This is a genomic window from Ferrimonas balearica DSM 9799 (assembly GCF_000148645.1).
Taxonomy (GTDB): Bacteria; Pseudomonadota; Gammaproteobacteria; order Enterobacterales; family Shewanellaceae; genus Ferrimonas; species Ferrimonas balearica.
Map to the genome: position 1 here is coordinate 1,140,237 of NC_014541.1, position 57,671 is coordinate 1,197,907.

57 protein-coding genes (1 of these 57 only partly in view) are annotated in these 57,671 nt (G+C 55.7%); 53 read left to right on the forward strand and 4 right to left on the reverse strand.

Annotation, left to right across the window (positions count from 1 at the left end; genetic code table 11):
- From fliG to FBAL_RS05475, 26 genes are all read left to right on the forward strand, one after another.
- Positions 1–732 carry the 3' portion of a flagellar motor switch protein FliG gene (gene fliG / locus FBAL_RS05350; RefSeq protein WP_013344551.1) on the forward strand. It extends 318 nt beyond the left edge of the window, so 732 of the gene's 1,050 nt are visible here — the last part of the coding sequence; its start codon lies beyond the left edge, outside the window; the stop codon is at positions 730–732.
- A gap of 3 nt (positions 733–735) precedes the next feature.
- Positions 736–1,635 (forward strand): flagellar assembly protein FliH, encoded by a 900-nt coding sequence (locus FBAL_RS05355; protein WP_013344552.1) that lies wholly within the window; start codon positions 736–738, stop codon positions 1,633–1,635.
- Complete coding sequence (gene fliI, locus FBAL_RS05360; RefSeq protein WP_013344553.1) at positions 1,619–2,959, forward strand: flagellar protein export ATPase FliI; 1,341 nt, start codon at positions 1,619–1,621, stop codon at positions 2,957–2,959. The genes FBAL_RS05355 and fliI overlap by 17 nt, the downstream gene beginning before the upstream one ends.
- 10 nt (positions 2,960–2,969) lie before the next feature.
- Complete coding sequence (gene fliJ, locus FBAL_RS05365) at positions 2,970–3,413, forward strand: flagellar export protein FliJ (RefSeq protein ID WP_013344554.1); 444 nt, start codon at positions 2,970–2,972, stop codon at positions 3,411–3,413.
- A gap of 139 nt (positions 3,414–3,552) precedes the next feature.
- Positions 3,553–5,067 carry a flagellar hook-length control protein FliK gene (locus FBAL_RS05370; RefSeq protein WP_013344555.1) on the forward strand — a complete coding sequence of 505 codons (1,515 nt, stop codon included), beginning with the start codon at positions 3,553–3,555 and terminating at the stop codon, positions 5,065–5,067.
- A 60-nt stretch (positions 5,068–5,127) separates the two neighbouring features.
- Positions 5,128–5,649, forward strand: a complete 522-nt coding sequence (gene fliL, locus FBAL_RS05375; protein WP_013344556.1) for a flagellar basal body-associated protein FliL — start codon at positions 5,128–5,130, stop codon at positions 5,647–5,649.
- A 10-nt stretch (positions 5,650–5,659) separates the two neighbouring features.
- Complete coding sequence (gene fliM, locus FBAL_RS05380) at positions 5,660–6,733, forward strand: flagellar motor switch protein FliM (RefSeq protein ID WP_013344557.1); 1,074 nt, start codon at positions 5,660–5,662, stop codon at positions 6,731–6,733.
- Entirely contained in the window at positions 6,730–7,119 is a 390-nt protein-coding gene (fliN, locus tag FBAL_RS05385; protein WP_013344558.1) for a flagellar motor switch protein FliN, read from the forward strand. Before fliM ends, fliN begins: the two co-directional genes overlap by 4 nt.
- Entirely contained in the window at positions 7,116–7,508 is a 393-nt protein-coding gene (gene fliO / locus FBAL_RS05390) for a flagellar biosynthetic protein FliO (protein ID WP_013344559.1), read from the forward strand. Before fliN ends, fliO begins: the two co-directional genes overlap by 4 nt.
- Before the next feature lies 1 nt (position 7,509).
- The gene (fliP, locus tag FBAL_RS05395; protein WP_013344560.1) at positions 7,510–8,265 is read left to right on the forward strand and encodes a flagellar type III secretion system pore protein FliP; all 756 of its coding nucleotides are present in this window, start codon (positions 7,510–7,512) and stop codon (positions 8,263–8,265) included.
- Positions 8,262–8,531 carry a flagellar biosynthesis protein FliQ gene (gene fliQ / locus FBAL_RS05400; protein ID WP_013344561.1) on the forward strand — a complete coding sequence of 90 codons (270 nt, stop codon included), beginning with the start codon at positions 8,262–8,264 and terminating at the stop codon, positions 8,529–8,531. The genes fliP and fliQ overlap by 4 nt, the downstream gene beginning before the upstream one ends.
- Positions 8,532–8,540: 9 nt before the next feature.
- Positions 8,541–9,326, forward strand: a complete 786-nt coding sequence (fliR, locus tag FBAL_RS05405) for a flagellar biosynthetic protein FliR (RefSeq protein WP_013344562.1) — start codon at positions 8,541–8,543, stop codon at positions 9,324–9,326.
- A complete protein-coding gene (gene flhB, locus FBAL_RS05410) occupies positions 9,326–10,495 on the forward strand; it encodes a flagellar biosynthesis protein FlhB (RefSeq protein ID WP_013344563.1) in 1,170 nt (389 codons plus the stop codon). The genes fliR and flhB overlap by 1 nt, the downstream gene beginning before the upstream one ends.
- Before the next feature lie 263 nt (positions 10,496–10,758).
- A complete protein-coding gene (gene flhA / locus FBAL_RS05415; protein WP_013344564.1) occupies positions 10,759–12,858 on the forward strand; it encodes a flagellar biosynthesis protein FlhA in 2,100 nt (699 codons plus the stop codon).
- Positions 12,859–12,880: 22 nt separating this feature from the next.
- On the forward strand, positions 12,881–14,341 hold the full coding sequence (gene flhF / locus FBAL_RS05420; RefSeq protein WP_013344565.1) for a flagellar biosynthesis GTPase FlhF: 1,461 nt from the start codon (positions 12,881–12,883) through the stop codon (positions 14,339–14,341).
- Positions 14,334–15,224, forward strand: a complete 891-nt coding sequence (locus FBAL_RS05425; RefSeq protein WP_013344566.1) for a MinD/ParA family protein — start codon at positions 14,334–14,336, stop codon at positions 15,222–15,224. Before flhF ends, FBAL_RS05425 begins: the two co-directional genes overlap by 8 nt.
- Positions 15,217–15,930, forward strand: coding sequence for an RNA polymerase sigma factor FliA (locus tag FBAL_RS05430; RefSeq protein ID WP_013344567.1), 714 nt, complete (start codon positions 15,217–15,219; stop codon positions 15,928–15,930). The genes FBAL_RS05425 and FBAL_RS05430 overlap by 8 nt, the downstream gene beginning before the upstream one ends.
- Before the next feature lie 35 nt (positions 15,931–15,965).
- Positions 15,966–16,349 carry a chemotaxis response regulator CheY gene (gene cheY / locus FBAL_RS05435; RefSeq protein WP_041251193.1) on the forward strand — a complete coding sequence of 128 codons (384 nt, stop codon included), beginning with the start codon at positions 15,966–15,968 and terminating at the stop codon, positions 16,347–16,349.
- Positions 16,350–16,364: 15 nt separating this feature from the next.
- Complete coding sequence (locus tag FBAL_RS05440) at positions 16,365–17,093, forward strand: protein phosphatase CheZ (protein ID WP_371877081.1); 729 nt, start codon at positions 16,365–16,367, stop codon at positions 17,091–17,093.
- Positions 17,094–17,103: 10 nt separating this feature from the next.
- Positions 17,104–19,287, forward strand: coding sequence for a chemotaxis protein CheA (locus FBAL_RS05445; protein ID WP_013344570.1), 2,184 nt, complete (start codon positions 17,104–17,106; stop codon positions 19,285–19,287).
- 32 nt (positions 19,288–19,319) lie between these two features.
- A complete protein-coding gene (locus FBAL_RS05450; protein WP_013344571.1) occupies positions 19,320–20,447 on the forward strand; it encodes a protein-glutamate methylesterase/protein-glutamine glutaminase in 1,128 nt (375 codons plus the stop codon).
- On the forward strand, positions 20,428–20,781 hold the full coding sequence (locus FBAL_RS05455) for a hypothetical protein (protein WP_013344572.1): 354 nt from the start codon (positions 20,428–20,430) through the stop codon (positions 20,779–20,781). Before FBAL_RS05450 ends, FBAL_RS05455 begins: the two co-directional genes overlap by 20 nt.
- A gap of 8 nt (positions 20,782–20,789) precedes the next feature.
- Positions 20,790–21,596 (forward strand): ParA family protein, encoded by an 807-nt coding sequence (locus FBAL_RS05460; RefSeq protein WP_013344573.1) that lies wholly within the window; start codon positions 20,790–20,792, stop codon positions 21,594–21,596.
- A complete protein-coding gene (locus FBAL_RS05465) occupies positions 21,565–22,275 on the forward strand; it encodes a chemotaxis protein CheW (protein WP_013344574.1) in 711 nt (236 codons plus the stop codon). Before FBAL_RS05460 ends, FBAL_RS05465 begins: the two co-directional genes overlap by 32 nt.
- Positions 22,276–22,278: 3 nt before the next feature.
- Positions 22,279–22,770: a chemotaxis protein CheW gene (locus tag FBAL_RS05470; RefSeq protein WP_013344575.1), complete on the forward strand. Its 492-nt coding sequence runs from the start codon at positions 22,279–22,281 to the stop codon at positions 22,768–22,770.
- Positions 22,767–23,180: a DUF2802 domain-containing protein gene (locus FBAL_RS05475; protein ID WP_013344576.1), complete on the forward strand. Its 414-nt coding sequence runs from the start codon at positions 22,767–22,769 to the stop codon at positions 23,178–23,180. Before FBAL_RS05470 ends, FBAL_RS05475 begins: the two co-directional genes overlap by 4 nt.
- A 56-nt stretch (positions 23,181–23,236) precedes the next feature.
- Here the strand turns inward: FBAL_RS05475 and FBAL_RS05480 are convergent, their stop codons facing one another.
- Both FBAL_RS05480 and FBAL_RS05485 read right to left on the reverse strand, forming a co-directional pair.
- A complete protein-coding gene (locus FBAL_RS05480; protein ID WP_013344577.1) occupies positions 23,237–23,554 on the reverse strand; it encodes an EscU/YscU/HrcU family type III secretion system export apparatus switch protein in 318 nt (105 codons plus the stop codon).
- Positions 23,541–24,803, reverse strand: coding sequence for a hypothetical protein (locus FBAL_RS05485; protein WP_013344578.1), 1,263 nt, complete (start codon positions 24,801–24,803; stop codon positions 23,541–23,543). Before FBAL_RS05485 ends, FBAL_RS05480 begins: the two co-directional genes overlap by 14 nt.
- Positions 24,804–24,949: 146 nt before the next feature.
- On the opposite strand from FBAL_RS05485, the gene FBAL_RS05490 reads away from it, so the two are divergent.
- The 3 genes from FBAL_RS05490 to FBAL_RS05500 all read left to right on the forward strand — a co-directional run bounded on the left by FBAL_RS05490 (position 24,950) and on the right by FBAL_RS05500 (position 27,867).
- Entirely contained in the window at positions 24,950–25,714 is a 765-nt protein-coding gene (locus tag FBAL_RS05490; RefSeq protein WP_013344579.1) for an MlaA family lipoprotein, read from the forward strand.
- 40 nt (positions 25,715–25,754) lie between these two features.
- Positions 25,755–26,873 carry a response regulator gene (locus FBAL_RS05495; protein ID WP_013344580.1) on the forward strand — a complete coding sequence of 373 codons (1,119 nt, stop codon included), beginning with the start codon at positions 25,755–25,757 and terminating at the stop codon, positions 26,871–26,873.
- 472 nt (positions 26,874–27,345) lie between these two features.
- A complete protein-coding gene (locus FBAL_RS05500; RefSeq protein WP_013344581.1) occupies positions 27,346–27,867 on the forward strand; it encodes an REP-associated tyrosine transposase in 522 nt (173 codons plus the stop codon).
- A gap of 174 nt (positions 27,868–28,041) precedes the next feature.
- Here the strand turns inward: FBAL_RS05500 and FBAL_RS05505 are convergent, their stop codons facing one another.
- A complete protein-coding gene (locus tag FBAL_RS05505; RefSeq protein WP_013344582.1) occupies positions 28,042–29,547 on the reverse strand; it encodes a peptide MFS transporter in 1,506 nt (501 codons plus the stop codon).
- Between the two features lie 426 nt (positions 29,548–29,973).
- Here FBAL_RS05505 and rfaH point away from each other — a divergent pair, with 426 nt between their 5' ends.
- The 15 genes from rfaH (at position 29,974) to FBAL_RS05565 (ending at position 45,801) form a co-directional block, all read left to right on the forward strand.
- Positions 29,974–30,465: a transcription/translation regulatory transformer protein RfaH gene (gene rfaH, locus FBAL_RS05510; protein ID WP_013344583.1), complete on the forward strand. Its 492-nt coding sequence runs from the start codon at positions 29,974–29,976 to the stop codon at positions 30,463–30,465.
- 266 nt (positions 30,466–30,731) lie between these two features.
- Positions 30,732–33,545 carry an SLBB domain-containing protein gene (locus FBAL_RS05515; protein WP_013344584.1) on the forward strand — a complete coding sequence of 938 codons (2,814 nt, stop codon included), beginning with the start codon at positions 30,732–30,734 and terminating at the stop codon, positions 33,543–33,545.
- Positions 33,546–33,602: 57 nt separating this feature from the next.
- On the forward strand, positions 33,603–34,562 hold the full coding sequence (locus tag FBAL_RS05520; protein ID WP_013344585.1) for a Wzz/FepE/Etk N-terminal domain-containing protein: 960 nt from the start codon (positions 33,603–33,605) through the stop codon (positions 34,560–34,562).
- A 10-nt stretch (positions 34,563–34,572) separates the two neighbouring features.
- Complete coding sequence (gene wecA / locus FBAL_RS05525) at positions 34,573–35,649, forward strand: UDP-N-acetylglucosamine--undecaprenyl-phosphate N-acetylglucosaminephosphotransferase (RefSeq protein ID WP_013344586.1); 1,077 nt, start codon at positions 34,573–34,575, stop codon at positions 35,647–35,649.
- Positions 35,650–35,812: 163 nt separating this feature from the next.
- Positions 35,813–37,030 (forward strand): oligosaccharide flippase family protein, encoded by a 1,218-nt coding sequence (locus tag FBAL_RS19860; RefSeq protein WP_013344587.1) that lies wholly within the window; start codon positions 35,813–35,815, stop codon positions 37,028–37,030.
- The gene (locus tag FBAL_RS20180; RefSeq protein ID WP_013344588.1) at positions 37,030–38,163 is read left to right on the forward strand and encodes a hypothetical protein; all 1,134 of its coding nucleotides are present in this window, start codon (positions 37,030–37,032) and stop codon (positions 38,161–38,163) included. The genes FBAL_RS19860 and FBAL_RS20180 overlap by 1 nt, the downstream gene beginning before the upstream one ends.
- 1 nt (position 38,164) lies before the next feature.
- Positions 38,165–38,839: an RIO1 family regulatory kinase/ATPase domain-containing protein gene (locus FBAL_RS19865; RefSeq protein WP_013344589.1), complete on the forward strand. Its 675-nt coding sequence runs from the start codon at positions 38,165–38,167 to the stop codon at positions 38,837–38,839.
- On the forward strand, positions 38,836–40,002 hold the full coding sequence (locus FBAL_RS05540) for an O-antigen polymerase (RefSeq protein ID WP_013344590.1): 1,167 nt from the start codon (positions 38,836–38,838) through the stop codon (positions 40,000–40,002). Before FBAL_RS19865 ends, FBAL_RS05540 begins: the two co-directional genes overlap by 4 nt.
- Positions 39,992–40,813 (forward strand): glycosyltransferase family protein, encoded by an 822-nt coding sequence (locus tag FBAL_RS20185; RefSeq protein ID WP_013344591.1) that lies wholly within the window; start codon positions 39,992–39,994, stop codon positions 40,811–40,813. The genes FBAL_RS05540 and FBAL_RS20185 overlap by 11 nt, the downstream gene beginning before the upstream one ends.
- On the forward strand, positions 40,810–41,523 hold the full coding sequence (locus tag FBAL_RS19870; protein WP_013344592.1) for a glycosyltransferase: 714 nt from the start codon (positions 40,810–40,812) through the stop codon (positions 41,521–41,523). Before FBAL_RS20185 ends, FBAL_RS19870 begins: the two co-directional genes overlap by 4 nt.
- 11 nt (positions 41,524–41,534) lie before the next feature.
- Positions 41,535–42,413, forward strand: a complete 879-nt coding sequence (rfbA, locus tag FBAL_RS05545) for a glucose-1-phosphate thymidylyltransferase RfbA (RefSeq protein ID WP_013344593.1) — start codon at positions 41,535–41,537, stop codon at positions 42,411–42,413.
- A 21-nt stretch (positions 42,414–42,434) separates the two neighbouring features.
- The gene (rfbC, locus tag FBAL_RS05550; protein ID WP_013344594.1) at positions 42,435–42,980 is read left to right on the forward strand and encodes a dTDP-4-dehydrorhamnose 3,5-epimerase; all 546 of its coding nucleotides are present in this window, start codon (positions 42,435–42,437) and stop codon (positions 42,978–42,980) included.
- 12 nt (positions 42,981–42,992) lie between these two features.
- Complete coding sequence (gene rfbD, locus FBAL_RS05555) at positions 42,993–43,904, forward strand: dTDP-4-dehydrorhamnose reductase (protein ID WP_013344595.1); 912 nt, start codon at positions 42,993–42,995, stop codon at positions 43,902–43,904.
- A gap of 26 nt (positions 43,905–43,930) precedes the next feature.
- Positions 43,931–45,028, forward strand: coding sequence for a dTDP-glucose 4,6-dehydratase (gene rfbB / locus FBAL_RS05560; protein ID WP_013344596.1), 1,098 nt, complete (start codon positions 43,931–43,933; stop codon positions 45,026–45,028).
- 29 nt (positions 45,029–45,057) lie between these two features.
- Positions 45,058–45,801 carry a glycosyltransferase family protein gene (locus FBAL_RS05565; RefSeq protein ID WP_216086806.1) on the forward strand — a complete coding sequence of 248 codons (744 nt, stop codon included), beginning with the start codon at positions 45,058–45,060 and terminating at the stop codon, positions 45,799–45,801.
- A 52-nt stretch (positions 45,802–45,853) separates the two neighbouring features.
- Here FBAL_RS05565 and FBAL_RS05570 read toward each other — a convergent pair whose 3' ends face one another.
- On the reverse strand, positions 45,854–47,008 hold the full coding sequence (locus FBAL_RS05570) for a right-handed parallel beta-helix repeat-containing protein (RefSeq protein WP_013344598.1): 1,155 nt from the start codon (positions 47,006–47,008) through the stop codon (positions 45,854–45,856).
- Positions 47,009–47,422: 414 nt separating this feature from the next.
- Between FBAL_RS05570 and FBAL_RS19505 the strand changes: the two genes are divergently transcribed.
- The 9 genes from FBAL_RS19505 (at position 47,423) to cybH (ending at position 57,456) form a co-directional block, all read left to right on the forward strand.
- On the forward strand, positions 47,423–48,778 hold the full coding sequence (locus tag FBAL_RS19505; RefSeq protein WP_171814252.1) for a capsule assembly Wzi family protein: 1,356 nt from the start codon (positions 47,423–47,425) through the stop codon (positions 48,776–48,778).
- Positions 48,772–49,308: an outer membrane beta-barrel protein gene (locus FBAL_RS05580; RefSeq protein WP_013344600.1), complete on the forward strand. Its 537-nt coding sequence runs from the start codon at positions 48,772–48,774 to the stop codon at positions 49,306–49,308. Before FBAL_RS19505 ends, FBAL_RS05580 begins: the two co-directional genes overlap by 7 nt.
- A 611-nt stretch (positions 49,309–49,919) precedes the next feature.
- Complete coding sequence (gene galU / locus FBAL_RS05585; protein ID WP_013344601.1) at positions 49,920–50,807, forward strand: UTP--glucose-1-phosphate uridylyltransferase GalU; 888 nt, start codon at positions 49,920–49,922, stop codon at positions 50,805–50,807.
- A gap of 197 nt (positions 50,808–51,004) precedes the next feature.
- The gene (locus FBAL_RS05590; RefSeq protein WP_013344602.1) at positions 51,005–52,171 is read left to right on the forward strand and encodes a nucleotide sugar dehydrogenase; all 1,167 of its coding nucleotides are present in this window, start codon (positions 51,005–51,007) and stop codon (positions 52,169–52,171) included.
- Between the two features lie 68 nt (positions 52,172–52,239).
- Positions 52,240–53,256, forward strand: coding sequence for a UDP-glucose 4-epimerase GalE (galE, locus tag FBAL_RS05595; protein WP_013344603.1), 1,017 nt, complete (start codon positions 52,240–52,242; stop codon positions 53,254–53,256).
- Between the two features lie 481 nt (positions 53,257–53,737).
- Positions 53,738–53,902, forward strand: coding sequence for a hypothetical protein (locus FBAL_RS20410; RefSeq protein WP_013344604.1), 165 nt, complete (start codon positions 53,738–53,740; stop codon positions 53,900–53,902).
- A 31-nt stretch (positions 53,903–53,933) separates the two neighbouring features.
- The gene (locus FBAL_RS05600; RefSeq protein WP_013344605.1) at positions 53,934–55,082 is read left to right on the forward strand and encodes a hydrogenase small subunit; all 1,149 of its coding nucleotides are present in this window, start codon (positions 53,934–53,936) and stop codon (positions 55,080–55,082) included.
- Positions 55,075–56,778 carry a nickel-dependent hydrogenase large subunit gene (locus FBAL_RS05605; protein ID WP_013344606.1) on the forward strand — a complete coding sequence of 568 codons (1,704 nt, stop codon included), beginning with the start codon at positions 55,075–55,077 and terminating at the stop codon, positions 56,776–56,778. Before FBAL_RS05600 ends, FBAL_RS05605 begins: the two co-directional genes overlap by 8 nt.
- 9 nt (positions 56,779–56,787) lie before the next feature.
- Positions 56,788–57,456: a Ni/Fe-hydrogenase, b-type cytochrome subunit gene (gene cybH / locus FBAL_RS05610; protein ID WP_013344607.1), complete on the forward strand. Its 669-nt coding sequence runs from the start codon at positions 56,788–56,790 to the stop codon at positions 57,454–57,456.
- Positions 57,457–57,671 lie beyond the last annotated feature (215 nt).

Genomic DNA, 57,671 nt, shown 5'->3' on the forward strand with positions numbered 1-57,671 from the left:
GCCGGCAACCTGATTGAACAGATTGTGATGGGCCACGGCGCCAAAGGCCTCGACTCCCTCAAGTGGATGGACGCCCGTCAGGTGGCCAACATCATCCGCAACGAACACCCACAGATTCAAACCATCGTGTTGTCCTATCTGGAGCCGGATCAGGCGGCCCAGATCCTCAGCCAGTTTACCGAGCGGGTCCGCCTCGACCTGATGCTGCGCATCGCCAACCTGGAAGAGGTGCAACCGGCGGCGCTGCAGGAGCTGAACGACATCATGGAGAAGCAGTTCGCCGGCCAGTCGGGTGCTCAGGCGGCCAAGATGGGCGGCCTGAAAGCGGCGGCCAACATCATGAACTACATGGACACCGGCGTGGAAAGCATGCTGATGGAGTCCATCCGCGAAACCGACGAAGAGCTGGGCCAGCAGATTCAGGACCTGATGTTCGTGTTCGAAAACCTGGCCGATGTCGACGACCGTGGCATCCAGGTGATTCTGCGCGAAGTGCAGCAGGATGTGCTTATCCGCGCCCTCAAAGGGGCCGACGATGCCCTGCGCGACAAGATTCTGGGCAACATGTCCAAGCGTCAGGCCGAACTGGTCCGCGACGACCTCGAAGCGATGGGCCCCATCCGCCTTTCGGAAGTGGAAGCGGCTCAGAAAGAGATCCTGGCCATCGCCCGCAAACTGGCCGATGCCGGCGAAGTGATGCTGGGCGGTGGTGGCGGCGAAGAGTTCCTGTAATCGATGAGCGACTCTTTGCGTCCCCGCATTCTGCGTGCCGGCCTGGTGGAGAGCCAGGACTGGTCACTGCCTGACGTGGCTGAGCCCGATGCGGCTCCGGCTGATACCGCACTGCACCGGCCGGTGCGTGCGCCTGAACTGGAGCCGGAGGAGGAAGCGCCTCCGCCACCCCCAACACTGGAAGAGATAGAGCGGATCCATGAAGAGGCCTACCAGGACGGCTTTGCTGAGGGCAAAGCGGCCGGGGAAGCCAAGGGGCTGGAGGAGGGCCGCCTGAAAGGCGCCGAGCAGGGGCATGCTGAGGGTTACCAACAGGGGCTGGAGCAGGGGCTGGAAGCGGGGCAGGCGGAAATTGCCGCCCGTTCAGCCCAGTGGGACCAGCTGCTGGGTGAGCTGATCGCCCCGCTGGAAGCGGTGGACGAGCAGGTGGAACGCGAACTGGTGACCCTGGCGATGCGGTTGGCTCAGGCGGTGGTTCAGGTGGAGCTGAAAACCTCCCCCGATGCGGTGCTCGAAGCGCTGCGCCAGGGCATTCAGGCCCTGCCATCCCAGCGTCAGCAGGTGTCGATCCAGGCCAACGAAAGTGACCGCGAGTTGATCGCCAACACCTTTGGTGAAGAGGCGATGAGCCAGCGCCAGTGGGAACTGGTGCTGGAACCCACCCTGTCGCCCGGCTCTCTGATACTGAATACCGAGCGAAGTGAAGTGCCGATGCTGGCGGATGACCGCTTGCGTAAGGTGCTGGAGAACTTCGCCCAACGCCCCCGTGATCCGGTGGACGAACCGGGCTATCCCCGTCCCACCCCTGCCGCCCCACAAGCCGAGGCGGCCCCCGAGGCGGAAGCGGCCCCTGAGGCGGCTCCCGCCACCGATGCCGAGGCCAACGATGAGCCTGCGCAGTGAACGATTGCGCCGACGGGTACAGGCCTGGCACAACAATGTGCAAAGCCTGGCCCCGGTGGCGTCCGGCCAGTTGTTGCGCGTCGTCGGGCTGACCCTGGAAGCGGTGGGTTGCCGTGCCCCGGTCGGCTCCCTTTGTCAGATTGAAACCCTCAATGGTCAGCTCACTGCGGAAGTGGTGGGCTTTGACGATCAGGTGCTCTACCTGATGCCGGTGGAGGAGCTTAAGGGCGTGCTGCCCGGCGCCCGGGTGACCCCGATGGGTCAGCGTCAGGGGCTGCCGGTTGGCCCGGAGTTGCTGGGCCGGGTGCTCGATGGCAATGGTGAGCCGCTCGATGGCCTGGGGCCGTTGGCCACCCGCGAACGGGCACCGCACCATGCCACCTTGTTGAACCCCATGGCCCGCCGTCCCATTCATCAGCCTATTGATGTGGGTGTCCGCACCATCAACGCCATGCTGACCGTGGGTGAAGGCCAGCGTATGGGCCTGTTTGCCGGCTCCGGCGTGGGCAAATCCGTTTTGCTGGGGATGATGACCCGGGGCACCAATGCCGACGTCATCGTGGTGGGCCTGGTGGGGGAGCGGGGCCGTGAGGTTAAAGAGTTTATCGAGGAGATCCTCGGTCCCGAGGGGCGGGCTCGCTCCGTGGTGGTGGCGGCGCCCGCCGACACCAGCCCCCTGATGCGACTGCGCGCCTGCGAAACCGCAACCCGCATCGCCGAACACTTCCGCGACCAGGGCCGTAACGTCCTGCTGTTGATGGATTCCCTGACCCGCTACGCTCAGGCTCAGCGCGAGATCGCCCTGGCCATTGGCGAACCGCCGGCCACCAAGGGGTATCCGCCATCGGTATTTGCCCGTTTGCCCCAATTGGTTGAGCGCGCCGGTAATGGTGGCGTTGGCCAGGGCAGCATCACCGCGTTCTACACCGTACTCACTGAAGGGGATGACCAGCAGGATCCCATCGCCGATGCGGCGCGGGCCATTCTCGATGGCCATATCGTGCTGTCCCGGGCGCTGGCGGAAAGCGGCCACTACCCGGCCATCGACATCGAAGCGTCCATCAGCCGGGTGATGCCGATGGTGACCGAGCCGCTGCATCTCGAAGCGGCGCAGCTGATCAAGCAGCTCTGGTCCGCCTACCGCCAGAACCAGGATCTGATCGCCATCGGCGCCTACAGCGCCGGTTCTGATCCTCAGGTGGACAAAGCCATCGCCATGCAGCCGGCGTTTAATGCCTTCCTGCGCCAGGCGATGAAGACGCCGGTGGATTACGAACAGAGCCTGACCCAACTGGCCCGTCTGGCGGCTCAGTGCCGCAATTAGGTAACGACCAATGAGTGACCCCAAACAGCTGGCCCAGGTGCTGAGCATGGCCGATAAAGCGCTGGAGAAAGCGGCGCTGGACCTGCGCAGCGCCCACTCGGCGGTCCAGGCGCTGAAACAACAACTGACTCAGCTGCAGAACTACCGCTGGGACTACGTTAAGCAGGCTCAGCAACAGGCGGGCACCACCCTGCAGGCGTCCCACTACCAGCAGTACCACCACTTTATCGCCAAGCTGGATGCGGCCATCACCCAGCACATTGCACGCGTACGCCAGGCTGAGGCCGCGGCACAGCAGCGCCAAACCCTGTGGCAGCAAGCCCACCAGCGCCAACAGGCGATCGCCCTGTTGCTGGAGAAAAACCGCACCCGCGCCGCCGCTCTGGCGGAAAAGCGCAGCCAGCGCGAACTGGACGAGTTTGCCCTGCAGCAGTTCGTCCGTCGTCAGCGCTGAACCGAGACACTCAATCCTCTGCCACCCCTCTCTGCTCACCACTCTCAGCTCACAGCCCACAACGTTGGGCCTCACTACACTGGCCTGATTATTGCTTCGAAAGCCGCTATACGGATTTTTTGCGTCAGGATCTTCAGCCATGTCCCATGTTCTCGCCGCGCCGGTGCTGACCAGCTCAGTCACCAAAGCGTCCCCGGCTTCACCCGCTTCAGCTGACTCTGCCGAGGGGGCAGAGGGGTTTGCTGCGTTGGTTGCCGATGCGGAGCAGGGGCAGGCTCAGCGCGACGGCCGCGGCACAGAGGCGTCCGCCAAAACGGATGGTGGCAAGGCCGAACCCTCCTTAGCCGGGCAGGTGGCCGCTGCCGAAAAGCCGGTGGCAGAAGGGGATACCACCGAGCTGGAGGGTGCCGAAGTGACGGTGCCGGCCAGCGAATCCAGCGACTCGGAGACGCAGGATGGCGACCAAAGCTTGCCAGCTCAATCCGCTGAGCGGCAATGGTTTGCCACCGAAGGCAATGCGTCGGAGTTGCCGAAGGCCGAAGCCGAGGCGCAAGCGTTGCTCCCCTCCGGAGAGCATCCGGACACCGTTGCGGCGGACAGCGATGGGCTGTTGGCGCAACTGGCCGCGTTGGACAAGGCCAAGCGTCAAATGGATGGCGCTGAGCCTGTGCCGCCGTCAGAGGGTGTCGACACTCCGGCGGCCACTCCGCTTCAGGGGGCGGGACTGGCGGGGCAATTCGCTAGCGCTGAGAACAAGTCGGATTCCGCGCTGATTACCGATCCCAAAGCCTTGCTGACACCGGGAATGAAACCCGCCCCGGCACCGTTGCCGGGACACCAGCCTGAGCCGGGAGCCGCCACACCGGGTGGGCAAACCGGGGCACCCGCGGTGCCTGGCCTGGTGGCGACGCAACCCGACGGCGAGGCCCAGCTGGATGTGGTGCCGGGCTCGCGACTGGATTGGCGGCTGGGCAGTGCTGATACCACCCAGCCGGTTGAGCGCGACGGCACACTGCTGAACGCGTCGGTGGCCAACAGCGCCAACACTCCTTCAGCGGCCCTGACGGCCAGCACCAACGCGATGGCGATGGCAGCGCCGGTGGACGCGCTGGATCCGGCACTGGGCGGAGAGGCGGGCGAGGCGCTGGATCTTGACCCCGCACGCCAACTGCATACCGATACGGTGCATCGCCAGCAGGCTCGCTCAGCGGCGCTGGCCGATCCCGCCTTGTTGCGCCAGCCTGTGGCGGCGGAACGGCTGGCACCGGAGCTGCGGGAGCGGCTGGCGGTGATGATCAATACCGACAGGATGACCGCCGAGCTGCGCCTGGACCCGCCAGAGCTGGGCGCCCTGCAGGTGCGCATTCAGATGAACGGTGATCAGGCTCAGGTTCAGATCCAGACTCAGCATGCCCAGGCCCGTGACCTCCTTGAACAAGCGTTGCCGCGTTTGCGGGAGATGTTGCAGGGGCAGGGCATCCAGTTGGCCGACGCCAACGTGTCGCACCAGCAGCATTCCGAAGGGCAGGCTGATGGCGGTTCCGGCTTTGGCGGCCAGGGTGGCCAGGGTGGCGTTGACGGTGGCGCAGAAGACGCGGTTGCCCACCAGATAAGCAACCGCAATGCCGAGGGCGGCATTGATTTCTACGCCTGACGGGCGCTGTGCTAACCTAGCGGCCGATTTGACAGTAACTCGCGTATTTTTGGGCAAAATATGGCAGATGACAGCCTGCAAGTGGACGTAGAATCCGTGCGCAAGAAGCGCCGGCTTCATTGGATGGCCGCCATTGGCGGTGGCGTAGTGTTGCTGATTGCCGTGGTGTTCGGCGTGATGTCGATGATCGGTGGCGGCGATGATCCGCAGCCGACGGCTGCCGGTGGCGACAGTCAGCCCCTGCGAGCGGGACTGGCTCAGGACGGTGCACTGTATGTGCCGATGCCGCGCCCCTTCCTGTTTAACCTGCCGGGGCCGGACCGCACCTACCTGGTTCAGATTAAGGTGCAGTTGCAGGTTCGCGGCACGGACGCTCAGAACGCCGCCCGCAAACACATTCCATTGATTGAGGACACCCTGCTGACCACCTTCAGTGCCGCAGAAGCGGACCAGATCCGTCGCAAGGAGGGCAAGGACGAGTTGCGCACCCAAGCCCTGTTGAATGTCCAGAACGCGCTGCAATCCATTACCGGCCAGCACCAGGTAGAGCGGGTGCTGTTTACCGGTTTCGTGATGCAATAAGGGAGAAGCAATGAGCGATCTGCTGAGTCAGGACGAGATCGACGCGCTGCTTCATGGCGTTGATGAGGTCGAGGAGGACGATCAGTTCTCCGGTGGCGAAGGGGCCACCATCTACGACTTCACCTCGCAGGACCGCATTGTCCGGGGTCGGATGCCGACTCTGGAACTGGTTAACGAGCGCTTTGCCCGTCACCTCCGTATCAGCCTGTTCAACATGATGCGCCGCAACGCGGAAGTGTCGATCAACGGCGTGCAGATGGTGAAGTTTGGCGAGTACGTCCACACCCTGTTTGTACCCACCAGCCTGAATATGGTGCGTTTCCGTCCCCTGAAGGGCACCGGACTGATCACCATGGAAGCGCGGTTGGTGTTTATCCTGGTGGACAACTTCTTTGGCGGCGACGGCCGCTTCCAGGCCAAGATCGAAGGCCGTGAATTTACCCCCACTGAGCGTCGCATTATTCAGTTGCTGCTGAAGACCGTGTTCGAGGATTACAAAGAGTCCTGGGCCCCGGTGATGGACGTTGAGTTTGAATACCTGGATTCGGAAGTGAATCCGGCCATGGCCAACATCGTCAGTCCCACTGAAGTGGTGGTGGTGTCCTCCTTCCACATCGAACTGGATGGGGGCGGCGGGGATTTCCACATCACCTTGCCCTACTCAATGATTGAGCCGATCCGGGAGTTGCTGGATGCCGGTGTGCAGAGCGATAAGCAGGACACCGACATGCGTTGGGCCAAGGCGCTGCAGGACGAGATCATGGATGTGCCGGTGGACCTCTCCACCATGCTGCTGGAGCAGGAACTGACCCTGCGCGACATCATGGAGATGAAGGCCGGTGACATCATCCCGGTGGAGATGCCGGAGCACCTGTTGGTGCGGATTGAGGACCTGCCGACCTTCCGCGGCAAGCTGGGCCGCAAGGGTGACAATGTGGCGGTGCGGATTGAAGAGCGCATCCCCCGGCCCAAGTCCTACAAAAACGAATTGCAATTGATCAACCGTCACGGCGGCATCGCGCTGGACGCGGACGTCACCATCGACGGCTTGGACGATAACTCACTACAAGAAGGTGAACGATGATCGACGATCAGGACCCCAAGGACCAGGACCTGCTGGCAGACGACTGGGCTGCAGCACTGGAGGAGCAGGCTGAAACCGTCGAGCTCGAGCAGTTTGATGCCCCCATGGGCGGCGATAGTGAACAGCAGCGCAAGCTGGACGCCATTCTCGACATTCCGGTCACCATCTCCATGGAGGTGGGACGCAGCCAGATCAGCATCCGTAACCTGCTGCAGCTCAACCAGGGCTCCGTCGTGGAACTTGACCGCGTTGCGGGTGAGCCGCTGGACGTGATGGTCAATGGCACCCTGGTGGCCCACGGTGAAGTGGTGGTGGTGAACGACAAGTTCGGCATCCGTCTGACCGACGTAATCAGCCAGACCGAACGCATTAAGAAGCTGCGATGAGTGCCCGTGTTGTAATGGGGGCCGCGCTGGCCCTGCTGTCGTCAGCTGTCGTGGCGGCTGAGCCGGTCTCCGCCGGCGCCAATGACCAGATGGCCACCATGGTGGCCAGCCTGGTGGGTGTGGTTGGCCTGATCATCGTGCTGGCGGTGCTGGCGCGCCGCTTCAACCTGCCTAACAGCGTGGGTGGCCCGATGAAAACCGTGGCCATGCTGCCGGTCGGCACCAAAGAGCGGGTGGCGGTGATTCAGGTGGGCGACCAGCAATATCTGGTCGGCATCACCGGCCAGAACGTCACTCTGCTGGACAAACTGGAGCAGCCGCTGGAGACCGCTGCGGCGCCGCAGTTTGCCTCGGTGCTGGCCAAGTTCAACAAGAAGCGGGAGTCCTGACGTGAAACGTCTGCTGCTGCCGTTTTTGGGTCTGCTGATGGGGCTGGTGCCGTCATTGGCACTGGCTGACCCCGGCATCCCCGCCATTACCCTGACCACCGGCCCCGATGGCACCCAGCAGTACAGCGTCAGTCTGCAGATTCTGGGGTTGATGACCCTGCTGACCTTCCTGCCGGCGATGGTCATCCTGATGACCAGCTTTACCCGCATCATCGTGGTGCTGGCGATTCTGCGTCAGGCGCTGGGCCTGCAGCAGACGCCCTCCAACCAGGTGTTGCTGGGGATGGCGCTGTTTCTGTCGCTGTTTATCATGACCCCGGTGCTGGACCGGGTCTACGAGGACGCGCTGGTGCCCTACATGGGCGAGCAGATTGGTGCACTGGAAGCGATGGAGCGGGCCAAGGCGCCGGTCAAAGACTTTATGCTGTCGCAAACCCGCATCACCGACATCAACACCTTCGTTGAGATCAGTGGCCGGACCGACATCGCCTCGGTGGATGAGGTGCCGATGACGGTGCTGATCCCCGCGTTTGTCACCTCTGAGCTGAAAACCGCCTTCCAGATTGGCTTTATGCTGTTTGTGCCGTTTCTGGTGATTGACCTGGTGGTGGCCTCGGTACTGATGGCGATGGGTATGATGATGCTGTCGCCGATGATCGTCTCGCTGCCCTTTAAGATCATGCTGTTTGTGCTGGTGGATGGCTGGAACCTGGTGATGGGCACGCTGGCCACCAGCTTCGGACTGGGGGGCCCATGACCCCCGAGGCTTTTGTCGACATCTTTCGCCATGCCCTGCAGGTGATTGTGATGATGGTCAGCGCCATCATCGTCCCTGGCCTGGTGGTCGGCTTGATTGTGGCGGTGTTTCAGGCCGCCACCTCCATCAACGAACAAACCCTCTCTTTCCTGCCCCGATTGCTGGTGACGCTGGTCACCATGATGTTCCTGGGCCACTGGCTGGTGCGCACCCTGATGGAACTGATGTATGAGATGGTGGCGCTGATCCCCCAGATGGTGGGGTAGGGCGGCGCGATGGAGTACCCACTCCCCATCGTCTTCGACTGGCTGCGCAGCGTGTTGTGGCCGCTGTTCCGCATCAGCGCCATGATCATGGTGATGGTGACCATCGGAGGCAGTTCGGTGCCCGCCCGGGTGCGCCTGCTGCTGTCGGTGATGATCACCGCCGCCGTTGCCCCCATTCTGCCCGCCCCGCCGCCGGTGGAGCTGCTCAGTGCCGAAGGCTTCCTGATCTCCGCCCAGCAGGTGGTGATTGGCATCGCCATTGGCTTTGTCTCGGTGCTGGTGCTGAACACCTTTGTGTTGGCCGGTCAGATCATTGGTATGCAGACCTCACTGGGTTTTGCCTCGATGGTGGACCCCAGTAACGGTCAGCAGGTGCCGCTGGTGGGCCAGTTCTACCTGCTGCTCAGTACCCTGCTGTTTTTTGGGGTGGATGGTCATCTGCTGATGATCCGGATGCTGGTGGCCAGCTTTGAAACCCTGCCCATCGGCGAGGGCCTCAGCCCCTCCGGCCTGGACGCCATCGTCAAGTTCGGTGGCCTGATGTTTGCCAGCGCCCTGACGCTGTCGCTGTCGGCCGCCACCGCGCTGCTGCTGATCAACTTCTCCTTCGGGGTGATGACCCGTGCCGCCCCGCAGCTCAATATCTTCGCCATCGGTTTCCCCATCACCATGTTGTCGGGGCTGCTGATTCTGTGGCTCACCCTGGGGGGCGTGTTGTCCCACTTCTACAGCGTCTGGGACGCTGGCCAGGTGTTGATCTGTGACCTGTTGCGACTGGACTGCGAGGCGCCCTGATGGCGGAAAACGACAGCAGTCAGGAACGCACAGAGGAGGCGACACCCCGAAGGCGTGAACAGGCCAGGGAGAAGGGCCAGGTTCCCCGCTCCAAAGAGCTCGGCACGGCCGCGGTGCTGGTTGCCGCCGCGGCGGGCATGCTGATGATGGGCGGACAGATTGGTGAAGCGATGCTGACGGTGGCCAAGAGTCAGTTTGAGCTGACCCGCGCCGAGGTGTTTGACCTGGGTGAGATCTCCGAGTTGTTCAGCCGCATTCTGTCGGAGCTGATGGTGCCGGTACTGGGCTTTGTGCTGGTGCTGTTTATCGCGGGTTTCCTTGGCAATATCGGCCTGGGTGGCATGAGTTTCAGCTGGCAGGCAGCGGCGCCGAAAGCCTCCAAGATGAGTCCCCTGGCGGGCTTTAAGCGGATGTTCGGCCTGCAGGCGCTGGTGGAGCTGGTGAAGTCCATCGCCAAGTTCGCGGTGATTGCGCTGGTGGCCTGGGCCCTGCTGTCGGTCAATTTTGACCAGATCCTGCAACTCTCCAGCGGCAACCCCGAAGGCGCCGTGCGTGACGCGCTGGCGCTGTTGCTGAAGCTGTTTGTGCTGCTCTGTTCCTCCCTGCTCATCATCGTCATCATCGACGCGCCCTATCAGCTGTGGAACCACAACAAGCAGCTGAAGATGACCAAGCAGGAAGTGAAGGACGAGTACAAGCAGACCGAGGGCAAGCCGGAGGTGAAGGGCAAGATCCGCCAGTTGCAGCGGGAGATGGCCCAGCGCCGGATGATGGCGGAGGTGCCCAAGGCCGATGTGGTGGTGGTCAACCCGACCCACTACTCGGTGGCGCTGCGCTACGACAAATCCATCAATAATGCCCCGCTGGTGGTGGCCAAAGGCACCGATGAGATCGCCCTGAAGATCCGGGAAATCGCCCGAGAACATGAGGTGCCGGTGGTGTCCTCCCCGGCACTGGCGCGAGCGGTGTACTACTCCACCAAACTGGATTCACCGATTCCGGAAGGGTTGTTTACCGCCGTGGCGCAGATCCTGGCCTACGTCTACCAGCTGAAACAGTTCCAGAGCGGCCGTGGTCGTCGCCCGATTGCCCTTCCGACGGAACTGCCAATCCCGGACGATTTGAAGGCGGGCAGTGAGCGTGATGAGGACGATCACGCCGAGATTTGACGCAGCCGACATTCGAAAGGAACATCAGTGCTTTAAGGCAGCGCCACATCTAGGTACACTCGTGCTTCGCGTGGCCTCACCTCCCCCGGAAGCCGTGCAATGACGGCATTTCGTTATGGCACAGTGAATCGGTGTAAGGCCCCCTAACGGTTCGTCGGCATGGTGCGCTGTGAGCGATGCCCTGTCGACCCAATGATTCGGCAACTTCTCTTCATGGCGCAGTAATTGCAGACCCGCTCGAGACGTCAATCAACAGTCGCAGCATGGATCTGAAAGCACTCTTCCAATCGATACCCAAACGTCATCTTCTGCACCTGCAGGGGATCGGCACGCCGTTGCTGGTGATGGCCGCACTGGCGATGGTGATTTTGCCGATGCCGGCGCTGGTGTTGGACATGTTGTTCACCTTCAACATCGCCCTGGCGCTGGTGGTGTTGCTGGTGGCGATCTACACCCTGCGCCCCCTCGACTTTGCCGCTTTCCCCACCGTACTGCTGGTGGCCACCCTGTTGCGCCTGGCGCTGAACGTGGCGTCCACCCGAGTCGTGCTGCTGGAGGGCCATAACGGCCCGGACGCGGCGGGGAAGGTAATTGAAGCCTTTGGCTCGGTGGTGATTGGCGGCAACTACGCGGTGGGTCTGGTGGTGTTCCTGATTCTGGTGATCATCAACTTTGTGGTGGTGACCAAAGGCGCAGGACGTATCTCAGAAGTGAGTGCCCGCTTTACCCTCGACGCCATGCCCGGCAAGCAGATGGCCATCGACGCCGACCTGAACGCCGGCATCCTTAACCAGGAACAGGCCCGTGACCGCCGCGCCGAAGTGGCCAAAGAGGCGGACTTCTACGGCTCTATGGACGGTGCGTCCAAATTCGTCAAAGGGGATGCCATCGCCGGCATCCTGATCCTGTTCATCAACATCATCGGTGGCTTCCTGATCGGCATGGCCCAGCACGGGCTGAGTTTCTCCGAAGCGATCGAGATCTACACCCTGCTCACCATCGGTGACGGCCTGGTGGCTCAGATCCCCGGCCTGCTGCTCTCCATCGGTGCCGCCATCATCATTACCCGTCAGAACGAATCCCAGCAGATGGGCGACGAGGTGGTGCGTCAGATGTTTGACAACCCGCGGGTGCTGGTGATCTGCGCCGGGGTGCTGATCATCATGGGCCTGGTGCCCGGCATGCCCCATATGGCGTTTCTGTCTCTGGGCCTGTCACTGGCGGGGTTGACCTGGTATCTCAAACGTAAGCGCGACAGAGTCCAGGCCGAGGCCGAAGAGGAAGCCGCCAAGAGCAACACCGAGCGGCTGGAAAGCGAACCGAAAGAGCTGGGCTGGGATGACGTGAACCACGTCGACATCATCGGCCTGGAGGTGGGCTACCGCCTGATCCCGCTGGTCGACAAGGCCCAGAACGGCGAGCTGCTGTCGCGCATCAAGGGCGTGCGCAAAAAGCTGTCCCAGGAGTTTGGTTTCCTGATCCCGCCGGTTCACATCCGCGACAACCTCGACCTGCCGCCTAACCACTATCGCATCAGCCTGATGGGCGTGGTGGTTGGCGAGGCGGAGATCCGCCACGACGGCGAACTGGCCATCAACCCCGGCCAGGTGTTCGGCAAGCTGGAAGGGCACGCCACCAAAGACCCGGCCTTCGGGCTGGAAGCGGTGTGGGTGAACCCGGACCAGCGCGACTACGCCCAGACCCTGGGCTACACCGTGGTGGACGCCTCCACCGTGGTGGCCACCCACCTGTCGCAACTGCTTAGCAACAACGCGGCGCAGTTGCTGGGTTACGACGAAGTGCAGCAGTTGCTGGAGCTGCTGGGCAAGCAGTCGCCCAAGCTCACCGAAGGGCTGGTGCCGGAGATCCTCAGCCTCGGCGTGATCGTCAAGGTGATGCAGAACCTGCTCAACGAAGGGGTGCCCATTCGCGACACCCGAACCCTGATACAAACCTTGGTGGAGTACGGCCCCAAGAGTCAGGACCCCGACGTGCTGACCGCCGCCTGCCGCATCGCCATGAAGCGTCTGATTGTTCAGGAGATCAACGGGCCGGAGCGGGAGATCCCGGTGGTGACACTCTCCCCGGAGCTGGAACAGATATTGCATCAGTCGTTGCAGGCCAGCAACGGCGAGAACAGTGGCCTCGAGCCTGGATTGGCAGAGCGGTTGCAGCGTTCGCTCAGCGAAGCGGCGCAGAAGCAGGAGATGGTGGGCGAACCGGCAGTATTGCTGACCTCCGGCCTGTTGCGCACCACCCTGTCGCGCTTTGTTAAGCACACCATCCCGGCATTGCGGGTACTGTCGTACCAGGAAATCCCGGACGACAAACAGATTAAGATTGTTCAATCCGTCGGCCAGTAGCCGGAAGTGAAAGGATAGAGCCTTGAAGATAAAACGGTTTTTTGCCAAGGATATGCGAGCCGCGCTGGCTGAGGTCAAGGAGACTCTGGGCCCGGACGCGGTGATCATGTCCAACAAACGGGTAACCGGTGGCGTCGAGATCGTGGCGGCGGTGGACTTTGAACAGCGAAATGCGAGCCCAAGCGCCGAAAATCCGGCGCCCGCAGAGGCCGATGCCTTCAGCGCACTGGCCGGCCGGTCGCTCAATGATGACAGAGTCAGCCTGTCCGCTGGCAGCAGCAATCCCGCTTCGCCCGCCGTGGCGCCGCGTCCGAATGCCATGCCATCCACCCCCACTTCAGCCCCGGCGGCCGATGCCGATAACCTGAGGGCGTTGCTCGAGCGTCAGCAGGAGCGACGCCAACAGAAAGAGGCGCGCGCCATGCTCTCCAAGCAGGAGCAGGCCCTGCCGAAATGGGCTCAACGCGCCTTCGACACCCCCAAGCCGGAAGCTGCGGCGGCGCGCCCTGCCACACCGTCCCAGCCGCAACCGACCCGTCGTGCCCCGACGGCAAGCAGCGACGAGCTCAATGCCATGAAGGCGGAGATGGCCTCGATTCGGCAACTGTTGCAGCACCAGGTGTCCAGCCTGATGCAGCAGGACCGCGCCCGCACCGAGCCGGTTCGCGCCATGCTGACCGAGCAACTGCGTGAGCTGGGCTTCCACAAGGAGATGGCCGAGCACTTCTCCCAGTTGGTGCCCGACGAAGCCGAGATCCACGATGCCATCGAGTATCTGCCCGAGCTGGTGGCCCGTTCACTGGTGACCGGTAACGAGAGCATGCTGAACGACGGCGGCGTCATTGCACTGGTGGGGCCGACCGGGGTGGGCAAAACCACCACCATCGCCAAATTGGCGGCGCGCTTTGTGGCGCGTTATGGCATCAACCAAGTGGCGTTGGTGACCACCGACAACTACCGCATCGGTGCCCAGGAACAGCTGGCCACCTTTGGCAAGATCATGGGGTGCCCGGTGCGCAGCGCCGCCAGTGTGGAAGAGCTGGAAAGCGTCATCTACCAACTGCGCAGCCGCCGGTTGATCCTGATTGACACCGCGGGCATGGGCCAGCGGGATATGCGCCTGGTGGAGCAGCTGGACCAGCTGACTCGCTCCACCCGGCTACCGATTAAACCCTACCTGGTGCTGTCGGCAACCGCCCAGTACCGGGTATTGAAAGAGACTGTGGAGCGCTTCCGCCAGATCGACCTGGCCGGATGCATCCTGACCAAACTGGATGAAGCTCATAACATCGGAGAGGCATTGAGCGTGCTGATCCAAAACCGACTGCCGGTGTGTTACCTCACCGATGGCCAACGGGTGCCGGAAGACCTCCGCACCGCCGACCCGCGCTATCTGGCGCAGCGGGCGTTGGCCGAAGAGGGTGGTGTGCAGACCAGCTCAGCCTCGATGCAACAGCAAAACGTGGCAGGTCTGTATGAGTAAGTGGTTTCTCCAGGATCAAGCGAGTGGGCTGAGAAAAATGGCACAAAAGAAAGACAGAATGGTGAAGGTGATTGCGGTCACCGGCGGCAAAGGGGGCGTGGGCAAAACCAACGTATCCATCAACACCGCCACCGCCCTGGCCGCCCAGGGACAAAAGGTGCTGGTGCTGGATGCGGATCTGGGCCTGGCGAACGTGGACGTCCTGCTGGGACTTCGGGTGCAGCGTAACCTGTCCCACGTCCTGGCCGGTGAGTGCACCCTCGAAGAGGTGCTGGTGGAAGGCCCGCAGGGGATCTTTATCGTCCCCGCCGCGTCCGGCACTCAGAACATGGTGGAACTGAGCGCGTCTCAGCACGCCGCCCTGATCCAGTCCTTCTCCGCATTGGAAGAGCAGTTTGACGTCCTGATCGTGGACACCGCAGCGGGCATCTCCGACATGGTACTGAGCTTCGCCCGTGCGTCTCAGGAAGTGCTGGTGGTGGTGTGCGACGAGCCCACCTCCATCACTGACGCTTACGCTCTGATCAAGCTGCTGTCCCGCGAGCACGGCGTGTTCCGCTTCCGCATCGTGGCGAACATGGTGCGCAGCCTGCGTGAAGGGATGGAGCTGTACGCCAAGCTCTCCAAAGTGACTGACCGCTTCCTCGATGTGGCACTGGAGCTGGTGGCCACCATTCCCTACGACGAAAACGTCCGTAAGGCGGTTCGTCAGCAGAAGGTGGTGGTGGAAGCGTTCCCGCGCACTCCGGCCGCCATCGCTTACCAGGGCCTGGCCAACAAGATTCAGACCTGGCCGACCCCGCAAAACCCCAGCGGCCACCTGGAGTTCTTCGTAGAGCGCCTGGTCCGTCGCAACATGTACGCCGAGGCGGCGGGTGAATAAGGCGGCTGCCTACGCCCAGTTCGATAACCGGGCAGCGCTGGTGGAGCGGCACACGCCGCTGGTGAAGCGCATCGCGCATCACCTGCTGGCGCGGCTGCCTGCCAGCGTTCAGCTGGATGACCTGCTGCAATCGGGCATGGTGGGGTTGTTGGAAGCGGCCCGCAACTTTGATGGCAGTAAGGGCGCCAGCTTCGAAACCTTTGCGGGCATCCGCATCCGTGGCGCCATGCTGGACGAGATCCGCCGTGGCGACTGGACCCCCCGTTCCGTGCACCGGAACAGCCGTCGGGTAACCGACGCCATGGAGCAGCTGGAACGGCAGCTCGGCCGGGACCCAACTGGCACGGAAGTGGCTGATTATCTTGAACTCTCTGTGGATGAGTATCATCATATTCTGCACGATGTCAGCGCCGGAAAACTGGTCGGGCTGGACGATCTCGGGGTGTCCGAAGACGCCATCGGTCCCGGCGAAGAGAGCAGCGAACATTTTGACCACCTTGCCGATGGTCGCTTTCAGTCGGCTCTGGTGGAGGCGATCAAAACCCTGCCCGAAAGAGAGGCACTGGTTTTGTCGCTTTACTACGACGAAGAATTGAACCTAAAAGAGATCGGCCAGGTGCTCGGTGTCAGTGAATCTCGCGTCAGCCAGATCCACAGCCAGTCCATGGTCCGACTGAAAACCAAATTGCGCGCCTGGCGGGAGTGACCTGCCCATCCGCACAAACCTTGCCGGAGGAACACTTGGACAAGAACATGAAGATTCTCATCGTTGATGACTTTTCAACGATGCGACGCATCATCAAAAACCTGCTCAGAGACCTGGGGTTTAACAACACCCAGGAAGCGGATGACGGTTCTACCGCTCTGCCCATGCTGCAGAACGGTGATTTCGACTTCGTGGTGACCGACTGGAACATGCCGGGCATGCAGGGCATCGACCTGCTGCGTGCCATCCGCTCTGACGACAATCTGAAGCACCTGCCAGTGTTGATGGTGACCGCCGAAGCCAAGCGTGAGCAGATCGTGACCGCCGCCCAGGCCGGCGTAAATGGCTACATCGTTAAGCCGTTTACTGCGGCGACCCTGAAAGAGAAGCTGGAAAAGATCTTCGAGCGTCTGAACTAACATCACAAGGATGTGATCATGAGCGAAGAACATGCGCTGATCTCTCTGGAGCAGGCCAAAGAGCTGGTTTTGCTGCTGGAGCAGGGAGCGGTGAGTCAGGCCAACCAACTGGTGCGTCAGTTTAGCGCCCCCCTGACCCAACAACTGTTTGATGAAGTTGGAAAATTGACCCGGCAACTGCACGATGCGTTGAGTGACTTCCACGTCGACGACCGCATCAGCGAGCTGGCCAATCAAGAGATCCCCGACGCTAAAGAGCGTCTCAACTACGTTATCGGCATGACCGAACAGGCCGCCAACCGCACCATGGATGCGGTGGAAGAGAGCCTGCCGCTGGCCGACGCCCTCAAAGACAAACTCGCTGAAGTGCAGCCGCGCTGGGAACAGCTGATGCGCCGTGAACTGGCCCTGGATGAATTCAAGGTGCTGTGTCATGACGTTGAAGGGCTGCTGCACCACACCGGCAACGATGTCGAGCGCCTGCGTGACCTGCTGAATCAGATCCTGATGGCGCAGGACTACCAGGACCTGACCGGCCAGGTGATCCGCAAAGTGATTGAGCTGGTGCAAGAGGTGGAGCTGAGCCTGGTTGAGATGCTGACCGTGTTTGGCGAGCGCCCCTACGAAAGCAAAGAACGCGACCTGTTGGAAGCGGAAGGCCCGGCGATGAACGCTGAGCAACGCGACGATGTGGTCAGCGGCCAGGACGAGGTCGATGACCTGCTGTCCAGTCTCGGTTTCTAGGAGTTAACCGATGGGATTCGACCTCGACGACGACATTCTTCAGGACTTTCTGATTGAAGCTGGCGAGATCCTCGAGCAGCTGCAGGCGCAGCTGGTGGATCTGGAGCAAAACCCGACGGATCGGGAGTTGCTGAATGCCATCTTCCGTGGCTTCCACACCGTCAAGGGCGGCGCAGGCTTCCTGTCGCTGAACGCCATGGTGGATGTCTGCCACGGCGCAGAGAACGTCTTTGACCTGCTGCGCAACGACAAGCTGAGCGTCAGCGCCAGTCTGATGGACGTGGTGCTCAATGCGCTGGATACCGTTAACGCCATGTTTGTCGAAGTGCAAAATGGCGAAACGCTGACCCCGGCGGAACCCGCCCTGTTGGCGCAGCTGGAACGTCTCTGCAATGGTGAGCCCGAACCGGAGCCGAGCGCGGCCCAAAGCGTTGCCCAGGCGGACCCGGTGCCGCTGGATGCGCTGGTGCCTGAGTTGCCGGCAGATGAACCCGAGCCAGCCCCGGCCAGCGGCGCCAGCATTGATGATCTGACCGACACCGAGTACCAGAACTACCTGAACCAACTCGGTGGCCGTGACGACGTGGCCAGCGACGGCGCCGATGATGAGATCAGCGACGACGAGTTTGAATCCCTGCTCGACCAATTGCACGGCAAAGGCCAGTTTGGCGCCGATGCCACACCGGCTGAGCCCGAGTCCGCTGACGAGATCAGCGACGACGAGTTCGAAGCGCTGCTGGACCAGCTGCACGGCAAGGGCAGTTTTAATACCGCGTCGGCGGCACCGACTGAGCCGCCCGCTGAAGCGGCCCCGGCGGAAGCTGAAGCGCTGATCAACGACGACGAGTTTGAGCGTCTGCTGGACGAATTGCACGGCAAAGGCGGGGCGCCGGGTAAGGCCGAAGAGGCCCAGGCCCCGGCACCGCAAAGCGCCGTGAGCCCCCCGGCGGAACCCGCCGCACCTCAGCAGGAACCGCGCAAACCCGAAGCGCCGGCCGCCAAAAAAGTGGCCGCCCAGCCCCAGGGTGACACCACCGTGCGGGTGGATACCCGCCGTCTTGACGACATCATGAACATGGTGGGCGAACTGGTGCTGGTGCGTAACCGTCTGGTCACCCTGGGTCTCGACCGGGATGACGAGGAGATGGCCAAGGCACTGGCGAGTCTGGATATCGTCACTTCCGACCTGCAGGGCGGGGTGATGAAAACCCGCATGCAGCCCATCAAGAAGGTGTTTGGCCGCTTCCCGCGCGTGGTGCGTGACCTGGCCCGGACGCTGAACAAAGAGATCCAGCTGCAGCTGATTGGTGAAGACACCGACCTGGACAAAAACCTGGTGGAAGCGCTGGCTGATCCGCTGGTGCACCTGGTGCGCAACTCCGTTGACCACGGCATTGAGATGCCCGATCAGCGTGAAGCGGCCGGCAAGTCCCGTCAGGGCACCATCGTGCTGAGCGCCGCTCAGGAAGGGGACCACATCCAGCTGGAGATCCGCGACGACGGCGGCGGCATGAACGCCGAGAAGCTGAAGCAGATCGCCATCTCCCGTGGGGTGATCGACGCCGATGCCGCCACCCGGATGTCCGACGTCGATGCCTACAACCTGATTTTTGCGCCGGGATTCTCCACCAAAACCGAGATCTCCGACATCTCCGGCCGTGGGGTGGGGATGGACGTGGTGAAAACCCGCATTGCCCAACTGAATGGCTCAGTCAGCATTGACTCCAGCCCCGGTGAAGGGACCACTATCCAGATTAAAGTGCCGCTGACCCTGGCCATCATGCCCACCCTGATGGTGGAGGTGGCCGGTCAGGTGTTTGCCCTGCCGTTGGCCTGTGTTAACGAGATCTTCCACATGGATCTGGCTCAGACCAACGTGGTGGATGGCCAGCTCTCCATCACCATCCGTGAGCGCGCCATTCCGCTATTCTATCTCGACAAATGGCTGGTCAAAGGCGCCGGTCGCTCCGAGCGAGAAGGCCAGGGCCATGTGGTGATTGTGCACATCGGCAATACCGTGGTGGGCTTTGTGGTGGACGCATTGATTGGCCAGGAAGAGGTGGTGATCAAACCTCTGGGCTCCATGCTCCACGGCACCCCGGGCGTGGCTGGCGCCACCATCACCTCCAACGGCGGCATTGCGCTGATCCTGGACGTGCCCGGCATGCTCAAACATTACGCCCGTCGCCGCTGATACGGCGACGCGGAACTGACAAAAGGAACAACATGACCATAAAGGTGTTGGTGGTAGATGACTCCAGCTTTTTCCGCCGTCGGGTGGCCGAGATCCTCGGCGCTGACCCGGAGCTGGAAGTGATCGACACCGCAATCAATGGCCAGGACGCGGTGGACAAAGTGCGCCGCCTGCGTCCGGACGTGGTCACCATGGATATTGAGATGCCGGTGATGGATGGCATCAGTGCGGTGCGCGCCCTGATGCGGGAGCGACCGCTGCCGGTGCTGATGTTCTCATCACTCACCTACGACGGCGCCCGGGCCACGCTGGAAGCGCTGGATGCCGGGGCCGCCGATTTCCTGCCGAAGCGGTTTGAGGAGATCGCCAACGACCGCCAGGAAGCCAGCCGTCTGCTGCAACAGCGGGTGAAAGCGATCGCCAATAAGCGGGTTCGCCCCGCGGCTCCTGCCACCCCTGCTGCACCGGGCCGCCCCCTGAGCAGCCGCGTCGGTGCGCCGGTAGGCAGCGCAGCGGCACCGGTGCGCAGCAGCGCCAAACCGGCACTGGGCGAAGCGAACCTGCCCGGACGCGCCAGCGGCAAGCGCTACCGCGCGTTGCTGATCGGCACCTCCACCGGTGGGCCGGTGGCCCTGCAAACCATCCTGACTCAGTTCCCGGCGGATTACCCCTATCCAATCCTGCTGGTGCAGCACATGCCGGCGGCGTTTACCCCGGCGTTTGCCCAGCGTCTCGACAGCCTGTGCAAAATCACCGTCAAGGAAGCCCAGCACGGCGACCGGCTGCAGCCCGGCACCGCCTATCTGGCTCCGGGCGGTAAGCAGATGCTGGTGGATGGCAGTGGCGCGAACAGCCGCATCGTTATCCGCGAGGGCGACGACCAGATCAACTACAAGCCATCGGTGGACATCACCTTTGGCAGCGCCACCCGGGCGTTCGGCGGTGACGTGTTGGGCGTGATCCTGACCGGCATGGGCGCGGACGGCCGCGAAGGCTCACGCATGCTGAAGAAACTGGGCGCAACCATCTGGGCTCAGGATGCTGCCAGCTGCGTGGTGTATGGCATGCCTCAGGCGGTGGCCGCCGAGGGGATTGCCAGCCACTCCATTCCACTGAACCAGATGGCCGAGGCGATTCTGCGTGAAACACACCGCCACTGATTGGACCCTGCGTATCTACATGGCGCTGGCGTTTGCCAGCAGCCTGTGTGCGGTGGTCAGCCTGGTTTGGGCTGTGGACAAGCACCTCTATGCCAAAGAGCTGCACCAGCAGCTGGCGGAGGTGCACACCCAGGCCAGCCAGGAGCATCAGAAGATGGCTGAACTGATGGCCCAAAACCGGGAACTGAACAGCCGCCTGGCGGAATATCAGCGCCGGGAAGCGGTGCGTCAGAACGCGGCACAAACCGGTCAGGCACAACTGCTTGAGGTTCAGCCTAACGGCGTCAAAGTGATGCAGGAACCCCATGGTGGGGTGCGTTACACCGGGCGATAGGAGGCGGGGTGCAAGTCTGGACCATCGTCAACCAAAAAGGCGGCGTCGGTAAAACCACCACGGTGGTGTCGCTGGCGGGCCTGCTGGTGCAGCGCGGCCAGCGGGTGCTGATGGTGGACACCGATCCCCACGCCTCGCTGGGCTACTACCTGGGACTCGACCCGGAAGAGATGCCCGGCTCGCTGTTTGACCTGTTCTACCATCATCAAAACCTGACTCAGGACCAGATTGAAGCGGTGATCGTGCCCACCAATGTGGCGGGTCTGGAGCTGCTGCCAGCGGCGACCGCACTGGCCACCCTTGACCGCACCCTGGGCAATCAGGCCGGGATGGGCTTGATCCTCAAGTCCATTCTGCAGCGGCTGAGTCACCGTTACGACGCGGTGCTGATCGACTGCCCGCCGGTATTGGGGGTGTTGATGGTGAACGCGCTGGCGGCCTGTGAACAGATCATCGTGCCGGTGCAGACCGAATTCTTGGCGCTCAAAGGGCTGGACCGGATGATCCAGACCCTGCAGCGGCTGGGCCAGGGCGGACGGCCAGTGCCGCCGCACATCATCGTGCCCACCCTGTTTGACCGCCGTACCCGGGCGTCGCTGTTGGCGTTGTCCGAACTGGTGCGCACCCATCCGGACCATTTGTGGCACTCGGTGATCCCGGTGGACACCCGTTTTCGTGATGCCAGTCTCGCTCACTTACCGGCGCCCCAGTATGCGGGTGAATGCCGTGGCGTGAAGGCATACAATGACCTGCTTGATGAGCTGCTTAGCCGGGGAGGGCAAGATGTCACGCGTCGCGCAGCAAGCGGTCACTGATTATTTTGATGTCCTGCTGACCGAGCCGGACCCGGTCCAAAATGCGGGCCTGCAGGCGCTGCTGGACCGCTCCCACGCGGCGGCAGAAGCGCCCCAGCCTGAGCCGCAAGCGGTGGTGGAGGTCGCCCCCGTTGAAGTCGCCGAGGTGCCCGAGGTGGCCATCTCAGCGCCCAAGCCACAGCCGGAGCCGGTTACCGCGTCTCTGGCGACGGAGCCGGACTGGCGGGACAGCCTGGAAGCGCGCTTTCAGTGTCTCTTCTTTAAGGTGGCGGGCCTGACGGTGGCGGTGCCGCTGCAACTGCTCGGCGGCATCAAACGGGTGGGGCAACTGAGTCAGCTGCCCGGTTCCGCCCCTTGGCTTATGGGCGTTCAGGTGGAGCAGGGCCGCAGTCTGCAAGTGGTGGACAGCGCCCGCTGGCTGATGCCAGAAAAAGCCAAAGCGGCGTCAAATTATCGATATATGGTGCAACTCGGCGGCAGTAACTGGGCCCTGGCCTGCGACACCCTGGTCAATGCCGAGCCGCTGGAGCAAACCCAAGTTAAATGGCGACAACCTGATACCGGTACACAACGTTACCTCGCCGGCATTGTCCGCGAGAGAATGTGTGTGGTATTGGATGTCCCGGCAACCATTTCCCTGCTGGAAGCGGGCAAGGATATCAGCGTAAAGGAGTCCTGAGGGATGAACATGCAACAAAATGCGGCAGACGCGCTTGAGCGCAGCGACGAGGTACTGCAGTGGGTGACGTTCCACCTGGAGCAGGAAACCTACGGCATCAACGTGATGCAGGTACGCGAAGTGCTGCGTTACTCCGACATCGCCCCGGTACCCGGTGCCCCGAGCTACGTGCTGGGCATCATCAACCTGCGTGGCAACGTGGTGACGGTGATCGACACCCGCGCCCGTTTCGGTCTGCCGGAAGCCGCCATTACCGACAACACCCGCATCGTGATCATCGAAGCGGAAGATCAGGTGGTGGGCATTCTGGTCGACAGCGTGGCGGAGGTGGTGTACCTCAACAGCTCCGAAGTGGACTCCGCCCCGAATGTGGGTAACGAAGAGAGTGCCAAGTTTATCCAGGGCGTGTGCCACCGCGACGACAAACTGCTGATCCTGGTGGATCTGGAGAAGCTGCTCAGCGACCAGGAGTGGCAGGAGCTGTCAGCACTGTGAGCGTATTGGACTGGGCATGGCTGATCGCGTTGTTGGCGCTGGTGCTCGGTAACCTGGCGCTGTTTAACTGGGCGCGCAAACGCATCGCTGGCCTGGAGCGCAAAGATGAGGCGCTCAAGACCCTGCATAAAGCCGCGCAGAAGCAGAACGATCTGCTCAAGCGCGAACTGGCGGAACTGCGCACCGGTGCCATGGGCGTGGGGAAGCGGGTTAAGGAGCTGGAGCAATCCATCTCGCTGCTGCAGGCGCGTCAGGACGAGGTGGTGCAGCAGGACCCGGAAGCGCGCCTCTACAGCCGGGCCATGAAGATGGTGGAGCTGGGTGCTGACGTGGACGAGATCATGCGCGAGTGTGAACTGCCACGGGCTGAGGCTCAGCTGCTGGTGACCCTGCACCAACGCGGCGAGTAAACGCACGCAATGACGTTAACGCCCCGGCTCAGTCCGGGGCGTTTTGCGTTGTGGGGTCAGGCTTTGGCGTCGATGCGCCGGTGGATGTTGTTCCACTGTTCGGGAAAGCGGCCCTCCACCAGATAGGCGTAGGCGATCAGCTCCGCGATCACCACGTAGAGGGCGGGGGGAATGCTCTGGCCCAGCTCCAGCTGGCTCAGCAGGTGGGCCAGTTGGGCGTCCTGATGCACCAGCACACCGGCCTCTTCCGCGGCCTGCCGGATCTGTCGGGCCAACTCACCCTCGCCGCTGGCCACCACCTTCGGGGCGTCTTTGCCGTCGTAGCCGAGGGCGACCGCTTTGTCGGTTGCGTTGCCATGTTCAGGCCCGGGCATAGGGGGTGCCTCCGTAGGTCAGTGCGGCGCTGTTGACGCCAAGTTGGCGAGGCACGTCACCCTGCCGACAGCGCAGTCCACCCACCTCCAGCCCGGCCTCAATCAGACGACATCGCAGCGCCTCAAACTGACCGGTGACGGCGTCACTCAATGCCAACGTGCTGGCGGTGGCATCCAGAGACAGAGTGGCACTGTGGTAACGCGCTTTGAGCATCAGGTCACCGTTACTCAGTTCGAACCGCAGGGTCAGCAACCAACCCGGTTCACTCGCTTCATCGCCACCGGGATAGCGTTGCAGTGCGAGCTGCAGTTGTCGCTGTTCACGCTCCTGGCCATAGGGCAGCGCCAGATAGAGCAGGGGATTGTCCGGGTCAGACTGGCTTTGCTGCTGGAACTGGGCCAGGTCATCCACCATGGGGGTGAGGGCCGCCAGCGCCTGTTGCCGCTGAGCGTCACTGAGCGCCTCTGTGGCGCGTCCGAGCTCAGAACGCTCGCCTCGGCCCCGCGGCAGCAGCAAACGCTGCCACAGCGTCGCCAGAGGCCCCAGAGGTGGTGCCATACGGCTGCCATAGGGAAACTGTCCCACCTGACTGAACAACGCCGCCAACAGCGCCGGATGGGCAAGCTGAGCCAGGCTGGGCAGCGGCAGCTGGCTCAGCTGACTCTGACCAAACTGTTGACCCAGGGCTTGCATCAGTTGCTGCCAGCCCGGCGTGCCCGGGCTTTCGAAGGGGCGCGGTTGGGTGCCGGAAGGGGTGACGGGCAGGGCAGGGGTGGGTGTGTCCTGCGGAGCGGCTTGCAGCGGCTGGCCTGCACCGGGGCGCACCAACTGCCACTGCCGGTTGTCGGTGATCCGCAACCACCAATCGTTTCCCGGTGGCAGCGGCAGAGGCAACGCTTGCGGGCCATTGGCCAGCATCACCACGGTTTGGCCACCCGCCTGGCGCAGCGGCAGCAGCAGTTGGCCGGTGGGCCCTGGTTGCGGCAGTGTCTGCTGAATGTTGGCCGGTATCGGCTGAGGTGAACTTTGGCTCAGCAGTGGCCGTAGTACCCAACTGCCGCCCAGTGACTGCAGTGCTATCGCTCCCTGGGGTGGGTTGGCGGGCATCTGAAAGGACAGGGTGCGCTGTCCGGTCTGCACCTTGAGCAGGCCGGAGCTCTGTACCACTTTTGCGGCGACCAGCGTCGGTGCCAACTGGGGATTGTTGGCAGAAAGTTGCACCGAAGCTGAACCAGAGATCGGAATCATGATGGTCTGTCTACACTATGTTGCAACAGGGCTTTTCTCGCTTCATGCAGATGATAAGCTTGTAAATTCTTTCGAGTGAAGCGGTTGATCCATTGGTGCTTAGTCCCCATATCGACCGAATACACGGAATTCTTGAGGACGTTTGGGTGAATAAACGGATGTTGCCGGTCAGTTGCCTGCTGGCCTCTTTGTTGGCGCTGCCACTGATGGCCAGCGCCGAAGAGGCGGTGGAACTGGAGGTCAGCTACAAGGACCCGAGAGATCCCATTGAGCCCTTTAACCGCTTGATGTGGGACTTCAACTACCTGTTTCTTGACCGTTACCTGTTCCGGCCGGTGGTTCACGCTTACGCCGATTATGTCCCGACGCCTGCACGCGATGGCGTTGAAAACGTGGTGCGTAACCTTGATGAGCCCTTCAGTGCCGTCAACAACCTGCTGCAGGCCAAGCCGTACTGGGCAGCGAACGCCACCGCCCGTTTTCTGATCAACAGCACGTTTGGTGTCGTCGGTATCTTTGATGTGGCAGGCCATATGGGCCTGCCGCGAAAACAGGATGAATTTGGTGAAGTGCTCGGTTACTGGGGCGTGCCCAACGGCCCCTATCTGATGTTGCCGGTGCTCGGCCCCAGTTCGGTCCGCGACGAAGTGGGGGATTACGTCGATAAACTATACTTCCCCCACAGTTTGTTTAATTTCTGGCAGCGTGCCGGTGTCTGGGCTCTGGATGGGCTTTCGGTACGCAGCAAACTGATCGATCAGGAGGCGCTGCTGGATAACGCGTTGGATCCTTACGTATTTACCAAGGAAGCGTATTTCCAGTACATCGAGTACCAGCTGTATGACGGCAATCTTCCGGAACAGGAAGAAGAGGACGATCTGCTGGAAGACTATCTCGACGAGATCGATTGACCTTCATAACGATAACAACGTGAATTGAGGCGGTTAAGCGATGCAGCTGGATGGGCTTAAGGTGCTTGTGGTCGAGGACGACCCGGTGTTCCGTCAATTGGTCAGCGACTACTGTTCGCAGATAGGGCTGACCGTTTCGGGGGCAGAAGATGGCCAGGAGGCACTGGAGCGTTTCCACGACGTTCAGCCTGATCTGGTTTTGGTGGACCTGTGCATGCCGCGCATGGGCGGGTTGGAGTTGCTGAAAGTGATCTCGCGGATGGCACCGGAGATCCCCAGCATCGTCATCACCGGCAATAAGGCAATGTCCGACGTGGTTGAGGCGCTGCGCCTTGGCGCCTGGGACTACCTGATGAAGCCGCTGGCTGATCTGGCCGTGCTCAAGCAGGCGATCATCGACTGCCTGCGGGAAACCGGTGATGTGCCCGCGGCCGAACAGCCCAGCATCCCCGGCTGGGAAGACCCCGGCCAATCCATCGAGATGGCTGACAACTTTGAAGCCATCAAGCACGATACCCAAACCGCCTCCCTGATCCAGGCCCAACTCTTCCCCGCCTCACGCCAATCCCGCAAGGGGTATGACTTTGGCTACAACCTGTTTAAGAGTGAGCCGGTCAGTGACCGCCTGTGCGACGGTTTTGAGTGTGGCGAGCACTACTACTGCGCCTATCTGGCCCGGGTGCATCCCGGAGGCAACCTGGGCGCGTTTGTCAGCGTGATCATCCGCAGTTTCTTCAATCAGAAACTGAAGCGATACCGCCAGGGGGGCAGCGAAGCGATTCTGGAACCCTATGCCATGCTGGGCTATCTCAACGAGCAGCTGGTGAAGTCCGGCCTCGGTTGCACCCTCGACATCGCCTATCTGGTGTTTGACCAGCGTACCCGCCGGGTGGCCATTGGCCGCGCCGGCAACCAGATTAAGGTGTACCTGCGTTCCGATGACCTGCTGTCGCCGCTGGCACTGCCACAGAGCCCGCCCATTGGCCAAAGCAGTTGGGGCCAGCCGAACTGCCACTACCGTGATCTGGGCGCTGGTCAGGCCCTTGTCTTGCTGGAAGGGGCAAACATCGCCCGTGACAGCCTGATGGCGGAACAGTTCTCCGGCCTGCAGGATGATCTGCACGCGGGCGCCTGTCTGCAGCTGAAAAGCTCCGCCTGATTGTCCCTTCTCCCTTCTCCCTTGTCCGTAGCGTGGGCTTTCAGCCCGCGGCTTAGGTGAATTGAACTTCCCACAACCCGTGGGCTATAAGCCCACGCTACGGTTTAACGACGCCGCTTCGTAGCGTGGGCTTCCAGCCCACGGCTCAGGTTCACTGAACTTCCAACAACCCTTGCGCTATGAGCTTACGCTACGGTTGAACGACGCCGCTTCGTAGCGTGGGCTTTCAGCCCGCGGCTTAGGTGCACTGAACTTCCGACAACCCTTGCGCTATGAGCTTACGCTACGGTTGAGCGATTCCGCTTCGTAGCGTGGGCTTATAGCCCACGGCTTAGGTGGCCTGAGCTCTCGATGGCCTGCTTCGTAGCCTGGGCTATAAGCCCTTGAAAGTTAGCCGCCCATTCCCCCGTTTGGTCACGCTCTCTTGGTACTTCCCATGAACCCGGTTAACTCTGGGCTTGGAGGTGAGTGTATGAGCTATCGGCGAGTTCGAATTGCCGGTGCCACCTATTTCCTGACCATCGCTTTACGTGATCGGGATTCGGCATTATTGCTAGAGAATGTTGTGGTCTTGCGCCGAACCTTGCGACAGGTAAAGCACCGTTATCCGTTTCATATCGATGCCATGGTGGTGCTTCCTGACCATATTCATGCAATCTGGACAATGCCGAAGGGGGATGTGGATTATTCGAAGCGGGTCGGAATGATGAAAGCGCAGTTCTCGAGAGCACTCCCGCAGTCAGAATATCGTCGTGCAAGCCATAAGCAAAAAAGAGAGAAGGGCATTTGGCAAAGGCGGTTTTGGGAGCATTGGGTCCGAGGTGAGGCGGATTTCAGGGCGCATGTCGATTACATCCACATCAATCCCGTAAAGCATGGCTTGGTATTGCGCGCCTGTGACTGGCCATACAGCAGCATCCATCGATACATCCGGGACGGTTTTTTGCCGGAAGGTTGGGCAACCGACATGCCCTTAAAGGACGAAGACCGATGACGCTTAGGTAATTGGATTCGTGGTTTTGCTTCGTAGCGTGGGCTTTTAGCCCACGGCTTGGGGGCGCTGAACTCATTACGGCCCGTGGGCTATAAGCCCACGCTACGGCTGAATGGCCAGTAACCAAACACAAAAAAGCCCGGGCAATGGCCCGGGCTTTTTCTGTGCGTTCGATTAGGAGCGCGGCATGGCTTCGTGATCAGCGGTCACGGCCACTTCCTCTTCCAGCACTTTGTCTTCGGACTTCTGCTGCGGGCCTTCGGCGCCGTGCATCCAGTCAACCAGCTTGTCTGCCATGAAGTACAGAATCACACCGGAGATGGCCGCGGTAATCGCGATGCCACCGAAGATGGAGAGGGCGTTGGCCAGCTGCTCTTCCTTCTCGCCACTGTGGCCGATGAAGGAACCCACGATGCCAGCAATCTTGTTGGCGGCAGCGATAAACAGGAACCAGGCACCCATCATCAGGGAGGCGATGCGCAGCGGAGCCAGCTTGGTCACCATGGACAGGCCAATCGGAGACAGACACAGCTCACCCATGGTGTGGAAGAAGTACGCGCCTACCAGCCACCACATGGAGGACTTGGCAGTCGGGTCACCACCCATCTCAACCACAGCACCGATCATAAATACGAAGCCAACGGCCAGCAGGAACAGACCCATGGCGAATTTCACCGGGGAGTTTGGCTCTTTGTCACCCATGCGCACCCACAGGGAGGCAATCACCGGGGCGAATACCACGATGAAGATGGCGTTCAGAGACTGGAACCAGGTGGTCGGGACTTCCCAGGTGCCGATGGTACGGTCGGTGAACTCGTTGGTGAACAGGTTCATCAGACCACCGGCCTGCTCGAAGCCGGCCCAGAAGATGATGGTGAACAGACCCATCACCATGATCACCTTGATGCGGTCACGCTCTTTGGCGGTCAGCGGCTCTTTCTTGGCGCTCTTCTTGTTGGCAAGGTCTTGCTTGGCGGCGGGCACATTACCGATGTCACCCAGCAGGCGCTGAGCCCAAACGGCCTGGATGATCAGGGAGATCACCATACCGATACCGGCCAGGATAAAGCCTGCCTGCCAGTCGTTAACGAACACTTCGGCACCGTCGATAACCTGAGTGCTACCAAAGGCCTTGTAAGCCCAGGCAACCAGGAAGCCAGACAGGGCGGCACCGACGTTGATGCCCATGTAGAAGATGGTGAAAGCACCGTCACGGCGGTGATCGCCTTCGTGGTACAGGTCACCCACCATGGTGGAGATGTTCGGCTTGAACAGACCGTTACCCAGGATCAGGACACCCAGGCCCAGATAGAACACCTGGGTTTCCATACCAGGAATCCAGGTGTGCGGGGTACCCAGCAGGAATTGACCGATGGCCATCATCGCGCCACCAATCATGATGGCTTTGCGCTGGCCCAGAACGTTATCGGCCAACCAACCACCGATCAGCGGAGTCAGGTATACCAGGCCGGTGAAGGTGCCATACAAAGAGAGGGCATCAGCTTGGGTCCAACCCAGGCCACCGCCCCCTTCAGTACTTACACGGTCTACCAGATACAGCACCAGGATGGCGCGCATGGCGTAGTAACTAAAACGTTCCCAGAGTTCAGTTGTGAACAGCAGGAACAGCCCTTTGGGGTGACCAAGAAAGGTCCCGGCGTCTGGCTTGCTTGCGCTCATGAATGTTGATTACCTTGCGTCGTTATTATGGCCCTCTGCCGTTTTTTCCATTGACGGTAATGACTTGGCAAGGCAGTTGGGACTGTAGTGCGCAGGCCAACTGCATTGCCACCACCAGTGAAATCAAAGCTCGGCAGGGGAATGTGAACCCACAAGTTCTATCCCGATGTGGATCCGATGTCAATTTCACCGCAACGATGTTCATAAAATCGACGTAAAGCTAGATTGCTTCGGCGTTTGTAAGCGATCTCTCACAACGGCGTACCATTCCTGTACGGTTGAACGTACATTTCATTCAAATCCCGTCGGAATCTGGCCATTCATTCAGGCGTTCGCTTGCGGCAAACTTTGAGCTTGGTATCATTCAGCGTCGGTTAAGATGACTGAAATTTGTTGGTGCTTAAGTTCTGAACAAGGTGGGCCTTTATGCTGGGTTGGTACTTGCTTTACTGCAAAGGAAAGAAAGAAGCCACTGCCCGGGCCTATCTGGAACAACGCAATCTCAGCTGCTTCCTGCCGGAAGCCGAGGTGGAGTGCATCAAGCGAGGCAAGCGCACACTGGTGACTGCGCCGCTGTTCCCCAACTACCTTTTCGTTCGGTTCGATCCCTTTCAAACGCCCATCACGACCGTGATGTCCGCACCCGGCGTGGCGTCGGTAGTGCGCACTGACGGCAAGATCGCCCCTATTGAAACCGCCATTGTGGTGGCCATTCGTGAGCGCCTGAAACGCGCTGCTGTCAGTTTGATGGATGCGCCAACGGCAGGGGATACGGTGGAGATCCTAGACGGGCCTTTCGCCAACCTGCAGGGGATATTCCGGGAACCGGACGGAGATAAGCGCAGCTTATTGCTGCTGGAGATCCTGGGGCAACAGAAGCCCATCTCCATGGAAAACCAAATGTTTCGTCGTCTTTGACGGCGGCAATCGTTATATTCGAAGAGCCGTAAATAAGTGCGCGAAGTGGTCAAACTCTGCTGATATTTCGTCGCTTATTGATGAGTTCTTTCAAACAAAATCGGTTTTGCGCGCATTGGGAGCGACACCCACGGGCGGAGCTGTATCTGACCGTCACCCCAAGCTATAGAAAATCGTAATACAATTATTACTTTATGGGTAAGTGTGCACTAACATCAATGGTTGGTACGCCTGCTCCTTTTGGTTTTACACTCACCTGGAACACCATGAAACGACACTTCAAACGCTGGATTTGGCCATTGATGGCCGCGCTGCCACTGATGGCATCGGTTTCCGCTCAGGCGGTATCGATCTCCCCGCAAATGATTGAGCAGTTCAAACGCCTGCCGGCTGCTGAGCAGCAACGTCTGGCCCGCCAATACGGCATTGACCCGGCTATGCTGGGCGGTGCCGCTTCAGGCAGCGCCGGTAACTTCCAAGAGCCGAATCAGCCTCTGGTGAACCCACGTGGCAATCAGCAGGTTCAGGAAGGTCAGTTCCCTGAAGAGGAACCGGTGAAGGTTGAAGAGGGCCTGAAGCCCTACGGTTATGACCTGTTTGCTGGTGAACCCACCACTTACGCGCCGGTCAGCGATGTCCCGGTACCGGCCGACTATGTGCTGGGCCCGGGCGATCAACTGCAGGTACAGCTGTTTGGTAAGGAGTCCTCCTCCCACACTCTTATCGTCAATCGTAACGGCGCGGTAGCGTTTCCGGATCTCGGCCCCATCCAGGTGGCGGGCCTGAGCTTCGCGGAAGCCAAAGCGTTGCTGATGACTCAGGTGAGCGAGCAGATCATCGGTGTGCAGGCGAGTGTCACCATGGGTGAACTGCGCTCCATTCGCGTGATCATCGCCGGTGATGCCTATCGCCCCGGCAGCTACACCGTCAGCGCACTCTCTACCGTTACTCATGCGCTGACCATGGCGGGTGGTCTGAAAGAGATCGGTTCCTTGCGTGATATCCAGGTGAAACGCAATGGTAAGCTGGTTGGTCGCTTCGATGTGTATGACCTGCTGATGCGTGGCGATGCCTCTGGTGATGTACGCCTGCAGTCCGGTGACGTGGTGTTTGTGCCTTCCGTCAAAGCGACGGTTGCCGTCGACGGTGACGTACGTCGTCCGGCCATCTATGAGCTGGCTGGCGGCGAGGATATGGCCGATGTGCTGGCGATGGCTGGTGGTGCCCTGCCGGGTGCCTACCCCGCTGCCTCTGTGGTTGAGCGTTACAATCAGAGTCACCAGCGCTCCATCGTCAATGTTGACCTGACCTCTGAGGCCGGCCTCAACATGCACGCCAAAGATGGCGACCGCCTGATGGTCCGTGCCACCACCAATGAACTGGATGGCGCCATTACCCTGGTGGGTCAGGTTGCCCGTCCAGGCCACTATCAGTGGCAGGACGGCATGCGCTTCTCCAACGTGATTCGCTCACTGTCCGCCGATCTGACCTGGAACAGCGATGCCAGCTATGCGTTGGTGATTCGCGAGATGAACCTGCGCGGTGACATCAGTGTGTTGGGTGTGGACCTGGCGGCCGCCGTGCGTCAGCCGCGCTCTGAAGCCGACATTCTGTTGATGCCCCGCGATAAGGTCATCGTCTTTGCCGAACGCGATGCCGCGCTGGACCGTCGTGATCTGGGCGCCCTGTTTATCGAGCTGGCCTCGGATGAGACCCTGCAGGCGATGACCCAGATGGAAGCCGACGAGCTGGATGCCGGTCTTGGCAGTCTGGAGCTGGCCCGACGGGATGAGCCCCAGCAGCCGAAGCCGACCCCGACGACGACTCAGCAGCAGACGGCTAATCAGCCGATCCAGCCTAACCCCAATAATGTGGTGGCGGGTGTCGTGATTCAGGAAGATCAGCGCAGCGACCAGCAGGCCCAGCTGCAACTGGCCAACAAGCTGAAATCGACCGTTCTGTTGGCGCTGTTCCAACACGACGAGCTGATTGCGCTGAGCCCCCAGCTGACCCGCAAAGAACTGCTGTTCCCGGTACTGGCCAAATTGGCCAACCAGGCACGCTACAACCAGATTGTTCAGGTCGTGGCGATTGAAGGTGAAGTCTCTCACCCCGGCCTCTACCCGCTGGTGGAGCAGGGCACCGTATCTCAGCTGGTGAGCCTGGCTGGCGGCCTGAAAGAGAGCGCCTACCTGACCCACGCCGAGCTGTCCCGCTCTCAGGTCAGCGACGCCCGCGGTTTCCGTATTGAGCATATGGACGTCAACCTGGCCGATGTGGTGTACGGCGACACTGCCGCCGACATTCGCCTTCAGGGCCGTGACCGTCTGAACGTGTTCGCCAAGCCGGACTGGCAGGATACCCCGACCGTTGAACTGCGCGGCGAGGTTCGTTTCCCTGGCATCTATGCCATCCAGCGTGGTGAAACCCTGGCGGACGTGATTGAGCGTGCCGGTGGCTTTACCGAATACGCCTACCCCTATGGCGGCGTATTTACCCGTGAGTCCATCCGCAAGCAGGAGCAGCTGGAGATTGCGCGCGTAGTGACGGGTCTGCGTAAGGAGCTGGCCAACCGTACCCTGTCTGAGCAAGGTAATTACGCCACGGTGGCCGACACCAACGCGATGCTGGCACAGCTTGAGCAGATTCAGGCGACCGGCCGTATGGTGCTGAACTTCGAAAAAGTGGTTGAGCGCGACCCGAAAAATAACCTGCTGGCAGAGCGTGGTGACCTGGTTTACATCCCTCCGATGCGCCAGACCATCGCGGTAATGGGGGAAGTTCAGCACGCGACATCCCACCGATTTGATGAGCGCCTGACCGTCAAGGACTACCTCAAGCTGTCCGGTGGCGCCAGTCAGCGCGCTGATGAAGATCGTCTCTATGTGATTCGTGCTGACGGTTCGGTGATGATCCCCAAGTCCAGCTTCTGGTTTGGCGGTGAACAGACATTGCGTCCTGGCGACACCATCATTATGCCGCTGGATACCAATTACAAAGATAACCTGACGTTGTGGAGCCAGATCACCGGCATCATCTACAACACTGCAGTGGCAATCTCGGCACTGAACATCATCTAATGGACTTAACCAACGCCGGTTCTTGAGTGACCGGCGTTTCTTATTCAAGTGAAGAATATGTCTGAACATCCCTCCAATTATCATCGTGATGCCCAGTTTGATGAACGTCTGTTACCTAATGATGAAATTGAGCTGCGGGAGTTGTTCTCTGCCATCTGGGCAGGAAAATGGCTGGTCATCGCGATTACCTCTGTATTCGTGGTGGCCTCTGTTGCGTTAGCACTTTACCTTCCAAATATTTACAAGTCTGAGGCATTGCTAGCCCCTGCCAGTAGTGAACAAGCGGGAGGATTGGCCGGATTGGCTGGTCAGTTTGGTGGACTGGCTTCGCTAGCTGGTATCAATCTAGGAGGCGGAGGTGGCGTTGATAAAACCACCATGGCGATGGAAGTGATGAAATCCCGCGAATTCATTAGCCACTTTGTGCAAAAGTACGAATTGTTGGCGCCCTTGATGGCCGCAAAGGATTGGGACGCCAATACGAATGAACTGGTGTGGGACAGCGATATCTACGATTCTTCAGCAAAGCAGTGGGTTCGAGCTCCCAAACCACCTCGTGGTGTCGAGCCCTCTTTACAGGAAGCTTATGAAGTATTCAGTGAAGTACTCCAGGTAAGTCAGGATAAACAAACCAGCCTGGTTAAGGTGTCTGTGGAGCACTACTCACCATACATCGCTAAGCAGTGGGTTGAGTGGCTGGTCGAATCAATTAATCAGGAGATGAAGGCCCGCGATCTACAGGAAGCCCAGCGTAGCATCGCTTACCTGGAAAATCAGTTGGCTCAAACACGAGTCGCTGAGATGCAAACGGTGCTCTACCAACTGATTGAAGAGCAGAGCAAAACCATGATGTTCGCAGAGGTGCGGGATGAATATGTTTTCAAAACCGTTGATCCTGCGATTGTGCCAGAACTGAAAGCTAAGCCCAGTCGAGCGCTAATCTGTGTATTAGGTACCATGCTGGGAGGTATGTTGGCAGTTTTCGTGGTGTTGATTCGTCACTTCGCGCGAAAGTAAGGAGGCTGATGTGGGTGATGTAACAACTGCAATTTCCAATATGGTATTCCCTGTTGTGTTTGCCTTTGCGGCCAGTTACGGCCTGATTCGGCTAGGAAAGCCGCTGGCAATTCACTTCGGCTTGGTCGACTTGCCAGGAGGAAGAAAAGAGCATAAGGGCGCGATACCGCTTATTGGTGGTATCGCTATTTTCTTGTCTGTACTTACCTCTTCACTGCTGTTCTTTCCCGCCAGTGAAACGCTCAGGATGTACTTGCTGTCCGCCATACTGATGCTGTTTATCGGTGTGTTAGACGATAAGTACGACTTGAAAGTGTCATACCGTTTGTTTGCCCAGGCATTTGCTGCTTCACTGATGATTTTTGGCGCAGGCGAATATTTAAAAGACTTTGGCAATCTTTTAGGTTTTGGTGTTATTGACCTGGGTTGGTTTGGCCCGGTAATCACATTGATTGCTGTTATCGGAGCCATTAATGCTTTTAATATGGTAGACGGTATAGATGGTTTGGCGGGAATGCTAAGTATAATCAGTTTTTCCGCGATTGCTGTGTTGATGGCGATGGCTAATAACCCGTGGTTTATGTTGCCACTGCTCTATATCGCTGCTATTGGTGCCTACCTGATGTTCAATTTGGGCTGGCCCAAGGGAAAGCTACGCAAGATCTTTATGGGTGATGCCGGTTCCATGGTGATTGGCCTCACCATTGTGTGGCTGCTGGTATTGGGCAGTCAGGGGGAAAGCCGCGCATTTTCTCCAGTGATTGCACTCTGGGTGATTGCCATTCCATTAATGGATATGGCTGCGATCATGTATCGCCGAAAGAAGAAGGGCCAAAGTCCGTTTAAGCCAGACCGTGATCACCTCCATCATATCTGTATGCGTGCTGGCCTTACACCACGAGGTGCACTGGGTTGGATTAGTGGTATCGCTATCTCGGTAGCTTCAATTGGTGTATGTGCTTATTTGATTAACGTGCCCGATTTCTTGCTTCTTCTCATATTTGTAATGATGTTCTTAGGATATAGCTACGCTATCCAGAACATCTGGAAGCTGGTTACCTGGGTTAGATCCTCGAAAACTCAATAAGCAGAAACTCTATTACATCAATGATCAAATCTAATTAAGCGCCTATATTGGTACGGTACAGCAATCAATATGTATTATATTAGCGTGTTTAATATTGATTCGGATTCTAATGTAAGAAAAACCAAAGACCGTTGCTAAAGTCTATAATGCCAAATTGAACCTGATGCGATTTATTATATCTTTTCTCGTACGATCTTGTGGATTGGGCGCAGGGTTTATCCTTAGCATACTTCTGGCGAGAACATATGATAAGGAAGTGGTTGGTGGATTCTTCCTATTTGTTCAATTAGTTACGCTTTGTGCAATGGTAATGCGGTACGGAAGCGATAACTCCCTACTAAAGTTATCTCAATACTTTAGTAGGGAAGATAAGGTCAGCGTATTAAAATTATCATCTCAGTATGCATTAAGAATAATAATACCGTTTTTAGTGTTTTTGCCATTAATCAATTACTTCTGGTTTGGCAACAATATTGAGTTTGTGCTGTTGATAATAGCATGTCTATTACCCTATTCATTTATTCAGTTCTCTGGTGAGTACCTGAAAGGAATTGGCAATCAAAACAACGGGATAATCCTACAAGTCGTATTAATACCAGTATTAATGTTGTTTTTGGTTTCCTTTTTTCCAAACCGGCCGGAAATTCTATACACGATATGTGTATTAATCTGCTTTATTGCTTCTGCTCTTGGTTGGAGAAATTATAAAGAACCAAAAGTCTTTACTCGTGGTAATTTACTAGAAGAGTATCAAAAAGGCTTATCTGCCTACTTTTATGTCAGCGTCTTGAATGTAGTTATTGCGACAATGGATACTATTATGATTGCCATTGTCTCTACAGCTGATTCAGTAGCAGAGTATAATATAGCGAATAAGGTGGCATTAATATCCTCGGTTGTTTTAGTTGTTGTAAACGGATTGATTGGACCGATATTTTCATCATTGTGGAATGAAGGAAAACAAGAAGAGCTGGTCAAAAAGTTCACGTCGATAACCGGGTACATGATGCTAATAGCCGTAGCCATATTTACGCTTGCAGTTGGCTTTGGGCGAGAGTTTCTTATTGCTTTTTTCGGTAGTGACTACGAATCTAGCTATACACTCCTGGTTGTACTCTCCTTTGCACAGGCGGTTGTATTGGCCACTGGGCCTGTCGCATTCCTATTGATGATGACTGGGCATACTCAGTACCATAGACGATCATTAAATATAGCCATTGCATGTAATGTAACGCTCAATCTTATATTAATTCCGCTCTATGGTGCGATTGGCGCTGCGTGGGCAACATCAATATCATTGATTCTAAAAAATATATATAGCCTTGCTATGGCCAACCGGATTTTTAAAATGACTGATTTAATTTTTGGAAAAGTAAGATAATGAGCAAAGAATTAAATTTGGTAATTGTTTGGGAACATGGAAGAACAGCTCAAGAAGAGATCATTGAGGACCTAAACAAAGATTTTAAAATTTGTGAAGTGCTAGAGGTGAGCTGGAGTAAAGAAAAGTTCGCCAATAATCTGACCAGATTTTATGGACAAAAGTTACCAAGTGGCTCTCATAAAGAAAAGCATTGTGGCAATGGCAGCTTTATTCTTATTACTTTCATAGATGAAAATCCAGTCTATCATAACCGAGATACATCCAGGGGCCCTGAGTTAGTCAATACTAATGTTTTTGATAAGAAAACACTGTATCGACAGTGGACTGGTGGTGGACATAAAATTCATACCACGAATGGCAAACATGAGACCGCACATGATCTAATGCTTCTTTTAGGTCAGGAAGTTGATGCATACATCGAAAAATTTTCGCTGGATAGCCCTGCTGAATTATCCCCGAATGCAATTGAGCGTGACTTAGAGGGGGCATCAGGCTGGAATAGCTTTTCTCATTTATTTAGAACAGCTAATGCCTGTTCCAACTATGTGGTGATGAGAAACTTTGAAAATCTTCCAGATAGTTACTTAATCAATGATCATGGTGATATCGATTTTCTGGCCCAGAACGCAGTAGACTTTGCTTATATTTTGAATGCTAAAAAGAGCGTTAGACCATTTAGGCCGAATGCATATGTATTTTTCGTCAATGGGCAGGAAGTTCCATGCGATATACGAGAGGTTGGTGATGGCTACTACGATCGCAGCTGGCAAGAGAGTATTCTCTTTAATGCTACACGCTACAATGGCTTCTGCATTCCGAGTGATGATGACTATAAACCGATGCTAGCTTATCATGCATTGGTTCACAAAGTGAAAGTCTCCAAGGATTACGAGCATAAGTTAGATTTAGATCTAGAAGGTATGTTCAAGTTAGTGTCTAAGTTTCTTTCGGAACATAATTATAGTGTGACACTACCAAAAGATATTAGTGTTTATTTCCATTTTTCTAATTCAAGGGCTATTTCAAAATCAATATCAAGAGTTACAAAATATAATATAGCTGTTGTTAGAATTATTCGTCAGATCTTACTCGTCGATATAAGAGTTAAGCTTTCCAAGTTGATTAGATGAAATGTATCGAATTTATTATATATTCAGGGGTTTGGTAGGTTTTCTATTCTTATCAATAAATTTAAGAAAGAAAGGCTATTGTAAGGTTAGGCTTTTTAGAGTCTCATCATGGCATCATGGCGTAAATTATTATACTTGTCAGTCAAGAAATGGTGAGAAGTTTTTTATAAAATCCTCTGGAATATACTCGGCAGCAGAGCGAGAGTATCTCTGTTTGAAGAGAATAAGCTACATTACAAATAATCTTACGCCAGCCGTTTACCACTATATTGAGAGTGCTGTTGGTAGCTATGTAGTGATGCAATATCTAGAGGGTGAATCAGTTAGTCAGCTGAACGTAAGCAAAGAAAATTTCTTAAATTTTTCTGTGAAAGTGGTAGAAACTTTAGAAAAAGCAAAAATCATACATCGTGATATTCGACCAGATAATTTAATTGTATGTGATGAGCGGGTCATTCTGATTGATTTTGGGTGGTCAGTAATTGGTGATAATAACTTCGATGACAGTCGCCACCTTGAAAGCCTAAAAACGCTTGGGGGGAACTATAAGCCTGGCTTGTTAAAATGGAACGATGCCTATTCACTGTCAATAATTCAAAAAGAAATATATGGCTACAGCTTTGATTTGCAAAGTGACTTTGAATATTGCGTAAAGCACCATGGTGTTACAAATTGAAGTCGTTAAGTAAGACTGGTGATGGGATTCCAGCCGAACGGTTTTCTTTTATAAAGATCTTTATCTTCATTTTGATCTTTGAAGTCGTTGTCGGCGGAGGCGGAAGGTTGTTAGACATTGGCGCCGTTTCACCGCGGATGCTATTATTTTCATTGTCGCTTCTTTTGTCATTTCTATTGATTTTGATTAAGCTTAAAATCAATAGAAACTCTGTAATTATAACTTCGATATACTTTTTTTATATCGCATATTCATCTCTTGTTGGCGTCGCAAGGATGAATGATATAAATTTGATAGTCCAAGACGTAAAGCCATTATTGTATTTTCTTTTATTTCCATTTGTTTACTATTTCAAAGAAATATTCTTTAACCTGATATTTAGCGCGATAAAAATTGGTGCTCCTATTATGGGGGCGTGTTATCTAGTTGCCTTTTATTTACTTAATTCTGGTTTGGTTCCTTTCTCTGCCATTTATGTCATTAATGAAAGTGGAGAGTTTTTCTTTAGAGGAGAGTCTGCATTCGTTTATAAGGGATTTATCTATCTTATAATTGGATGCTTTCTTTATCTAATTGGTGACTCAAAATTACAAAAACTAATAGGATTGTGCCTTTTGGTTCCTATTTATCTTTTGTATACAAGGGGCTTTCTTATTTCCTTGGCGTTCGGTATTTTCTTTTTTTACTGGATTAGGAACCAAAGCCTAGATCGTATCAAGTTGTTTTTTGCGGCGCTGATAATGCCGATGCTTGTTATGTTATATATATCAGGTATCGAAAGAGGCGAGGGTGACTCTAAACGAATTAACGATTTAATATTTTTGTGGGATAGCTTTTCTGATGTTTCTACAATTATAGTTGGTAACGGATTTGGCAGTCTTATTTCTGGCAACTTAAAGATTGAAGTGGCGTTACTTGAAGTACTTTATAAGTCTGGACTAGTTGGTCTGGCTTTCTGGATGATTCTGATTTTCATCCAATTAATATGGTATCAACTAATTAAAGTTAAATGTATAGACGATCATGCTATGATTTCTATCGTTGTTATTCTCTATGTTCAGAGCTTATTCAACCCATATATAAATAACTCTATCGGAATGCTTTTCTTAATGGTTTCATTTTGTTATTTCGATCATAGGAAGAGTCAAACCGATGATAAATAAAGCTATATGTGTAGTTCTATATAATATTAACGCTAGCCAATCAAATACCATTACTTCATTAATTAAGAATGCTAGTGGGCTTAAAGAGTATCAGGTTTTCATCTACACGAATGGAAACTGCTTAATTGATGTTTCGTTTTCTTCTGATATAAGCGTGACGATCAAGAATAATTTTAATAATCTATACTTGGCCGAAAACTATCGAGATGCCTTATCCAAATGTGTTGATTTAAGTCTGGATTGGATAGTATTTCTTGATCATGATACTTCACTCACTTCTCAATTTTTTGAATCGTTAAACAATCAAATTCTTGAAAATAATGGAGAAGTCGCAATATATCCTAAGATATATTGCAAGGGCCAACAATTTTCGCCAAAAGAACTCCGTTTTGGCTTCCCGTTTAAGAATATTGATGCTGGTGAGCACTACCTGAAAGACTATGTGGCAATAAATTCAGGTTCTGCTTATCGAGTTGACTTCCTTCATAACTCAGAAGCTATTGATTCTAGATTCCCACTAGACTATTTAGACTATGTTATATGTAGTCATGTCACGCGATCTAGTAATTATAAAGTTTCAGTTTTAAATACTATAATCGATCACGATCTCTCCGTCAGTCATAATGAGAGAATTTCAGAATTTAGGGCAAATAGTATTTTGAATTCTGAAAGAGAGTTTTTCACTCATTTTAGAAGCCGTTTTGAAATACTACTATATAAGCTTGCCCTAGTAAAAAGGCTAATGAGATCTATCTTTGACAATAACTATCTATATTCTTCTTCAGATATAATTAAGTATATATTAAAGTGAAAATATCAGTATGTCTTGCAAGCTATAATGGTGAGAGATATATAGCCGAGCAAATTAATAGTATTCTTGGGTGTTTACGAGATCAGGATGAGCTAATTGTTTCTGATGATGGGTCTAGTGATTCAACATGGAATATTGTTAGTTCAATAAAGGATGTTAGAATTAGGCTTGTAGCTAGTAACTCTAGATCTGTTGTTGGTAACTTTAAAAATGCGGTTAGCGAAGCTAGTGGTGATATCATAATACTATGTGACCAAGATGATGTTTGGAAATCAGACCGTGTAAGTTCGATTCTAGAGCATCATCAAAATCATGGAGTAGTGGTTTGTAATGCGGAGTTTTGTGATAAGGAATTATCTCCGAAAGGTTATACCATATTTGATGTTTATAGGCCGACAAATAGTTTAATAAAGATATTCTATTCCAATATTTTTGTTGGATGCACCATGTCTTTCGATTGTAAATATAAAACCGTTTTTGAATACATGCCTAATAATACGCCAATGCATGATTGGTTATTAGGATTGATCGGCATGTATAAGAATGACGTCTTTTATGAGACGAGGCCTCTTTTTCTATTTAGAAGGCATGACCTTAATGCTTCGACGACTGGAAGTTTATCTGCACAAAAACTGTTCAAAAGAGTAAAGGACAGATTTGGGTTATTGTTAGGATTCATGAGAATCGTGACTTTACATCGCATTGATTAAAGAGAAACGTAATGAGAAAAGGTATTATTTTAGCAGGTGGTAGTGGAACCCGGTTATATCCGTTGACTAAGGTTGTTAGCAAACAGTTGATGCCTATCTACGACAAGCCGATGATCTACTACCCGATTGCTACTTTGATGGTGTCCGGCATTAAAGAGATTCTGATCATTGCGACTCCCGAAGAGTTACCTCGCTTTGAGGCCCTGTTGGGTGACGGCTCCGAGTGGGGGGTGCGCTTTGAATACGTTGCGCAACCGTCACCGGATGGCTTGGCTCAGGCTTTCTTACTGGGCGAATCCTTTATTGGTGATGATAATGTCGCGCTGGTTCTCGGTGACAACCTCTTTTATGGCCATGACTTATCTACCTCCTTGCGTCGTGCAGCCAACAAGGCTGAGGGAGCTACGGTATTTGGCTACCATGTAGCGGATCCGAAAGCTTACGGTGTGGTCGAGTTTGATGAAAATCGCAAAGCGATCTCCATCGAAGAAAAACCAGCGGTACCGAAATCTAACTACGCCGTGCCTGGGCTCTACTTCTTCGACCGCCGTGTTGTTGACTTTGCTAAGCAGGTGAAGCCCTCTGCTCGTGGGGAACTTGAGATTACCGATGTCATTGACGCCTACCTCTCACGTAATGAATTGGAAGTTGAGGTAATGGGGCGTGGTACCGCCTGGTTGGACACCGGCACCCACGATAGTCTGTTGCAAGCCGCTTCGTTTATCGAAACCATTGAGAAACGTCAGGGCCTCAAGGTGTGTTGTCCTGAAGAGGTGGCATTCCGGATGGGCTATATCGATGACGCGCAACTGCGAAAGTTGGCCATGCCTCTGCAAAAGAGTGGCTACGGCAAGTACCTGCTCGATGTGCTGGAAAGTACAGTTTTTTAACATTCGGATTCTGAGTGGACTATGAAGTTTATTAAAACCCATATTGCGGATGTCGTGATCATCGAACCGAAGGTTTTTGGTGATGACCGCGGCTTTTTTATGGAAACCTTCCGAACTGAAGAGTTTAACAAGCATTGCGCTGTCCGTGAGTTTGTTCAGGAAAACCACAGTAAGTCTGCTAAGGGCGTGCTGCGGGGTTTGCACTACCAGACTGAAAATACTCAGGGAAAACTGGTACGTGTTGTCAGCGGTGCCGTTTTTGATGTGGCCGTTGACATGCGCGAGTCGTCGCCGACGTTCGGACAATGGGTTGGTGTTGAACTGTCTGCAGAGAATAAACGCCAACTTTGGGTGCCTGAAGGCTTTGCTCATGGTTTCTACGTGATGACCGACGAAGCCGAGTTCGTTTATAAGTGCACCGATGTTTATAACCCCAACGCGGAAGTTTCTCTGCGCTGGGACGACCCGGCCCTGAATATTGAGTGGCCGATTACCGTGGAACAACAACCTTCGTTGTCTGGAAAAGATACCGAAGGGCTTCTGTTCAAAGATGCCCCGAAGTTTTAAGAGGGAGGGCACATGAAAGTTTTGGTTACTGGTAAGGGTGGACAGCTGGCCTACGAACTGTCTCAAACCCTGCCTGAAGGTGTTGAGCTGGTTAGTTTCTCTGCGCAGGAGTTGGACATCACAGACCGTGAAGCCGTCATTGCCCGGTTTGAAGAAGTGCAGCCGGATGTGGTGATCAATGCGGCTGCCTACACTGCGGTCGATAAAGCGGAATCTGATCAAAAGATGGCGTATGCCGTGAACGAGTCAGGAGCTGAAAATCTCGCACTCGCTTGTCGTCAGTGGTCTGCCAAATTGGTACACATCAGCACCGATTTCGTTTTTGACGGCCGCAGTACCACCCCTTATCAGCCTGAAGATGCGCCCAATCCGCTGAACGTATACGGGGCATCTAAACTTGCAGGTGACAATAAGGTCTCTGAAGTACTGGGTCAGAATGCGGTAATTGTTCGTACTGCCTGGGTGTATTCATGCTTTGGCAATAACTTTGTTAAGACCATGATTCGCCTGATGGCAGAGAAAGAACAATTGGGCATTATCTATGACCAGGTAGGAACACCGACCTGGGCGAAAGGGTTGGCTCAACTGAGCTGGCGTTTGGCTGAGCAGTTGGCCAGCGGAAACCTGCCAAGAGAAGAGGTGCCGGAACATCAGGCGCTGATGTTGCATTGGACCGATGCTGGTGTGGCATCTTGGTTTGATTTCGCGGTAGCCATTCAAGAGTTGGCGCTTGAGAAAGGACTGCTCGATAAATCTATTCCGGTACGGCCAATTCCTGCTTCGGCGTATCCAACTCCAGCTAAGCGCCCTGCATTCAGCGTGATCGATAAGTCACTGACCGAAACCACCACAGGAAAATGCACGATCCATTGGCGTGCTCAACTCTCTAACATGCTCGATGAGTTAAAAGCTCTGAGCTTGTAAGCCAGTCAAAGATAGAATTTGCACTCATGAAAAATAATACACTCTTGGTTACCGGTGGCGCTGGATTTATTGGCGCTAACTTCGTTCTTTACTGGCTGGAGCAGCATAAATCGGATCGCGTTATTGTTTTGGACGCGCTGACCTACGCCGGTAATCGCGCGAATCTGGAAGCGGTTGAAGGCAACCCGAATTTCCGTTTTGTCCATGGCGACATTTGCGATACGGCACTGGTGGAAAGTTTGCTTCGGGATGAAGGTGTGAACACGCTGGTGCATTTTGCGGCCGAGTCCCACGTTGATCGCTCCATCACTGGGCCGGATGCCTTTATTGAAACCAACATTATCGGCACTTACAGCCTGCTCAAGGCCAGTAAGAAGGTTTGGATTGATGAACCCAAGGCTGCCGGGCAGGTGCCTGTAGAGCACCGATTCCATCATGTTTCTACCGATGAGGTATACGGCACGCTGGAGAAGGACGAAGCGCCGTTCAAGGAAACCAACCAATACCAGCCGAATTCTCCGTACTCAGCAAGTAAAGCTGCTTCAGATCATCTGGTACGGGCCTACCATCATACGTATGGATTGGAGGTCACCACCTCTAACTGTTCCAACAACTACGGGCCATTCCACTTTCCAGAGAAGCTGATTCCGTTGGTTGTGACCAACATTCTTCACGATAAGCCGCTGCCAATTTATGGTGATGGCCAACAAATTCGGGATTGGCTGTATGTAGAAGACCATGCGCGTGGTATCGAGTTGGTTCTCAATCAAGGTCAGGTTGGTGAAAACTACAATATCGGTGGCCACAATGAGTGGGCAAACATCGATATTGTTAAACTCATTTGCATGCAAATGAACCAAGCGTTCAAGTCAAATCCTAAACTTATCGAAAAGTTCCCATTGGCAACCAATGCGGCAAAAGGATCGTCTGAAGAACTGATTGTTTATGTCACTGACCGTGCTGGTCATGACCGTCGTTACGCGATTGACGCCACTAAAACACAGAATGAGCTTGGCTACGAGCCGGTAGAGAGTTTCGAAACCGGTTTTTCTAAGACATTGCAATGGTATCTAGATAACGCACCTTGGTGGCAAGCTATCATCGATGGCACCTATAGAAAATAAAAGAATTTATTATGATATACGTGTCAACCGTGTCTCACGGACATGGCAAGTTGATATCCGATCTTCAATGTCTTTGTTCATTAAATAAATCCGATTCTATTCGGGTTGTCATTGTCGACAATGTTGGAGAGTCTGAGCTGAAAGAGTATTGTCAGTTGAATCAAATTGACTATATTTGTAATGACTCAGCAAAGGGGTTCGGAGAGAACAATAATCTTGCATTCGACTACGTTTCTAGTAAATACAACCCTGAAAGGAATGACAAGTTTCTTGTTCTTAATCCTGATGTGTGTGTTGAGGATGGCGTAATAATTGACTTGTCTAAGCAAATGGATGAGCTCAAGTCAGAAGTCGCAACGATTAATTTATTTAAGGATGATAGATATTCGGTCCCTGATAATTCTGTTAGGAAGTTTCCGACCCTATTAGACCTTTCTCGTTCTTTTGTTGGGTTGAAAAACAACACGATAATCGATAAGTCTAAGTTAAAGACTCCATCGGTTGTCGATTGGGCTGCAGGTTCATTTTTAATGTTTTCTTGTGAGCATTATCGGAGTCTTCAAGGATTCGATAGCATGTACTTTATGTACTGTGAAGATGTCGATATATGCTATAGATCTACTCGGGCTGGTATGCCTGTAACGATTTTCCCTGAACTGAAGGGCTTGCACCTGGCAAGTCATGCTAATAGAAATGTTTTTTCAAAGCATTTTTACTGGCATGTTTCTAGCGCCTTAAAGTTTCTCATGAGAAAAAATGGCATAGCGTTTTAGCTTTATGTCGGACAGCATGACTTGTTATTGGTCATGCTGTCCAGAGTTAACGCTATCGAATTATCCTTAAGTCGCAAGTTGACCCAGACTTTATCTCTATGTGACCAAGATCTGGAGTCGATTTTTCATCTGTGAGAGCTATAAACTCAACGTTGCCGACAGTAGCTTTTGTAATACCAGTATCTAATAATGCTTTAGTTTCTGATGTCCCTTCAAAACAGGAGTTTAGTGTGAATCTGGTTTGTTCAACGCCGGTCTCATATGTCAAGACTTCAGCGCTATAAGAGATAGAGTTCATGAAGCTTTCTGAGTTTAGGCTTTGAAAGTCTAGCGTTGAGTTTTTATAGTAGACATTGTTGAACGACGCCAAGCTTTCTCCAGAAGCGTTGTTCCCTATCTGGTTGAGAGCAAAGGTGTTATTACTTATGTTTAGGTACTCTGATATTGAACCGGTGTTGAGATCTGGAATTGTATTTTCAGAGTCTTTTGTGGATATTCCATTGTATCCGTTGGATAAGAAAAGGTTACGCCTAACTAAGATAGAGCGATTTGTTTTTAATTCGTAATCAATCAGCTGGATCCCATCACTACCGTTGGCCGATATAATGTTGTTCCTGATGTCAATAATAATTTCTTCATCATTGTCAGTAGGGTGAAGGCGTATTTCAATTCCATCATCTTTTGATCTTGATATGAAGTTGTTGTTGATGAGGGCGTTTGTGCTTTGATCTAGGTCGATGGCATCATCAAAGTTATCGTAGAAATTACTGTTTGATAACGTTAAGCTACCACCCTCCATGTCGATTCCATCAACAGTGTGGTGTATGATTACATCAGATATAAATAACTCCGAGTTTGAAGTTATTCCATCATCTGCATTTGTAACTGAAAGGTGAGAAATGGATATGTTCTCACTGTCGTAAATTGAAAACCCATAGTCTTCACCAGTGCTAATCACTACACTTTCACTGCTTTCTCCAATTATAGACAGGTCCGCTTTATTGTTAATGACAATGCTATCACTGTAAGTGCCAGAAGCAATTTTGATTTCATCACCTTGCGCTGAAGCATCAATAGCCTCTTGTATTGTCCGATAGTCCTGTGGAACTAACAACACTCTAGAGCCGTTGGCATGATCCTCACCTTGATCACAGCCAAGTAACAAAGGGAGTATGGCTAAGTATAATGCGTTTTTTGCGCTGCTCATCGTATTCTCCTTGGTTCACTATTATTTTAGTCCGTCGAAATGAAATAATATTGCTTTAGTATATTCAATATGTCTAGCGTTAGTGTATGAGTAATGGATGTTTTGGGAGTTTATTTTCTACTATAAACTCTCCTTAGAACGGCATGCGCATGAAAGCACAGGTATGCAATTAGTTATAGAATGCATCGAGTCGTTATCCAGAGTCGACTCCGGAGCATCTCCATTGGAATCATTTGAAGTAGCGCGGATAGATAGTGCCGTGCTGTGTGGCTTATTGTTTTTATGGTTAAGCTTTTGAAAACAAAACTAGTTTTAGGTTTTTTTGCACTAGTAGGGACATCAGCCCCCTGTTTGGCAGTATCTCCCTATATTTCATTGCAAGATGACTATCTGAATGGGCGGATTGACCAGTTGGTGGTAGTGGCCAATCTGCCCACCATGCGCAAGCCCTACAATGTGCAGCAGGTGCGGCATCATCTTGAGCAGATCAAGGACACCATTCCAGGTCTGTATATGGAGATTGATCGCCAACTCTATCGCTATGAGCGCGATCTTGCGGTGACTTATGCCGAAGTGGGGTTGGCCGGGGCCGATAACCCGGATAACGGCAAAGTGATGCCGAACGCCCGTGGCGAACGGCTCGACTCCAATTACCGCGCAGCCTTTACCGCTCAGTACCGATATGACGACTGGTTTATCGCCTCAGTGGGTGGTTTGGCACTGGACTCTGCTGCAGGGCAAACTCAGGCGGATACCGACAGTGACATCATTCCGGTGGGCTCTTATATCTCCATGGGCTGGGACAGCTTCCAGGTGGATGTGGGCTATCGTGAGCACTGGTTGTCGCCCTTCAGTCAGTCAGCAATGCTGGTGTCCACCAACGCGCGTCCTTCGTTCTCTGTCGGCATCAGTAACCCCATGCCGTTTGAAGGTCTGTTGAATCTGCACTATGAGGTCTACGTTTCCCGCCTCGAATACACCGACAGCATTGTCTACGGTGATGAGCTGGAGGATGGTCGCCCGGCGCTGCTCGGCTTTCAGATGAGTATTGAGCCTATTGAGGGCTGGACGTTGGCCGCAAACCGCACCATGCAGTTCGGCGGCGGCTCCCGCGAAGTGAACCTGAAAACCATCTGGGATGCATTCTGGGATCCGGTCAGCAGCGACAACTCCGGTGAGATTGATTGCGAAGGGCCCTCTAACACCTGTGAGTTTGGCAACCAGATTGCGTCCATCAGCAGCCGCATGAATTTCGGTGGCGAAGTGCCCTTTGCCATCCTGATGGAGTACGCCGGTGAAGACACCGCAGGTCACTCCAATCTTCGACTTGGCAACCTTGCCATGTCCGCAGGGTTGCACATCCCGTTTCTGCCTGAATGGGCCGGTGGCCCGGACTGGTCCTTTATCTATGAATTCAACGAATGGCAGAACGCCTGGTATATCCATCATATCTACCTGAATGGCTACACCAATGACGGCATCGGTATGGGCCACTGGGGCGCCAATGATCGCGTCTTTGGCGATGGCGTTGGTGGCCGCGCTCAGGTCGTTAAACTCGGCTGGCAGCGTGGTGCAGGCACTCGTTATGAATTTACCTACCGCCAGATCGAAAACGAAGATTATGGCCAGATGGATTACGCCACAGGGCGGGAACTGGACATGCGCTACTACGGCACCGCCTGGGGCCAGCGCTGGGGTTACCGACTCTATGGTGGCAAAAATGTGTATGACGAAGGCTTTTTCCGGGGTGAAGTGATATGGCAATGGTAAGTCGGTTAGCAGCGGGTCTGCTGGCTTGTGTGGTGGCGGCTCCGGCGATGGCGGATGACGCCTGGTACTGGAATCTGGGCGTGGGCGGCAGTGTGTTCTATCAGTCCAACTCCGGCGGCAGTGCGTCACCCGAGTTCACCGATACCAGCTTCCGTCCTAATGTGCAGCTGGGTGTGATGCGTCCCATCAATGAGCGCTGGAGCCTGGGCACAGGTGTGGAGCTGTTGGTGGAGGATTTCACTGATTGGGGTAACTCCGGCAACCTGTTGATGTGGCGCATCGGTGAGTTTGGCTATCAGTTATCTGACAACTGGGCGCTGACCTTCTACGGCGGTGCTGCACGGTACTACCGTGAAACCTCGGCCTACGGCTATGGTTTTGGAGCCGGTGCGCTCTATCAACTGAGCCCAAGCTGGGCGCTTAGCTTCGAAATCAACTACGTTGGCACCGACACAAGTATCAACAGTGCAGACCCCTTCAAGCGAGATAAGTTTGGTTGGGGCTCCACCGTACTGCGCTATAAGTTCTGAGCAGACAAAAAAACCACCTCAACAGGAGGTGGTTTTAACGTTCTGTGGCTAAATCGATTAGCTGGCTGTCCATGCCTCGCACCTCGACACTGTGATATTCGTCCATGGAGTGGCTCAGTCCCAACTGCTGTGGGTCCGGGCCAAGCGGATGATGACTGGAGCAATGATTGCCGCCATAACTAGCGCGACGCTGATCCATTCACTCATGCTTTACCCTCCATTTCATGCTGACTAACGCCAACTGTTATTGTGGTAGGCAGAGTGCCTGTCTTTCACTTCTGGGTGGGACAGCACTGAAATTAACGTTAACGAAACATCTGAGGTAGTGCAACCAGATGATGATGTGGTGGGTCACAGTTTGGCCAATTGCCCACAGCGCGGATTGGGCCAATTGCCTGATTTGTATGTGCTAATTTCTATCGTTGTATCAGGGCCTTGGGGGAGGGTGTCTCTTCCTTGATTTGGCCGGGGGCAGTGGGAAGTCGGTTTCGCTGACCATCACATCTGAAATTGAAACCGATTTTGGATAGTCTAACGACTGCGGCTTCTCCTCGATTTGACCTGCGCCGCCCTCGATACAACAGAGTTTGACTCAACAGGTAAACCATTTCATGAGCTTAAAGAAAGTCGTTATCCCTGTCGCCGGTTTGGGCACCCGTATGCTGCCAGCGACTAAGGCCATTCCCAAAGAGATGCTGCCGTTGGTGGATAAGCCGTTGATTCAGTACATTGTTAACGAATGCGTCGCGGCGGGCTTTAAAGAGATCATCCTGGTGACGCACGCCTCCAAAAACGCCATCGAAAACCACTTCGATACCAGTTTTGAGCTGGAAGCGACCCTGGAGAAGCGGGTCAAGCGTCAGTTGCTGGACGCAGTGCAAAGCATCTGTCCTAAAGACGTCACCATCATGCACGTACGCCAGGGCATCGCTAAGGGCCTGGGGCACGCCATTCTCTGTGCTCAGCCGCTGGTGGGCGATAGCCCATTTGCCGTGGTGCTGCCGGATGTGATCCTGGATGAGTACACTGCTGATCAGGCTTGCGAGAATCTGGCGGCGATGAAGGCCCGTTTTGAAGCCACCCGTCACAGCCAGGTGATGGTGGAGCCGGTGCCGATGTCCGAAGTCAGCAAATACGGTGTTGCCGATTGCAAAGGCGCCGAGCTGAAGCCCGGTGAGTCCACCGCCATGACACAGGTAGTGGAGAAGCCGCCGGTGGAGGAAGCGCCTTCCAACCTGGCCGTGGTGGGGCGGTATATTCTGTCTGAGCAGATTTGGTCATTGCTGGCCCGCACCCCGGCCGGTGCCGGTGATGAGATCCAGCTGACCGATGCCATCGCCATGCTAATGGAGAAAGAGAAGGTGGAAGCGTTCCATATGACCGGTAAGTCCCACGACTGTGGCGACAAGCTGGGTTATATGAAGGCCAACGTGGAATACGCACTTCGTCACCCTGAGCTTGGCACGGCTATGAAAACTCACCTGCAGACTCTGGTGTAAGCTGTCGACAGGTTTCAAATAAGCGCCCTTCGGGGCGCTTTTCGATCCTGCTCTCGGGTAACCGTTCAAGGATGGTCAAACAGTGAGCATGGAAGAGCCAGGGTCTGTGCGCTTGGTGCCAGCATTGCTAATATGTCTGGCACTGTTCAGCGGCCGCGCTTACGTCGGCCGTATCGATTGAAGTTGGAATACCTAAGATGAAGATTGCGATTGCCGGAACCGGCTATGTGGGACTGTCCAATGCCGTGCTGCTGGCACAGCACCACGAAGTGGTAGCCCTCGACATCATTGAAGCCAAGGTAGAAGCGATCAACGCCGGTCAGTCACCGATTGCCGATGCCGAGATTGAGGATTTTCTGGCTAACCGCACCCTCAATCTGCGTGCCACCATCGACAAGCAGGAAGCCTATGAAGGCGCCCAGTTTGTTGTGATTGCGACCCCTACTGACTACGACCCACAAACCAACTACTTCAACACCAAGTCCGTTGAAGCGGTGATTCAGGATGTGATGGCCATTAATCCGGATGCGGTGATGGTGATCAAATCCACCGTGCCGGTGGGTTACACCCAGTCAGTCAAAGCCAAGTTTGGTTGTGACAACATCCTGTTCTCGCCTGAGTTCCTGCGCGAAGGCCGTGCTCTGTATGACAACCTGCACCCGTCACGCATCATCGTTGGCGAGCGCTCCGAGCGGGCCGAGACCTTTGCCAACCTGTTGGTGGAAGGCGCTGAGAAGCAGGACATCCCGGTGTTGTTTACCGATTCCACCGAAGCGGAAGCGGTCAAGCTGTTCTCCAACACCTACCTGGCGCTGCGTGTGGCTTACTTTAATGAACTGGACTCCTACGCCGAGACCCACGGCCTGAACAGCCGCCAGATAATCGAAGGCGTGGGTCTGGACCCGCGCATCGGCAATCATTACAACAACCCCAGCTTCGGTTACGGCGGTTACTGCCTGCCGAAAGACACCAAGCAACTGCGCGCCAACTACGAGAATGTGCCGAACAACATCATCTCGGCCATCGTGGACGCCAACCGCACCCGCAAAGACTTTGTTGCCGATGCCATTATCGCCAAGCAGCCGAAAGTGGTGGGCGTACACCGCCTGATCATGAAAGCCGGCTCCGATAACTTCCGCGCCTCCTCGATTCAGGGCGTAATGAAGCGCATCAAGGCCAAGGGCATTGAAGTGGTGGTGTATGAGCCGGTACTGGAAGAGGAAGAGTTCTTTAACTCCCGCGTGATCCGCGATCTCGAGGAGTTTAAGCGCATCTCTGACGTGATTGTGGCCAACCGCCTGACCGACGACATTCAGGATGTGGCTGACAAGGTCTACACCCGTGACCTGTTCGGCAGCGATTAATATTTCGCGCTTTTTTGCAGTAGTTTTGGAATCATAATGGTTTGTAAATCTTCAAGGACAGAACAGTAATGGCAGTTTTGGTTACTGGTGGGGCCGGCTATATCGGTTCGCACACCTTGGTCGAGTTGCTTGAACAAGGCGACGATGTGGTGGTTGTGGACAATTTTAGCAATAGCTCAAAGGAGTCTTTGAACCGCATCAAATCGATTACTGGTCGCGATGTGGTTTTCTACCGTGGCGACATTTGCGATCACGCCCTGCTCACCACCATCTTCCAGAATCATGATATCGATGCGGTGGTGCACTTCGCTGGCCTGAAGGCGGTAGGGGAGTCGGTGTCTCAGCCGCTGCGCTACTACGAGAACAACGTCTACGGCACCATGGTATTGTGTCAGGCCATGGCTGAGGCTGGGGTGTTTAACCTGGTGTTCTCCTCTTCCGCCACGGTATACGGTGACCCGGCTTCACTGCCCCTGCGGGAGGACGCGCCGGTGGGTGGTACCACCAACCCCTACGGCACCTCCAAGTACATGGTGGAGCGCGTGCTGTTTGACCTTCAGGTGTCCGACCCACGCTGGAACATCGCCATTCTGCGCTACTTTAACCCGGTTGGGGCGCACCACAGCGGCCTGATTGGGGAAGACCCCAACGGCCCACCCAATAACCTGATGCCCTTCATCAGTCAGGTGGCCGTGGGCAAACGTGAGCAGCTGGCGGTGTTTGGCGATGATTACGATACCCCAGACGGCACGGGCGTCCGTGACTATATCCATGTGGTGGATCTGGCCAAAGGCCACCTGAAGGCACTGCTTAAGTTGCAGCACAACCCCGGTGTGGTGGTGTACAACCTCGGCACCGGCAACGGCTACTCGGTACTGGAGATGGTGAAAGCCTTTGAGCAGGCCAGCGGACAACCCGTGCCCTACGTTATCGCCCCCCGCCGCAGCGGCGATGTTGCCGCCTGTTACGCCGATGCCAATAAAGCCAAAGCAGAGCTGGACTGGCAGGCAGAGCTTGGCTTGCAGCGGATGGTGGAAGACAGCTGGCGCTGGCAGAGTCGTAACCCGGACGGCTATCAGAGCTGAGTGCCCAATCACGCAAAAGCGCCCTTCGGGGCGCTTTTTTGTTTTGGGTAATTCTTCGTGGCGTGGACTTTTCGCGGCCCAGGGCAGTCAATGCATCGACGTCGATGTACGGTAGCGTCGAGAAAATCAATACGACTTTCGTTAGGGGTCAGGTCAATAAATTAATTAAAATCAATGGTTTGGTGTTTTGTTGCCAGCGTGGTGCCGACTCTTTTTAACATGAGAGTGATTCAGATCAATAAGTGCCACAAGTTGTGATTGAGATCACGAAGGGGCTCTTTTAGGCTCGCCGCTTTGTGACACCAGTTAATGTACTCAGCGGACGATTCGCCAGGGAACGGCATCCTGTTTGAGACGCGCGCATTCACTAAAGCGACGTGGTCTTCCTGTTCAACCCCAGCCCTCTACTTCCCTCGTCTATCTCTCCCGAGCCCACGTTCACTGGTTTCCTGTGGATGCATCGATGCTCAAGGAGAGAACAATGAAAAATCGCATCGCCCTGTTTTTGGCACTACTCCCCTCCCTTGCTTATGCCCACCCGGGCCATGGCGGGCTGGGTCAGTTTCATCACGCCTGGGATCTGCTTCTGATGCTGCTGGTTGTGGCAGCACTGGTGTTTGGCTGGCAGCGATTCAAGCGTCGCTGAGTGCCCACTGACGCACATCAAGGAGGATGCCATGTCCGATTATCGAGCGTTGATGGCGCGGTGCGAGTCGCGTCTTGAGAGCCTGGCCAAACAGGCTGCGGTAAAGAAAACACCGTTGAACGAAAAGCTGGATGCCGCCGGTGTCAGCCGCCGTGATTTTATGAAATGGTCCGCCATTACCGCCAGCACGCTGGCGCTGCCGATGCAGTTTGCCCCGATGGTGGCCAAAGCCGCCGAAGTGGCGGACCGTGTGCCGCTTATCTGGCTGCATATGGCCGAGTGCACCGGCTGTTCAGAGTCACTGATCCGGGGCGATACCCCAACGGTGGATACCCTGATCTTCGATTACATCTCGCTGGAGTACCACGAAACCCTGATGGCCGGTTCCGGTTGGCAGGCGGAGGCGCGGTTGAGTGAGGCCAAACAACAGTATGCCGGCCAGTACCTGCTGGCGGTAGAGGGGGCCATTCCCACCGCCAACGGCGGCCACTTCCTGACCATTGGTCCCCACGGCCACACCGGTTTGGACATGGTCCATGAGACGGCGGAAAACGCCGCTGCCATTGTGGCTGTCGGCACCTGCGCCTCTTTTGGCGGCGTGCAGGCTGCAGCACCAAACCCGACCGGTGCCAAGGGCGTCGACAAGGTGATTCATCAGCCAGTGGTTAATCTGGCGGGATGCCCCCCCAGCGAGAAGAACATCGTGGGCACGCTGATGTACTTCATCATGTTCGGCAAACTGCCCCCGCTGGATATGTTCAACCGTCCGAAGTGGGCGTATGGCGCCCGGGTACACGACAACTGCGAACGTCGCGGCCACTTTGATGCCGGTGAGTTTGTGGAGACTTTCGGGGATGAAGGGGCAGAGGACGGTTACTGCCTCTACAAGATGGGCTGCAAAGGCCCCTACACCTACAACAACTGCCCCACTGAGCGGTTTAACCACCACACCAGCTGGCCGGTATTGGCCGGTCATGGCTGCATCGGCTGCTCTGAACCCAACTTCTGGGACACCATGGCGGACTTTGAAAAGCCCCTGGGGCGCCGGGAGTTACACAGTCTGGATAAAACCGTGGATTTCGTCGGGGGCACCCTATTGGGGCTGACCGTTGCGGGCATCGGCGCCCATGCTGTTGCCAGCGTATTTGCCAAGGAAGAGAAGGAGTCGGGCGATGAGTAAGCGTGTTGTTGTCGACCCCATTACCCGCATTGAGGGACACCTGCGGGTTGAGGTCGAGGTGGATGAGAATAATGTGATCACTCAGGCCTGGTCCTCCTCCACGTTGTGGCGGGGCATCGAGGTGATCATGAAAGGGCGCAGCCCGATGGACGCCGGGCTGTTGGTCCAGCGGATTTGTGGGGTCTGTACCTCCTCTCATTATCGCTGCGGTACCGAAGCGGTGGAGAACGCGTTGGGCGTGAAGATCCCGGCCAATGCCCAGTACGTTCGTACCCTGATCCAGGTGGCGCTGTTCCTGCACGATCATCTGGTGCACTTCTACCACCTGCATGCTCTGGATTGGGTGGACATCGTGTCGGCGCTGTCGGCGGACCCGGAAGCGGCTGCCGCGGAGGCGCTGCGCTGGACTGACAAGCCGATTGCGGCCGGGGCAGGGGATTTGCGTGCAGTGCAGGAGCGGGTGACCAAATTGGTGGAAACCGGCAAGCTGGGGCCGTTTGCCAATGGCTACTGGGGCAACCCCACCTACAAATTGACGCCGGAACAAAACCTGATTGCGGTTTCCCACTACCTGAAAGCGCTGGAGATCCAGCGGGTGGCAGCAGAGATGATGGCGATCTTTGGCGGCAAGTCACCGCACCCTCAGTCCATTGTGGTCGGTGGGGTGACCTCGGTACGTGACCTGCTCAACCCCGCGCGTCTGCAGGAGTGGAAAACCAAACACGCCCAGGTGCATGACTTTATCGAGCGTGCCTATCTGCCGGACATCCGGATGGCGGCAGACGCCTATCGGGAGGAACCGACGGTACTGGGCGGCGTGGGCGTGACCAGTTTCCTGACCTGCCGTGACTTTCCGCTGGGCAACGGCGAGTACCTGTTCAACGATGGCGTGATTCTCAACGGTGATCTGGCCAATGTTCAGCCGCTGGACCCCAGCCTGATCAAAGAGGACGTCACCCACTCCTGGTATCAGGACGGTCCGGCTCTGCACCCCTATGAGGGGCGGACTGAGCCTGACTACACCGGTTTCAAAACCGGACAAACCCTGCACGGCGAACTGCCGACTCTGGACGTCAACGGCAAATACTCCTGGGTGAAGTCGCCCCGCTACAACGGTGAACCGATCGAAGTGGGGCCGCTGGCCTGCCTGCTGGTGAACTACGCCCAGGGTAACCCCCGTGTGGTGGAGGCGGTGGACGGCTTCCTGAACGACACCGGTCTTCCGGTTGAAGCGCTGTTTACCACGCTGGGACGTACGGCGGGCCGATTGATTCAGAATATGCTGATCTCCAAAGCCGGTATGGAAACCTTTGAGGCGCTGGTCAGCAATCTGGCGGTGGATAAGAGCACCTTTACGCCGCCGGAGATGGACCCGGACAAGGAGTACCAGGGCCATGCCATCATTGAGGCGCCCCGGGGCACTCTGAGCCACTGGGTTCGAATCAAGGGCGGTAAAGTGGAGAACTATCAGGCGGTGGTGCCGACCACCTGGAACGCTGGCCCGGTGGACGCCAATGGCAAAATCGGGCCGTTTGAGGCTTCATTGATTGGCCTCAAGCTGGATGACCCCACCAAACCGCTGGAGGTGATTCGGGTGATCCACTCCTTTGACCCCTGCATGGCCTGTTCCGTACACGTTATGGACTTCAAAGGGGCGGATTTGGGTCAGTTTCAGGTGGGGCCGAAAGGCGCCTGAGGAGGGGCTATGACAACCAAGACGCTGTATACCCGCGACCCTGTATTCACTCCGGCGATTCGGATCATGCACTGGTTGCGGGCACTGTCCATCGTGGCTTTGGTGATCACCGGGTTTTACATCGCCTGGCCTTTCCTCACCCCATACGGTGGCACGGACAACCTCCAGCAGGGTTGGGTGCGGGCGGGCCATCTGCTGTTCGGCTTTGTGCTGGTCGGTATTACGCTGGCCCGGGCGTATCTGTACTTCTTCAGCCGCAGCGACGTTGAGCGACGCTCGTTTCGTGATGTGGTCAGTCTGGACAGCTGGAAACGCCAGCTCCGCTCCTACTTATGGAAGGGAAAGCTGGATAAGGCGGGCGTATACGGCCCCCTGCAGTACGTGACCTACCTGGGTCTGACGCTGGTGATGGTGTTTATGTGCCTGTCCGGTCTGGCGATGCACGCCCACGTTTACCACGACGGATTCGGCGGCGCGCTGTACCCGTTTGCCGAATGGTTTGTCGGCATCATGGGCGGCATGGCGCCGGTGAGGGAGTGGCACCATATCCTGACCTGGGCCTTTATGATCTTTGTGGTCATTCACGTCTACATGGCAGTGTGGAGCGGCATCCGCTTCAAGCAGAACTCGGTCGATGCCATCGTATCGGGCTGCAATATCCACCCCTCCAAGGATTAACAAGCAAACGCAGCGCCAACCATGAGGTTGGCGCTTTGAACAGAACGGGGCAGTGCTTCCTGCTGGGAAGTCGGGGCTTCCGGTGCGTCTGTGGGCTGGCCATTGGTCAGCCCGCAGCGCTTTTCTCTGCGGTCATTGAAAAGTGTGAGGCGGCTCACCCTGTGCGCGACAAATGGCAATTTCCTGTCACATACCTGTACGCAATCTGATGTTCG

Bases quoted from the DNA above. Each gene is read 5' to 3' on its own strand.
- FBAL_RS05355 (WP_013344552.1), top strand. From the start codon at position 736: ATGAGCGACTCTTTGCGTCCCCGCATTCTGCGTGCCGGCCTGGTGGAG.
- fliI (WP_013344553.1), top strand. From the start codon at position 1,619: ATGAGCCTGCGCAGTGAACGATTGCGCCGACGGGTACAGGCCTGGCAC.
- fliJ (WP_013344554.1), top strand. From the start codon at position 2,970: ATGAGTGACCCCAAACAGCTGGCCCAGGTGCTGAGCATGGCCGATAAA.
- FBAL_RS05370 (WP_013344555.1), top strand. From the start codon at position 3,553: ATGTCCCATGTTCTCGCCGCGCCGGTGCTGACCAGCTCAGTCACCAAA.
- fliL (WP_013344556.1), top strand. From the start codon at position 5,128: ATGGCAGATGACAGCCTGCAAGTGGACGTAGAATCCGTGCGCAAGAAG.
- fliM (WP_013344557.1), top strand. From the start codon at position 5,660: ATGAGCGATCTGCTGAGTCAGGACGAGATCGACGCGCTGCTTCATGGC.
- fliN (WP_013344558.1), top strand. From the start codon at position 6,730: ATGATCGACGATCAGGACCCCAAGGACCAGGACCTGCTGGCAGACGAC.
- fliO (WP_013344559.1), top strand. From the start codon at position 7,116: ATGAGTGCCCGTGTTGTAATGGGGGCCGCGCTGGCCCTGCTGTCGTCA.
- fliQ (WP_013344561.1), top strand. From the start codon at position 8,262: ATGACCCCCGAGGCTTTTGTCGACATCTTTCGCCATGCCCTGCAGGTG.
- fliR (WP_013344562.1), top strand. From the start codon at position 8,541: ATGGAGTACCCACTCCCCATCGTCTTCGACTGGCTGCGCAGCGTGTTG.
- flhB (WP_013344563.1), top strand. From the start codon at position 9,326: ATGGCGGAAAACGACAGCAGTCAGGAACGCACAGAGGAGGCGACACCC.
- flhA (WP_013344564.1), top strand. From the start codon at position 10,759: ATGGATCTGAAAGCACTCTTCCAATCGATACCCAAACGTCATCTTCTG.
- FBAL_RS05425 (WP_013344566.1), top strand. From the start codon at position 14,334: ATGAGTAAGTGGTTTCTCCAGGATCAAGCGAGTGGGCTGAGAAAAATG.
- FBAL_RS05445 (WP_013344570.1), top strand. From the start codon at position 17,104: ATGGGATTCGACCTCGACGACGACATTCTTCAGGACTTTCTGATTGAA.
- FBAL_RS05450 (WP_013344571.1), top strand. From the start codon at position 19,320: ATGACCATAAAGGTGTTGGTGGTAGATGACTCCAGCTTTTTCCGCCGT.
- FBAL_RS05465 (WP_013344574.1), top strand. From the start codon at position 21,565: ATGTCACGCGTCGCGCAGCAAGCGGTCACTGATTATTTTGATGTCCTG.
- FBAL_RS05470 (WP_013344575.1), top strand. From the start codon at position 22,279: ATGAACATGCAACAAAATGCGGCAGACGCGCTTGAGCGCAGCGACGAG.
- FBAL_RS05480 (WP_013344577.1), bottom strand. From the start codon at position 23,554: ATGCCCGGGCCTGAACATGGCAACGCAACCGACAAAGCGGTCGCCCTC.
- FBAL_RS05485 (WP_013344578.1), bottom strand. From the start codon at position 24,803: ATGATTCCGATCTCTGGTTCAGCTTCGGTGCAACTTTCTGCCAACAAT.
- FBAL_RS05495 (WP_013344580.1), top strand. From the start codon at position 25,755: ATGCAGCTGGATGGGCTTAAGGTGCTTGTGGTCGAGGACGACCCGGTG.
- FBAL_RS05500 (WP_013344581.1), top strand. From the start codon at position 27,346: ATGAGCTATCGGCGAGTTCGAATTGCCGGTGCCACCTATTTCCTGACC.
- FBAL_RS05505 (WP_013344582.1), bottom strand. From the start codon at position 29,547: ATGAGCGCAAGCAAGCCAGACGCCGGGACCTTTCTTGGTCACCCCAAA.
- rfaH (WP_013344583.1), top strand. From the start codon at position 29,974: ATGCTGGGTTGGTACTTGCTTTACTGCAAAGGAAAGAAAGAAGCCACT.
- FBAL_RS05515 (WP_013344584.1), top strand. From the start codon at position 30,732: ATGAAACGACACTTCAAACGCTGGATTTGGCCATTGATGGCCGCGCTG.
- FBAL_RS05520 (WP_013344585.1), top strand. From the start codon at position 33,603: ATGTCTGAACATCCCTCCAATTATCATCGTGATGCCCAGTTTGATGAA.
- FBAL_RS19860 (WP_013344587.1), top strand. From the start codon at position 35,813: ATGCGATTTATTATATCTTTTCTCGTACGATCTTGTGGATTGGGCGCA.
- FBAL_RS20180 (WP_013344588.1), top strand. From the start codon at position 37,030: ATGAGCAAAGAATTAAATTTGGTAATTGTTTGGGAACATGGAAGAACA.
- FBAL_RS19865 (WP_013344589.1), top strand. From the start codon at position 38,165: ATGTATCGAATTTATTATATATTCAGGGGTTTGGTAGGTTTTCTATTC.
- FBAL_RS20185 (WP_013344591.1), top strand. From the start codon at position 39,992: ATGATAAATAAAGCTATATGTGTAGTTCTATATAATATTAACGCTAGC.
- rfbA (WP_013344593.1), top strand. From the start codon at position 41,535: ATGAGAAAAGGTATTATTTTAGCAGGTGGTAGTGGAACCCGGTTATAT.
- rfbC (WP_013344594.1), top strand. From the start codon at position 42,435: ATGAAGTTTATTAAAACCCATATTGCGGATGTCGTGATCATCGAACCG.
- rfbD (WP_013344595.1), top strand. From the start codon at position 42,993: ATGAAAGTTTTGGTTACTGGTAAGGGTGGACAGCTGGCCTACGAACTG.
- rfbB (WP_013344596.1), top strand. From the start codon at position 43,931: ATGAAAAATAATACACTCTTGGTTACCGGTGGCGCTGGATTTATTGGC.
- FBAL_RS05570 (WP_013344598.1), bottom strand. From the start codon at position 47,008: ATGAGCAGCGCAAAAAACGCATTATACTTAGCCATACTCCCTTTGTTA.
- FBAL_RS05580 (WP_013344600.1), top strand. From the start codon at position 48,772: ATGGTAAGTCGGTTAGCAGCGGGTCTGCTGGCTTGTGTGGTGGCGGCT.
- galU (WP_013344601.1), top strand. From the start codon at position 49,920: ATGAGCTTAAAGAAAGTCGTTATCCCTGTCGCCGGTTTGGGCACCCGT.
- FBAL_RS05590 (WP_013344602.1), top strand. From the start codon at position 51,005: ATGAAGATTGCGATTGCCGGAACCGGCTATGTGGGACTGTCCAATGCC.
- galE (WP_013344603.1), top strand. From the start codon at position 52,240: ATGGCAGTTTTGGTTACTGGTGGGGCCGGCTATATCGGTTCGCACACC.
- FBAL_RS20410 (WP_013344604.1), top strand. From the start codon at position 53,738: ATGAAAAATCGCATCGCCCTGTTTTTGGCACTACTCCCCTCCCTTGCT.
- FBAL_RS05600 (WP_013344605.1), top strand. From the start codon at position 53,934: ATGTCCGATTATCGAGCGTTGATGGCGCGGTGCGAGTCGCGTCTTGAG.
- FBAL_RS05605 (WP_013344606.1), top strand. From the start codon at position 55,075: ATGAGTAAGCGTGTTGTTGTCGACCCCATTACCCGCATTGAGGGACAC.
- cybH (WP_013344607.1), top strand. From the start codon at position 56,788: ATGACAACCAAGACGCTGTATACCCGCGACCCTGTATTCACTCCGGCG.